Consider the following 54348-nt stretch of genomic DNA (forward strand, 5'->3'; position numbering starts at 1 on the left):
ATTCTTCAGCTGATCCTGCGCTTTGGGGTTGTCCCCCAGCACTTCGCTACTGATGCGGGTATCGGTGTCAATTTCGTAGAAGCCGGACTCCTCCAGCCATTCCTTGTTGATCAGCTTCTCCAGCTCCGGCACCTTGCGCTGGCTCCACAGCAGGTTGCCTTTATCGTCGTAGATAAACACCAGCGTGGGAAAATTGAGATCGATATCGGGAGGAATGGCGATGGTGAGCTTGTTGTCTTTCCACTGCGCCAGGCTGAAGAACAGGTTGCTTTCGCCGCGCAGCAGGCGGAAGGCGGTCTTGTCGAAGCTGACGATGTAGCCGACGACCGCCACCAAACCGTAAGAGAGCGACAGCGCCAGGATCACCCCGGCGGTCGCCATCAGGAAGCGGGCGCGCAGCGAAAACGGTTTTTTATTCTTGTTGAACATCATGTTCACTTCGCGTCAAAACGATAGCCCTGGCCACGTACCGTGGTGATCACTTCATGCGGGTATTCCGCCTGCACCTTCTTGCGCAAGCGGCCCATCAGCACGTCGATGGTGTGGCTTTCGCGCAGTTCGGCGTCCGGGTAAAGCTGCAGCATCAACGAATCCTTGCTCACCACCTTGCCGGCGTTGCGGATCAGGGTCTCGATGATGGTGTATTCAAAGGCGGTCAACTTGATCTGTTGATCGTTGACGCTCAGTTCGCGGCGCGACAGATCGATCTGGAACGGCGGCAGCACGATCACCTGCGATGCCAGGCCGCTGTTGCGGCGCATCAGCGCCTGCATGCGGGCGATCACTTCTTCCAGGTGGAACGGCTTGGTGACATAGTCGTCGGCGCCGGCTTCCAGCACCGCCACTTTGTCCTGCCAGCTTTCGCGGGCGGTCAGCACCAGGATCGGCAGCTTGGTCTGGTGCGCGCGCCAACGGCGGATCAGGCTCAGGCCGTCTTCGCCCGGCAGGCCGAGATCGACGATGGCGATATCCGGCGCATGCTCCTGCAGGAAATAATCGGCTTCTTTGGCGTCTTCAGCCGCATCGACCTGATGGCCCATCTCGCGCATCTGAACGGAAAGGTGGTGGCGCAGCAAACCATTATCTTCAACAACCAGTACTCGCATGGCGAACTCCTGTGACTGTGCGGGTGAATGTCCTGTCACCCACGCGATAAAAGGGAACACGCTCTGCGGCGTGTCAGGGGATAACGCGGCCACCTGAACCATTTTGGCAAAAAATGCTGAGGTTATGGTAGGTATAACCCGCCCGGCCCGCAAGAGAGCCGAAGCAATGTATTAAAATAAGCGTTATCAATTTGTTCGCCGACATTATCGACAAGCTCTGATAAACGTCGGATAAACAGCGGCGGGGCAACGTTAAACGCAACTTAAACGCGTCGGGCATTGCCGCGAAAGGAAAGTGTGAACCGGAGCGCTTGATAAGCTTTAAAGGTACTAATAAGGTATTATTGAGGTATCGGCATATTTTCTCAGGAGCGATGGATGAAGCAATTAACCCAGGCAGAACGCATAGCGGGCGCATTTTACGGACAGATGTTGGGCGACGCGCTCGGCATGCCTTCCGAGCTGTGGCCGCGCGAGCGGGTTAAGCGCCACTTCGGCTGGATAAACGGCTTCCTCGATGGGCCGGCGGAGAACTCGGCCGCCTGTTACTTCAAGGCCGGGCAATATACCGACGATACCTCGATGGCGTTGGCGCTGGCCGATGCGCTGCTGGAAGCGGAAGGCGAGGTGGTGCCAGAACTGATCGCCCGCAACGTGATCCGATGGGTGGACAGTTTTGACGCCTTCAACAAGAACATTCTCGGCCCCAGTTCCAAACTGGCGTTGAGCGAGCAGAAAGCGGGCACGCCGATCGCCGCGTTGGAAAACAACGGCATCACCAACGGCGCGGCGATGCGCATTTCGCCTTTGGGTTGCGTGCTGCCGTCTGCGCCGCTGGAGGGGTTCTGTCAGCAGGTGTGGCTGGCCTCCAGCCCGACGCACAAATCCGACATCGCCGTCGCCGGTGCCGTGGCGATCGCTTGGGCCGTCGCGCGGGCGGTGGAGGGGGCGGACTGGGCCTCGATTCGCCTGGCGTTGCCGGGCGTAGCGGAGTATGCCCAGCGCCGTCAGGTGACGACGTTCAGCCCTTCGCTGGCGGCGCGCATCGAGTTGGCGTTTCAGGTGGTGGATGAGGCGGCCGATCCCGAACAGGCATCCGAGCGGATATATCAACTGATTGGCGCCGGGGTGAGCACCATCGAGTCGGTGCCGGCGGCGCTGGCGATGGTGCAGCTGGCGCAAACCGATCCTACCCGTTGCGCCGTGCTGTGCGCCAACCTGGGGGGCGATACCGACACCATCGGCGCGATGGCCACCGCTGTCTGCGGCGCGCTGCACGGCGCCGAAGCGATGGATCCTGCGCTGCTGGCGCAGTTGCAGCGGGTGAATCCACTGGACGTCGAGGCGTATGCCCAGGCGTTCGTGCGTTTTCGCCGCCGTCGGCAGGGCGAGGCGTAACGGATCAGCTTTCGCTGGTAAATTCGTACATGTCGCTGCGGCAGAAGCTTTCGCTGTATTCGATAGGCTTCTTGCGGTGGTCGAACAGCGTCTGGCGCACGATCAGCAGCGGCATCGGTTCTGATAATTGCAGCGCCCGGCGGATGTCGTCATCGGCCATGGCCGCGCTGACCTGGCTGCGCAGCGATCCCATCTCCACGTTATTTCGGCGGAAGTAGTCATAGAGCGAGATGCCAATCTCGTTGACGTTGGCAATCGCCGCCACCACCACGTAGGACACCGCCACCGACATCGGCTGCCGATCGAGAAAGTGAATGCGTTTGAGTTGATAGATCGGCGTTCCGGTCGCCAGCTGGAGCTTTTCAGCCAGTTCAGCGCTGGCGGGCATCCGTTCGCGGCTGAGCCATTGCGTGTCCGGCCGGCGCCCTTGTTGCATCACCTCGCGCGAGAACCCTTTGACGTCCGCTAATGAATAGCGCAGCTTCGGCGCGGGCCGTTGCGCCTGGATGAAAGTGCCGTAACCGCGTGAACGGCCGATGATGCCGTCTTGCTCGAGACAGGCCAGCGCTTTGCGCACCGTGATGCGCGAGATGCCGAGCCGTTCGGTAAACAGACGCTCGCTGGGCAGGAAATCCCCCGCGTTCAGCAATCCTTGCTCGATGGCCTGGCGCACCGAGGCGTTAAAGCGCAGATACAGCGGCATCGCGCCCGCGCTGGCCAGATCCTGCAGCAGTTTTTCCAGCAGACGCTGGTTGGTCTCCTTGCTCATAGCCGACGGAAATCCTGTAGCCTCAATGCAATGGCTTATTTAAGGGGATTTCGCCGGGCAGCGCAACTGCCGCCGCCGAGAGGATGAAATAAGGTAGAGTAGTGTGCAATCGCCCCGAGTTTGGAGAAACAGACAGCCCATGAGTGACCACCCATCCTGCGCGGACGACGCGGCAATCCTGGCGGCCTTCACCCAGCAGCGTCAGCAGGGGCTGACCCGACGTTCGGCGCTGCATCAGGCCCTGTTGCGGCTCATCACCGCCGGGGAACTGCCGTGGCGGGCGAAGCTGCCGCCAAGCCGCGCATTGGCGCCCCGGCTGGGGGTGGCGCGCGATACGGTGGAGCAGACCTACGCGCGGCTGGAGGCGGAGGGATACATCAGCCGGGCGGTGGGGCGCGGCAGCTATGTTCGCTATCGCTGCGATACGCTGCTCGGCCGTGAACTGCTGGCGACGCAGGCAGGCCAGGAGGCGCGGCTGGCGGAACGCGAGCTAAGCGATCGCGGCCGGGCGTTGCTGGCGGTCAGCCATACGCCGCACACCAGCCGTCAGGCGTCGCTGACGCCCTCGCTGGCTGATCTGCGGGCGTTTCCCATCGATTCGTGGCTGCAGTGGGAAAAGCAGGCGCTGCGGCGGCACGGCGAGCGGCTGTTGGGGTATGCCGATCCGCAGGGCTTGCCGGAGCTGCGTGCGGAGATCGCGCACTATTTGCAGCGGGAGCGGGGCGTCAAGGCGACGGCGGAGCAGGTGATCGTGGTCACCAGCTCTCAGCAGGCGCTGGCGCTGTGCACGCAGGTGCTGTTCGATCCCGGCGATGCGGTATTCGTCGAAGAGCCGGGTTACCAGGGGGCGAAAAAACTGGTGCAGTCGGCGGGGCTGCAGGCGCGGCCGATCGGCATCGATGAGCAAGGGCTGGACGTCGGGCAACTGATGCAGGCTTCGGGGGGCGGGCGGGGCGTTTACATCACGCCGTCCCATCATTACCCGCTGGGATACTCGCTGAGCCTCGAGCGGCGCCTGGCGCTGTTGCAGTGGGCCCAGCGCCGGCGGGCCTGGATCATCGAAGACGATTACGACGCCGAGTTCAACTACGATCGACAAACCAAGGCGGCGCTGCAGGGGCTGGACAGCGGCGGGCGCACGCTGTACATCGGCACCTTCAGCAAGACGCTGTTTCCGGGGCTGCGCATCGGTTTCATGATCGCGCCGCCGCAGCTGGTGCGGCCATTGGTCGCCGCCAGGCAGTTTCAGGACGGCTACACGTCGGCATTGGCGCAGATGACGCTGTTCCACTGCCTGCACGAGGGCGGCTACGCCGAGCATCTGCGCAATATGCGCACGCTGTACAAGGCGAGGCTGGACGTCCTGTACGACGCGGTACATCGCCATCTCGCGCCCTGGACGCGCCCGGCCTTGCCGCAGGGTGGCCTGCAGCTGGTTTGCCCGCTGGCGGATGCGGCGACGGAGCGGCGGCTGGTGACGGCGGCGGCCGAGCGGGGAATACGATTGTACGGCCTGGCGGATTTCTACACCGGCGCGCCGCAGCGCGGGGCGCTGGTGCTCGGTTTCTCGGCCTATGCGCCGGACGAGATCGTGCGCTTTATCGCCACGCTGGCGCAGGTGTTCAACGCGCTGCCGCGGGAAAACAGCGGTTAAAATTGGTCTGCTCGGCGTTTTGAATTGGTCCGTATTACACCGTCGCTGCGCGGTGTATCCTGCCGCTATTCGGTTATTTCCCTAATGGAAATAATATCTTAACCCCGTGAGGCGCTATGAACCCATCAAATCGTGAAGTGACTATCCGCAGAATCAATGGCGACGACAGAGCGCAATGGCTGGCGTTGTGGCAGGGCTATCTCGACTTCTACCGCGCCGACGTGGCGCCGCAGGTGACCGACCGCACCTTCGAACGGTTGGGGCAGGATGAACAGGTGTACGGGCTGGTGGCGGAGGATGCCGACGGCCGGCTGCTGGGGCTGATGAACCTGGTATTCCATCCGTCCACCTGGAGCGCGGTGGGCTATTGTTATATCGAAGATCTTTATGTGTCGCCGCAGGCGCGCGGTCATAAAGTGTCGGAAAAACTGTTCGAACAGGCGTATCGGCTGGCGGAGGCGCGCGGCAGCGATCGGGTCTATTGGATGACTCAGGAGTACAACGCGCCGGCGCGTTCGCTGTACGACAAAATCGGCAGAAGAAGCTCGTTTATCGTTTATACCCGTTAACCGCAGGAGGCGCGTATGGCAATGAATCGTTATGGTCAGCCGATTGGCGAACCGATGCCGGATTGGCAGCCGGCTCGCCGCCCGGGCGGCGCAACGCTCGGCGGGCGTTTCTGTTCACTGGCGCCGCTCGAGCCGCAGCGGGATTACGCCGCGCTGTACGATGCTTTCCAGTTGGCGCCGGACGGCCGCGACTGGACCTATCTGTCTATCGAACGGCCCGATACGCCGGCGGCGATGCTGCAGCATCTGGAGACGCTGCAGGCCAACCCGGGGCTGGTCAATCTGACGGTGTTCGACGCCGCCAGTGACGCGCCGGTGGGGACGGTGGCGCTGATGCGCATCGACGAGGCCAATGGCGTGCTGGAGATCGGCCACGTCAGCTGGTCGCCGTTGATGAAACAGCGCTCCAGCGCCACCGAAGCCATCGCGCTGCTGCTGCGCTACGCCTTTGATACGCTGGGCTACCGCCGCTGCGAATGGAAGTGCGACAGCCACAACGCGCCGTCGCGCTAGGCCGCGCTGCGCTTTGGTTTCCGTTACGAGGGCAACTTCCGCTTTGCGGTGATCGTCAAGGGGCGCAGCCGGGATACCGACTGGTTCGCCATCACCGCCGACCGTTGGCCGATGGTGCGGCAGGCGCTGGAGCGTTGGCTGAGTGCCGAGAACTTCGATGCGCAGGGGCGGCAGATAGCCCGGCTGCAGGTGTTGCGCGGCGAATAATAAGCAACAAGGCGGCCCGCGGGCCGCCTTGTCGTTGTGGGTCTAACGCGCTTACTTCAGCTCGTCGACCAGGGTGGTGGCGCGGCCGATGTAGTTGGCCGGGGTCATCGCCTTCAGACGGGTTTTCTCTTCTTCCGGCAGCGCCAGACCGTCGATGAACGCCTGCATGCCGGCGGCGTCCACGCGCTTGCCGCGGGTCAGCTCTTTCAGCTTCTCGTAAGGCTTCTCGATGCCGTAACGACGCATCACGGTCTGGATCGGTTCGGCCAGCACTTCCCAGTTGTGATCCAGTTCGTCCAGCAGGTGCGCCTGGTTCACTTCCAGCTTGCTGATGCCCTTCAGGGTGGCCTGATAGGCGATCAGCGCATAGCCCAGGCCCACGCCCAGGTTACGCAGCACGGTGGAATCGGTCAGGTCGCGCTGCCAGCGGGACACCGGCAGTTTGCCCGCCAGGTGGCCCAGCACGGCGTTGGCCAGGCCCAGGTTGCCTTCGGAGTTTTCGAAGTCGATCGGGTTGACCTTGTGCGGCATGGTGGAGGAGCCGATTTCGCCGGCGATGGTCTTCTGCTTGAAGTGGTTCAGGGCGATGTAGCCCCAGATGTCGCGGTCGAAGTCGATCAGAATGGTGTTGAAACGCGCTACGCAGTCGAACAGCTCGGCGATGTAGTCATGCGGTTCGATCTGGGTGGTGTACGGGTTCCAGGTGATGCCGAGCGAGGTCACGAACGCTTCGCTGAACTGATGCCAGTCCACTTCCGGGTAGGCGACGATGTGGGCGTTGTAGTTGCCGACCGCGCCGTTGATTTTACCCATGATCTCCACGCGCTCCAGCTGGCGGTACTGGCGCTCCATGCGGTAAGCCACGTTGGCGAACTCTTTGCCGACGGTCGACGGCGTAGCCGGCTGGCCGTGGGTGCGCGACAGCAGCGGGATATCGCGGTATTCCAGCGCCAGCCCTTTCAGCGCATCGATGATTTTACGCCAGTAAGGCAGCACCACGTCCTGACGAGCGCTTTGCAGCATCAGCGCGTGCGACAGGTTGTTAATGTCTTCGGAGGTGCAGGCGAAGTGGATGAACTCGGACACCGCGTGCAGCGCAGGCACCGCCGCCACTTTTTCCTTCAGGAAATACTCGACCGCTTTCACGTCGTGGTTGGTGGTGCGCTCGATGGTTTTGATGCGCTGAGCGTCTTCTTCGTTGAATTCAGCGACGATTTTGTCGAGGAAAGCGTTTGCGTCGGCGTCAAAAGCGGGAACTTCCTTGATTTCTGCGCAGGCGGCCAGTTTTTGCAGCCAACGTACTTCAACCTGTACGCGGAATTTCAGCAGACCGTATTCGCTGAAAATGGGGCGCAGTGCGCTGACTTTATCACCGTAGCGTCCATCAACGGGGGAAACGGCGGTCAGTGAGGATAATTCCATCGGTAGCAACTCCTGGGATCGATTAACAATGAGCAACGATATTTTGCGCCTGCTTGAACAGACGATTACGGGAAAACATTAACTGCAGGCGGCTGCCGCCGACCTGTTGCCACAGCACGGCGGCGCGAATGCCGGCCAGCAGCGTGGCGCGAACTTTGGCCTGCACCTGCGGGTTCTGCAAGATCGCCGGTGAGCCGGTCACCTGGATGCGCGGCCCGAGCGGGCTGACCACGTCGACATAAATGCCGGCCAGCGCGCTGATGATGGTGTCCGACTCAAGATCGAAGTGCGCCAGCTGGCGTTCCAGCTGGCCGAGGCGTTCGCCGAGCGTGTTCATCGCCTGTTTGTTGGCGTTGAGCTTACGCTCCAGCACCATCAGGCTGATGGTGTAGCGGGTCAGTTCCGCGCCCGGCCCTTTGTTGTTGGCGTTAAGCACGCCCATCAGGGTTTCGAGGCCGACCATCAAATTGCGCTCCTCGCCGCCGAACACCGCCAGCGTAGAGGGTGGGTCCATCTGCAGCAGGCTTTTCAGCGAGGTGTGAAACGCTTCGCGGTCGCATTGCCCTTCATGGGCCAATTGCTGAACCAAACGCGCCGACTGGCTGATACCCGCCATGGCCAGCGTGATGTCATAATAATTCTTCGCCACGATGACTCCTGTAAACGCGGTGAACGGTACATGGCTTACTGTATAAGGTTGTGCGTATCGCCAGGGTAACGGCGGCGGCCGCGAACGGTAACGATCGGGCGTGGCTGTAACAACGATGACAACGAATGCCGCGGATCATGCCATAAAATTGAGGGTAAACCCAGCGTCTAATACGCCTGTGGCGAGGCGGATGCGCCGTGCGGCGCAGAACTGCGCAAATAGACGGCGAAAATCGCCGGTGGCGCGGCACGAACTTATTGTTGCGGCGGCAAATAAAGTGCGGCGGCTGCATCTATACTGCCAACGTGACCCCTCAAATAAAGACCTTTATATGCACGTAAAAAACAAGCAGCCGCTGCCGGCGGTGACGCTGGCGGCCATCGGCGTGGTGTACGGCGATATCGGCACCAGCCCGCTGTATACCCTGCGCGAATGCCTGACGGCGGAAGAAGGGATCACCCTGACGCCGACGTCGATCTACGGCTTTCTGTCATTGATTTTCTGGCTGTTGACGCTGGTGGTGTCGATCAAATACGTCTGCTTCGTGATGCGCGCCGACAACGACGGTGAAGGGGGAATTCTGACGCTGATGTCGCTGGCGATCCGCAAGCTGGATGCGCGCTGGGTGCCGGCGGCGGTGCTGGTCGGGCTGGTGGGCGGCAGCTTCTTTTATGGCGATGGGGTGATTACCCCGGCCATTTCGGTGCTCTCGGCTATCGAAGGCCTGCAGATTATTGCCCCCGAGCTGGACAGCTTTATCGTGCCGCTGTCGCTGCTGGTGTTGACCGCGCTGTTCGCGATCCAGAAACACGGCACCGGCAGCGTCGGCAAACTGTTCGCCCCGGCGATGGTCATCTGGTTCCTGACGCTGGCGCTGCTCGGCATCGGCGGCATTTTGCATCACCCCGGCGTGCTGCGGGCGCTGAACCCTTACTGGGCGGTGAATTTCTTCCTCGAGTACAAGGCAGTGTCGTTCTTCGCGCTGGGCATGGTGGTGCTGTCGGTCACCGGCGCCGAAGCGCTGTACGCCGACATGGGCCACTTCGGCAAAAAACCGATCCGCCTGGCGTGGTTTACGCTGGTGGCGCCGGCGCTGGTGCTGAACTACTTCGGCCAGGGGGCGCTGCTGTTGGCCAACCCGGCGGCGATCAATAACCCGTTCTTCCTGCTGGCGCCCACCTGGGCGCTGATCCCGCTGCTGGTGATCGCCACGTTGGCGACGGTGATCGCCTCGCAGGCGGTGATCTCCGGCGTCTTCTCCCTGACGCGCCAGGCGGTGCGGCTGGGCTACCTGCCGCCGATGCGCATCATCTATACCTCCGATCAGGAGTCCGGGCAGATCTACATTCCGGTGGTGAACTGGCTGTTGTTCGCGGCGGTGTTGATCGTGATTATCAGTTTTAAACACTCCAGCAACCTGGCCTCGGCTTACGGCATCGTGGTGACCGGCACCATGCTGCTGTCGTCGATTTTGCTGAGCATCGTGGCGGTGAAAAACTGGGGCTGGCCGCGCTATCTGGGTGGGCTGATGCTGCTTGCCATGCTGTGCATCGACGTGCCGCTGTTCGGCGCCAACCTGATCAAACTGGCGACCGGCGGCTGGCTGCCGGTGGCGCTGGGGTTGATCATTCTGCTGATCATGCTGACCTGGAAGACCGAGCGCTCGCGCCTGATCCGCCGGCTGCGCGACAACCAGGAAGGGCTGACCGCGCTGATCGAGTCGCTGGAGAAGGCGCCGCCGAAGCGGGTGCCGGGCACCGCGGTGTTTATGGAGCGCACGCCGCATGCGGTGCCGCTGGTGCTGCTGCATAACCTGAAGCACAACAAGGTGTTGCATGAGCGCGTGGTGCTGCTGACTATCGTGACTACCGACATGCCGTATGTGCACAACGTGCAGCGGGTGGCGATCGAACAGCTGTCGACGAGCTTTTGGCGGGTGGTGGCGAGCTACGGCTGGCGCGAAACACCCAACGTGACGGATATCCTTTATCGCTGCGGCCTGGAGGGGATGAGTTTCACCATGAACGAGACCTCGTTCTTCATGTCGCGCGATACGCTGGTATTGGGCAAGCGCCCCTGGTATCTGCGCGTACGCGGCAAGGTGTTCCAGCTGTTGCAGCGCAACGCGCTGCGGGCGCCGGATCTGTTCGAAATCCCGCCAAACCGGGTGATCGAACTGGGGGCGCAGGTGGAATTCTGAATAAAAAAAACGCTGCGGTAAACGCAGCGTTTTTCTTGGGCGGCAGGCGAACTACGCCAGGCGCTGTTCGATGATGCCGCCGCCGAGGCAGATTTCGCCCTGGTAGAACACCGCCGACTGGCCGGGGGTGACGGCAGAGACCGGCTCGTCGAAACGCACTTCGATGCGTTCGTCGTCGAGCGGGGTCACGGTGCAAGGGATGTCCTGCTGGCGATAGCGGGTCTTCACCGTACAGCGGAACGGGCCGGTCAGCGGCAGGCGATCAACCCAGTGCAGCTGCTGCGCGATAAGGCCGACTGACATCAGGCGCGGGTGATCGTGCCCTTGCGCGACCACCAGCACGTTATTGGCCACGTCTTTATCCACCACGTACCACGGATCTTCGCTGCTGTCTTTCAGGCCGCCGATGCCTAACCCTTTGCGCTGGCCCAGGGTGTGATACATCAGGCCCTGGTGTTCACCGACGGTCTGGCCGTCGACGCTAACGATCGGGCCCGGCTGCGCCGGCAGGTAGCGGCCGAGGAAGTCGCGGAATTTGCGCTCGCCGATAAAGCAGATGCCGGTGGAGTCTTTCTTCTTGGCGGTGACCAGCTCCAGTTGCTCGGCGATGCGGCGCACCTCCGGCTTCTCCAGTTCCCCAACCGGGAACAGGCTTTGCGCCACCTGCTCGTGGCTCAGGGTATAGAGGAAGTAACTCTGATCTTTGTTGCCGTCGACGCCGCGCAGCAGGCGGCTTTTGCCGTCCACGTCCTGGCGGCGCACGTAATGGCCGGTGGCGATGAAATCGGCCCCCAGGTCTTCAGCGGCGAACTCCAGGAAGGCTTTGAATTTGATTTCTTTATTGCACAGGATGTCCGGGTTGGGCGTGCGGCCGGCCTTGTACTCTTCCAGGAACAGCTCAAACACGTTGTCCCAGTATTCCGCCGCAAAGTTCACCGTGTGCAGTTCGATGCCTAGCTTGTCGCAGACCGCTTGCGCGTCGGCCAGATCGGTCGCGGCGGAGCAGTACTCTTCGTCGTCGTCTTCTTCCCAGTTTTTCATGAACAGCCCAGCGACCTGATAGCCCTGTTGCTGTAACAGATAGGCGGTAACGGAAGAGTCGACGCCGCCGGACATACCGACGATTACTTTTTTCTGGCTGTTGTCTGACATGGGGATCTCACGAACTTGAACACGAACCGTGCTGATAAAAACAAGCGCAGGATTTTACCACGTTGCCCGCGCCGGCGCACTGTTCATCTTGTGCTGCCCGGCGCCCTTAAAACGGCCAGGCGAAGCTGCCGACCAGCGACAGCGGGTAGCGCTCCGGCTGCTGGTAGCTGCGAATGCTCTCGGCCACCAGCGCGGAACGCAGGTTGGGCGCCTGCAAAATCTCGTCGGCGCTCAACCACAGGCAGCGATCGATATCGCTGTCGTGCGGCTCGGTCGGCAGCGGCTGTTCCAGCTCGATGACGAAGCAAAACCGCAGGAACGGCGTGCGATCCGGCGCAATCCATTGGTGCAGACGTAAAAACGCCTGCGGCGTGGCGCGGATGCCGGTCTCTTCCCACAGCTCGCGCTCGGCGGCCTGCACCAGCGTCTCGTCGGCCTCCAGGTGGCCGGCCGGCTGGTTCCACAGCGCTTTGCCGTTGATGGTCTCTTCGACCACCAAAAATTTGCCGGCGGCGTGCACTACGCAGGCCACGGTGACGTGCGGTTTGAACATGCGGTCTCCTTACAGCGGTTTGTCGATGCGCCGATAGATATCGTCCAGCTCGGCGATGCGGGTGCGGTAGCTTTTGAGCAGACAGGCGGTGTCGCCACCGCAACGCTGGCGTTTTGCCAGCCAGGCCTGCTGGCTGTCCTGCATCGCGCCGCGCGCGCCCATGGCGAACAGGCCGCGCAGCAATTGGTATTGGGTGGCCATTTGCACATCCAAATCGTTCAGCGTGCGGTTGGCGCAGATGGCTTGCTCATCGCGGCTTGCCGCCTTGGCGCAGTCGAAGCTGGCGGCCTGGGCGGCGAACGGGGCCGCCAGAGCGGCGAGCAGCAGCGCGATCGGCGTGGATTTCATGGCGCCTCCATCAGTTATCGGTCTACAGAGAATCGATGCTTTTCCATTCACCAGGCTGCAGTGAGCCCAGCGAAAGATTACCCATACTGTAGCGAATCAGGCGCAGGGTAGGGAACCCGATATGCGCCGTCATGCGACGCACCTGGCGGTTTCGCCCTTCGAACAGGGTGATTTTCAGCCAACTGGTGGGGATGGATTTACGTTCGCGGATCGGCGGGTTGCGCGGCCACAGCCACTGCGGCTCGGCTACCAGCTCCACCCCGGCGGGCAGCGTGGGGCCGTCTTTCAGCGTAACGCCGCAGCGCAATGGCGCCAGATCGCTTTCCTGCGGCGCGCCCTCGACCTGCACATAGTAGATTTTGCCGGTGCGCTTGCCCGGCTGGGTGAGCTGCGCCTGCAGCTGGCCGTCGTTGGTCAGCACCAGCAGCCCTTCGCTGTCGCGATCCAGGCGCCCGGCGGCGTAAACGTCGGGGAAGGGGATGTACTCTTTCAGCGTGGCGCGGCCGGCTTCATCGGTGAACTGCGGCAGCACGTCGAAGGGCTTGTTGAATAACACAATTCGACGCGGCCCCTTCGGCGCGGCGGGTTTGGCGGCATTCGGCTTGCTGAATCGTTTAACGTTGTGATTTCTAACAGAGAATTTTTTCATAACAGTTGAGATTACGGATGATAAGCGCATTATAACCGAATCCGTTTCGGATTGGCGCGGACCGAATATTCAAGTAGTATCTACACGCATCTTACAAAGCATTAACAAAATTGCGCTTGAAGGAGAGGTTGATGGAAAGCAAAGTAGTTGTTCCGGCAGAAGGTAAAAAAATCACGGTTGACGCCCAGGGTAAACTGGTTGTTCCTCATAACCCGATCATCCCGTTCATCGAAGGCGACGGCATCGGCGTTGACGTGACTCCTGCCATGATCCACGTGGTTGATGCGGCTGTTAAAAAGGCTTACCACGGCGAACGTAAAATCTCCTGGATGGAAATCTACACCGGCGAAAAATCTACCCACGTTTACGGTAAAGACGTGTGGCTGCCGGACGAAACTCTGGACCTGATCCGCGACTACCGCGTCGCCATCAAAGGCCCCCTGACCACCCCGGTCGGCGGCGGCATCCGTTCTCTGAACGTGGCCCTGCGCCAGCAGCTGGACCTGTACGTGTGCCTGCGCCCGGTGCGTTACTACCAGGGCACCCCAAGCCCGGTGAAACAGCCTGAGCTGACCGACATGGTGATCTTCCGCGAAAACGCCGAAGACATCTACGCCGGCATCGAGTGGAAAGCCGGCTCCGCCGAAGCGGACAAAGTGATCAAATTCCTGCGCGACGAAATGGGCGTGAAGAAAATCCGCTTCCCGGAGCAGTGCGGTATCGGCGTGAAGCCATGCTCTGAAGAAGGGACCAAGCGTCTGGTGCGCGCGGCGATCGAATACGCCATCACCAACGACCGTGACTCCGTGACCCTGGTTCACAAAGGCAACATCATGAAGTTCACCGAAGGTGCCTTCAAGGATTGGGGTTATGAGCTGGCGCGTGAAGAGTTCGGCGGCGAGCTGATCGACGGCGGCCCATGGCTGAAGATCAAGAACCCGAACACCGGCAAAGAGATCGTGGTTAAAGACGTGATCGCCGACGCCTTCCTGCAGCAAATCCTGCTGCGCCCGGCGGAATACGACGTGATCGCCTGTATGAACCTGAACGGCGACTACATCTCCGACGCCCTGGCGGCCCAGGTAGGCGGTATCGGCATCGCGCCGGGCGCCAACATCGGCTCTGACTGCGCGCTGTTCGAAGCGACTCACGGCACCGCGCCGAAGTACGCCGGCCAGGACAAAGTGAACCCAGGCTCCATCATCCTGTCCGCAGAGATGATGCTGCGCCACATGGGTTGGTTCGAAGCGGCTGACCTGATTGTTAAAGGCATGGAAGGCGCCATCGCCGCCAAGACCGTGACCTATGACTTCGAACGCCTGATGGAAGGCGCTAAACTGCTGAAATGTTCAGAGTTTGGCGACGCTATCGTTAAACACATGTAAGTGTGTTTTAGCGCTTGAATGAGAGCGGGAGCCTTAGGGCTCCCGTTTTTTTATTGTTCAAATGAGCAAGCGATTTTAAGCGTTAGCCGATTCACGCACGACCAGCACCGGGCAATTGGCGTGGCGCACCACCGCGGTGGCATTCGAGCCGAGGAGGTAAGTCATTGCAGAAGGGCGGTTGGAGCCCATCACAATAATCTCCGCGTTAAGCGCATCGGCGAGTTCCAGGATCTGATCTTTGGGATCGCCGACGGCGACATGCGTGGTCACTCGATCCTCGGGTACGCTGAATTGTTTTGCCGCTTTCGCCAGCCCCTCGGTCGCTATCGCAATGGTTTCATCTTTGGTTTCCACCGCCGCCGTGGCGGCAAAGCCGAAGGCCGCGTAGGTGGCGCGCGACGGGATCACCGCCAGGAAATGGACGTGGGAGTCTTCGAGCCTGGCGAGCGCGTTGACATGCGGGATGACCTGCTGTGTTAATTCCGGCTCGGTAATATCCACGGGAACCAAAATAGTTTTGTACATACTCCCTCCTTATCGTTTTAAAAAACTCCACTTATCAGATTATAGCCGTTCGACGCCGGGAAAGGGGAGATCCGTATGGCAAACCTGGCAACGTTGTCTGCTGAAATGTCAGGCGTTTATCGACGTTATCGTTAAACGCCAATGGGCGCGCTTACTGTTTGAATAGAAAGGGAGCCATCGGCTCCCTTTGTTTTAGCAGGCTCAGATTATCGGAACCTTAATGAGGGATTTCCGACACCTCTTTGACTTCCGTCTTGTTGATTTGCTGTTTGACGCCATTGGCGTCGGTATACCCGATCAACCCGGCAGAAGTCTCTTTCGGTTTGCCGTCACTGATGATCGTTCGGCCATCGTGGGTATGAATAGCGTAGCTGGTGCGTGTGCAGCCTGACAGTGCGGCGATGGCAACCAGGGCGATCGCGGGAAGAACAAGCGCTTTTTTCATTTGTAGCTCCTTTTAGTTATCCAACTCACTCATGTTTGCAATCTGGTCTCGATTGATCTGTTCCGTTTTGCCCGTTTCAGCATTTCGATAGGAGACCAATCCGGTATCTTTATCGATCTGGGGCTTGCCGTCGGTAACAATGGTTTTGCCGTCCGTCGTTTTGATCGCCTGATTGGAAGCGCAGCCCACCAGAGACATCAATGCTGTTGCCGCCAGCAGCGCGGCAAAGGGGCGTTTGCTTTTCATACCTACCATCTTGGTTACTTAAACAAATTTAATATCAGGAAAGTAAGTATAGGCAGATTTTCCAGATTGCCAGGGTTGAAAGCGCTTCTAATGGGATAAAAAATTAAGAATAACTTAATTTATTGATGGAGTGATTACTCGTTCGGATAACAAGGTTATCGATAGGTCAGGGTTTTCAGCTGTACGCCCCGCCTGGGGCGCTATGGCTTCATGTCATCATCGGCCCACGATTCTCCGCATGCCGATGCTTGATACTCGCAATGTCTCTGGCGGTTTGGCGTTAATTCTGTATAAGTATGCGCCGGGGATCTTGTCGAATACCACGTTGATTTTGGCTGATAGTCATCCATAAGGACAGGGATATGAAAATCACGCATTCAGGCTTTAAAACCGGCGCCGCCACATTATTGGCGGCGATGCTCGCGCTGGCATTAACGGGGTGTGCCAAGAGCACCGCCCCCAGCCAAACCGATCCGGTGAAAAAAAGAGGTTGACGATCTTTTCGCCAACCTTGGCAACCCAAAGGCGCCGGGAAAAGAGAAAGAACACTATATCGCCCAGTTGCAGGCCGCGATTCAAAGCCATTTGAAAGATGCCGAAGCCTACTCAGGCAAGCGTTGCACATTGAGCATCAAGCTGGCGCCGGACGGTATGCTGATCAGCATTCGGGCTGAACAAGGGGAACCGGAACTTTGCCAGGCCGCGATCAAAGCAATCGCCAATGCGCGTCTGCCTAAGCCGCCAACGACCGCGGTTTACGAAGCGGTCAAAAGCAGCACGTTGGAATTTCGCCCGCAGTGAAAATAAACGACACTGCGATGCCAGACAATTAAACCAAAGTCACAGGCCGTATTTTCATGCGGCCTGTGAGTATTGGGTTGTGCAATATTTCGTATAGCGCTTCCTCATGCTAAAGCCCGTTTTTTCGGCATTATTTCACGGCATGTGGCGCCACTCTCTACCGATACATCATCGCGCTCACGCGCTCGCTTCGGTCTTTAAAACCGTTGCTGCGCATCGTTACCACATAGTAGCGATAGTGGTGTTTCTGTGCGTATTCGCGCACCAGATCTTCGGCGAACAGGCCGCTGAAGGTGACGGTGGTGACGAACGTCAGCCCTTTCACTTCGTAGGTGCCGATCTCTCGCGGGGTGCCGATATACGGCGGCGGGAACACGGTTTTGTGGAACTGGCAGCCGGCCAGCAGCAGGGTAAACAGCAGGGCGGCGGAGATTTGCGGTATTCTCATCGGGAAATGCTTTCCTTCCTTGGCGTGTGTTTTGGTAACTCTATAATAGGATTACAAAATTCGACCGGGATGTAAAAACTATCCCGCCGCGGTTGCCGTTTCGTTGATGCGGTATCGCCGTTATCCATCAGCATGAGGATTAAAACATGTTTGTTCGCCAGGCCACCGACAGCGATGCCGCAGCCCTGATCGCCCTCGACAGCGTCGCCGAATACGAGCCGCAGCGCGCGGCGCAGATCCGCGCCTGGTGCGGGCAGGGCGTCTGTTATCTTGCCGAGGAGCAGGGCATGGCGATGGGATACGGTGTGCTGCACTATCACTTCTTCGGCTGCGGCTTTGTGGAGATGCTGATGGTCGGCGAGCGCTATCGCCGCCGGGGCGTCGGGCAGGCGCTGATTGCGGCGCTTAAGTTGCACTGCCGGCACCCGAAGCTGTTCACCTCCACCAATCATTCCAACCTGCCGATGCAGCGGCTGCTGTTGAACGCCGGGTTTGTCGCCAGCGGCCAGATTGACAATCTCGATGACGGCGATCCGGAGCAGGTCTTTTTCATCCCGCTGCGCTAATACAGCCGGACATCCACCGCCTGCTGTTGCAGCCAGGTGCTGACGTAGCCATAAGCGGCATAGAAGGCCAGCAGCGCGAAGATCAGCACGGAAAGCGAGGCCAAAAATTTGACGTCGCCCTGCTTCGAAAGCTGGTAAGCGCAAGAGATAAAGGCCAGCAGGCACAGCAGGGTGAAGGCGATGGCCAGCGTGGCGTAGAGAATAAGCATAACGAAACCCGTTCTTCCTTGTGAGCGCGGCAAGGATACCACAGACAAAAAAGGGGCCCAAACGGGCCCCGGTGCGATACGGCGCGAGAGGTTTACTCCGCCGCGTCGGGATGATTCTTGCCTTCTTCGATGAATTCTTCGTCGATCTCTTCGATGTTTTCCTTGCTGTCGCGGCCGGACAGGATGTTCCAGCAGGCGATGAACAGCGCGGCGATCAATGGCCCGATGACGAAGCCGTTAATGCCGTAAATCTCCATGCCACCCAGGGTGGAGATCAGGATCAGGTAGTCCGGCATTTTGGTGTCTTTGCCTACCAGCAGCGGGCGCAGAATGTTGTCCACCAGGCCGATTACGACCACGAAGAACACCACCAGGAAGATGCCTTTCCACAGCATGCCGGTGGCGAAGAAGTAGATCACTGCCGGCACCCAGATGATGGCTGAGCCCACGGCGGGGATGATCGACAGGAACGCCATCAGCGCGCCCCACAGCAAGCTGCCGTCGATGCCGGTAAAGTAAAACGCCAGCCCGCCGAGCGCGCCTTGCACCACGGCGACCACCACCGTGCCCTTGACGGTGGCGCGGGAGACGGCGGCGAACTTCACGAACAGGTGGTGCTTCACGTGCTGTGAGAGCGGCAGCGCTTCGAGCGCCAGGTTCACCAGGTACGGGCCGTCTTTCAGCAGGAAGAACAGCAGGTAGAGCATCACGCCGAAGCCGACGACGAAATTGAAGGTGCCTTTGCCGATCAGGAACACGCTGCCCGCCAGGTATTGCCCGCCCTTGAGCGCCACCTCGGAAAGTTGTTTTTGGATCTCGGCGGCGCTGTTGAGGTTATGTTCCGCCAGGAAGCGCTGCGCCCAGCCGGGCAGATGACGCATGAAGTCCGCCAGCATGGTCGGCAATTGGCTGTTGTTGGTCTGCAGCTTGGTGTAAATCATGTTGAATTCCATCGCCAGCGATGAGGCGATGATCGCTAACGGCGTGAACACGATCAGGCAGATCAGCGCCACCGTCAGCAGCGACACCACGCCGTTGCGTTCGCCGACGTACTGCTTCAACTTCTTTTTCACCGGATGGAAAATCACCGCCAGAATAACCGCCCACAGCACCGAGGAGTAATAAGGCCCCAGCACGTCGAGAAAGGCGGCGGTAACGATGAACAGGATCAGAATAAAGAATCCCTTGGAAATGCCTTTAGACATCATAGTCGTCCCTCAAAAGATGAATTTTCAGCATAGATGAACTGAATGAAAACAACACTATCATTACCTTTGCTTATCCGGTAGGGGATTTTTAACGGCGTATTCCATAGGGTTACTAAGGGGAAAGGAGGGCGCCGCGCGAGGCTCAGGCGGCAGCGCAAGGAAAGAAAGAACGCTAAATAGTTAACAAAATTTATTGATTGTGTTTCATTTTGTGTGTTGCGCTTGCCCCCTGCGCCAGGCTTTTCTAGTGTTGATGAGGGCGGCCGTTCGCCCGATACCACGCAGGAGTATGCAAATGACAGAACACAAACGACTTGCCGTTATCGAAAAGGCATTGCTGATCGCTTTCGCCGGTCTGCTGATTTATCTTGTTGCGACCGGCGCCTTGTCATTGTCGGGCTTGGATCATCACTGGCCTTATCCTTCACGATAAGCACGCACCCGCACCAGGGAATATTCAGCACCGCTAATAATAAATAGAACCCCCTTTCTCATTAATGCACCATTACGCCGCATTGCGCGGCCCGCGGCGAAAAATCAGCGCCAATCCCGCCCCTGACACCGCCGCCGCCAGCACCAGCCAAGCCGGCGCCGCCCAACCGGCCGCGGCCACGATGGCGCTCAGCGCGACCGGGCCGATCACCTGGCCGAGGTAGTTCCCCTGCATCACCAACCCCAGACTCAGCGGCAGCAGCGTGGGCTCTGGCGTCGCCGCCGGCGTGGCGGCCAGAAGCGTCGCGGGCAGCATGCCGGCGATGGCGCAGAACAGGAAGCACAGCGGGATCAGCAGGCCATTGGGCGTCATCGGCAGGAAAATGCCGATGCCAAAGATGCCGATAACCAGGCTGGTGGCCGCGAGCAGGCTCCCGGCCCGCAGACCGCGCGACAGCAAGAACCCGGCGGCGAGATTGCCGAGGATATTGACGGCCACCGCCGCCGCGCTGATGCCGCCGGCGGCCGCCAGCGTCAGATCGATGCGCTGCATCAGAAAGATCGGTAAAAAGGTCATCACCGAGAAAAACTGCAGGTTATAAGCGGTGAACATCAGCGCCAGCAACAGCGGCTGGCGCGCCCGCAGCATCGCGCCCAGCGCTTGCCGCAGCGGCAACGGCGGAGCGTGCGCGTCGGCGGCGCGGCGCGGCGTGGTCAGCGGCAGCAGCAGCGCGGCCAGCAGCGTCAGCGCCGCACCGGCCTGCCAGTTCTGTTGCCAGCCCGCCAGGTGAGGGCCGAAAAACAGCGAAATGGCGATGCCCGCCGGCATGAAGGTGCTCCAGATGCCGAACACCAGGCTGCGCTGCGCCGGGGCGACGATGCGGTTCAGCACCGCCGGCGATGCGACCACCACGATGACGAAGCCGAGGCCTTCGACAAAGCGGCTGACGATCAAGCCGCTGAAGTCGTGCAGCGTGGCGCCGGTAAAGCTGGCGGCGCTGACGATCAGCAATCCCAGCGCCAGCAGGCGCCGATCGCCCCAGCGGCGCACCAGCAGCCCGGCGGCGATGCCGCCGAACACCCCGACGAAAGGAAACGCCGAGATGACCCAGCTTAGCGTCTCCAGTGAACGGCCAAACTCGGCCTGCAGCGCCGGCAAGGCAATGGTGGCCTTGCCCACGTGCAGCGCCGCGGCGATGCCGGCGAACAGCACATTGATGACGGCTAGCCAGGGCGTGGCGGCGGGGGAAACGCGGTCAATGGCGTCCGGTTTAATCGCAGTCATAACACTCTCCAGTGGCGGTAACGCCCTCACTATGCGTCTGCGCTACGACAGAAGTCGTTCAAATGCTGCGCTGTCACGCGGGGAAATTATTCATTTCGAGCTTTATTTTGCGCGCCTCGTTGTTTGGTTCGCCAGCGTGCCGCCCTGCGTGGACGCGGGTGCCCGTTCAGCGGTTTACTGTTCCGGCACGCAGCGAGCGTGCCCGATCAATTTTATTTATAAGGAGCAGTGTATGTCAGAGATGATGAATGAAAACGGAGCGCCGGTGATGGAGTGGAGCTACGGCGGCCGGGGTGACGATATCAGCAGCAGCCTGACCTTCGACACGGTAGAGGAACAGCCGCATGGCTTCCTGATGACGGTCGATCGGCCGGTTCAGATCTTCAAAGAGGCGCTGTCGCCGCTGATGGCCTTTGTCACGCTGCTGCGCCCGCTGTATGTGAAGACGGGCGAGGGATTCCAGTTCGTGCCGGTCTCCAACCCCTGGACCGACGTGCAGCGCCTGCCGCCAAGCGCCGGTTATCTGGGCGTGCAGGTCAACGCCGGCCTGTTCTTCCACGGGGCCAAACCGACGCACTATAAAGATCGCGACGGCCAGATGAAACCGATCGACGGCGGCACTGTCCTGCAGAACATCACCGTGCTGCATCAGGTGGCGCAGCCGCAGGGCCCGGGCGAAGGCGGGATCTGAGGCTGAAACGTTATCACGGGGCCGGACGCGGCCCTTATCTCGCCTTGAAAACCGCCCTTGGCTTGGGTAAAAAGGGTTGTCTATTCAAGGAGAAGAGTATGTACAGCGACAACGAGAAAAAATTCTACATCATCCTCAACCGCAACCACGAACCGGCCACGCTGTTTAACGCCTCCTGCCATCTGACGGCGGGCATCACCGATCTTATCGAGCAGCGCGAGTTTCACCACTACCCGAGCAGCCTCGACGGCGTCAGCGCCAATATGAGCCATTACCCGATCGTCATCCTGCAGGCCAAGAACAGCAGCCAGCTCAGCAACCTTATCCTCAAATGCAAGGAGGAGGGCGTGCTGGCCAACTTCTTCACCACCACCATGCTGTCGCATTCCGCCGAGCAGCAGATCGCCGACACCGCCAATACCCCCTACGAGCAGTTGGACTTCGTAGCGGTAGCGCTCTACGGCGACACTGAACAGCTTAAGCCGCTCACCAAGAAGTTCTCCGTCTACCGTTAATCGCGAACGGCGTCACATCAGGGGCGGCAACGGCTATGATATTTTTCCATCAAATCGTTGATGGAGATGAACATGAGCGGCAAGAAAACCACCATGGCGGCCATCGCCAGAGAGGCGCGGGTCGGCATCGCCACCGTCGATCGGGTGATCAACCAACGCGCGTCGGTGCGGCCCGCCACCCAGCGCCGGGTGATTGAGGCGGCGAAAAAGTTGGGGTTCGCGTTGGAGAAGTCCCACTGCCTGTCGGCGGTGCTGGGCAGGCCGGAGCGCCGCCTGAGAATGGGGTTTATCCTGCTGCGGCGTGAACACTCTTTCTATGCGCAACTGGCTGATGAACTGATGGCGCAAGCGGCGCCGTATCATGAGCCGGGTCAGCCGCCGCAGTTCATCTTCCACTCTCTCAATGCCATCGGCGACACCGCCGCCGCCATTAGCCAATTGAGCCGCCAGGTGGAAGCGATCGGCGTGCTGGCGCTGGATCATCCCCTGATCCACTATGCCGTAGAAGAAGCCGCCCAGGCGGGCATCAACGTTTTCGCGCTGCTGTCGGATTTATCGGTGCCCAGCCGCGCCGGCTACATCGGTCTGGATAATCAAAAAGCGGGCCGCACCGCCGGCTGGGCGGTGGATCGTCTGTGCCGGCGTCAGGGCGACGTCGGCGTGATCATCGGCGACAACCGTTTTACTTGCCAGGAAGCCTGCGAGATCGGTTTTCGCTCCTACCTGCGTGAGCAGATGAGCGGCCAGCGAGTGCTGGAACCGGTGCGCAGCCTTGAGGACGCGGAAACGGCGCGCCGGGTCACGCGTGAACTGCTGGCGAACCACCCGGAACTGGCGGCGCTTTACGCGCCGAGCGGCGGTGTGGAGGGTATTATTCAGGCGTTGCGAGAGAGCGGCCGGCAGCGCGACATCACGCTGGTGTGCCACGGCCCGGTGCAGGGCGGTGAAATGGCGCTGCTCGACGGCACGGTGGATCTGCTGCTGTGCCACCGCATTCCCGAATTGGCCGCCACGATCGTCGAGACGTTTCTCGCCGCCGATGAACAACCGGGATTACGCCACATCATTAATCGCTTCGATGTGATCACCAAAGAAAACCTCTGACGGCCGCTGAGTGGTGGTTGCCGAGGTCAGGGCGCAGCCAGGCGCCGCCTGGATTTGATTAAAAACTATCAAATAATTTATCAAAAATAGCGCGATCTCTATCAAAAAATAAAATTTTCATTATTGATGATTTTGGAATTTTTGTTTGATACTGCCGGCATTCCCCGCAAAAAAGGAGCCGTCGCCATGACTTTGCCTATCGCCAATGCGCCCTGCAGTTGGGGCGTGGATGATCCTAACAACCCCCATTTGCCGCCCTATGCCACGGTTCTGCAAGAAGCGTCGGCGGCCGGCTACCGCAGCATCGAGCTGGGGCCGTGGGGCTATCTGCCGACGCAGAGCGAGGCGCTGTGTGCCGCGCTGGAGCAGCATCGCCTGTCGCTGGTGGCCGGTACGATTTTTGACGATCTGGTCAGCGAGGCGAACATTGAGCGCCTGCTGGCCCTGACTCATCGGATATGCCGCAACCTCTCGCGGGCGCCCAGGGCGGAGCCGACCGAGGGCGATCGCGCCGCGCCGCCGTTCTTGGTGATTATCGATTTCGGCAATCCGCAACGCGCCAGGTTCGCCGGGCGTTCAGATTTAGCGCCGCGTTTGTCGCAGGGGGAGTGGCAGAGGATGATCGGGCACATTACGCGCATCAGCGAACTGGCCTGGCGGGAATACGGTGTGCGGCCGGTGGTGCATCCGCACGCCGGCGGCTGCATCGAGTTCGCCGACGAAATCGACCGGTTGGCGGCGGACATTCCGCATCACACCGCCGGATTGTGCCTGGATACCGGCCATCTGTATTACGCCGGGCTGGACCCGGCTGCCTGGCTGAGCAAGCACTTTGAGCGTCTCGATTATCTGCACTTCAAAGACGTCGATCCGCAGGTGTTCCGCGAGGTGCTGGCGTGCGGCGTCGATTTTTTCACCGCCTGTGCCGAGGGTGTCATGTGCCCGTTGGGCAGCGGGGCGATCGATTATCCGCAGCTGCGCGCGCTGTTGGCCGAGCGCGGATACCGGGGCTGGATCACTATCGAGCAGGAGCGCGATCCGCGCAATGTGCAGGGCAGCCTGCAGGACGTCACCGCCAGCTTGCGCTACTTGCGCGGCCTCGGCTTTTAATCAGGAGAAACACGATGATCAACGGCAGCAAACCTTTGGCCAGATCGTTGCGCTGGGGCATGGTCGGCGGCGGCGGCACCAGCCAGATCGGTTACATCCACCGTTCGGCGGCCTTGCGCGACGGCGCGTTTACTCTGTTGGCCGGCGCGTTCGACATTGACGCCGAACGCGGGCGTGATTTTGGCCGGAGTCTGGGCGTGGCGGCGGAGCGCTGTTATGCGGATTATGCCGAGATGTTCCGCGCCGAAGCCGCGCGGGCGGACGGCATCGAAGCGGTCTCGATCGCCACGCCGAACAACACCCATTACGCCATTTGCCGGGCGGCGCTGGAGGCGGGATTGCACGTGGTATGCGAGAAGCCGCTGTGTTTCAGCGTCGAAGAGGCGCAGGCGCTGGCGGCGCTGTGCGAGCGGCAGCGCAAAGTCATCGGCGTGACCTACGGCTATGCCGGGCACCAGATGATTTTGCAGGCGCGGCAGATGATTGCCGATGGCCGGCTGGGGGAAATTCGGCTGGTGAATATGCAGTTCGCCCACGGCTTTCACGCCGCGCCGGTGGAGCAGGATAATCCCAGCACTCGCTGGCGGGTCGATCCGCGCTTTGTCGGCCCCAGCTATGTGCTGGGCGATCTGGCGACCCACACGCTGTTCCTGGCGGAAACCATGGCGCCGCAGCTGAAGATCCGGCGGCTGCTCTGCAGTCGACAAAGCTTTGTGCCGTCGCGTGCGCCGTTGGAGGACAACGCCTATGTGCTGATGGAGTATCACAACGGCGCCATCGGCTCCGTGTGGGCTTCGGCGGTCAACTGCGGTTCGATGCACGGCCAAAAGGTGCGCATTGTCGGTGAAAAGGCCAGCCTGGAGTGGTGGGATGAACAACCCAATCAGCTGCGCTTCGAAGTGCAGGGCGAGCCGGTGCGGCTCCTGGAGCGCGGCATGCCGTATCTCGCCGCGTCGGCGCTGGCGGACGATCGCATCGGCGGCGGCCATGCGGAGGGGCTGTTTGAAGCCTGGTCGAATCTCTACCGCCGCTTCGCGCTGGCGATGGACGCCACCGATCGGCGCGACGCGGCCTTCCTGGCCGACTTCTGGTACCCGGACGTGCAGGCCGGCGCGCTGGGCGTGAAGTGGGTGGCGCGCTGCGTGCAATCCGCCGAAACCGACGCCGGCTGGGTCGCCTTCGACTGAGCGCGCGATTCGCTCAGACGCTGGCCCCGTCGTAGCGGTGGATCTGTAACGCATCCAGCGCGACGTCAGGCACGCAGCGCAGGTTAACGGCGCACATCGCGGCGCCGTCCGGCGCGGTGCCGTAGGCGAAGGGCTGGGCTCCGCAGACTCGGCAGAACTGATGGCGGATCCGGTGCTGATTGAAGGTATAGGCGCTGAGTTGATCTTCACCGCTGCGCAGCGTGAAGGCCGCGAGGGGAAAGAACGACAGCAACAGCCCCTTGCGGCGGCAGATCGAGCAGTTGCAGCTGAGGGCTTCGGTCGGCAGTTCGGCGTCTACGGAGAAGGTGACGGCGCCGCAGTGGCAGCTTCCCTGGAATGACATGGCGGTGATCCTGTGGCAGGAGGGCGGGTTTGCCCAGTATAGTGCAATTTATCGCCATTCGGCCGCGCCGGGCGCGGTTTCCTTAATAAATGCACGGTTTTCTGGTAGGTTAAGGTTTAACGTCATCAAAAGGAGATCGCGATGTTAGAGCATTACTATCCGGCAAACATGGGCGCCGAACCGGTCACGGACGAACAGCACAAGCGGCTGGTGGCGGTGCAGGCGGCACTGGAGCTTATCAAGGCTACGCTGTCAGACACCAACGATGGCAACGGCGTGGATTTCCAGTTGAAGGCGGCGGAGAAGCATATCGGCCCGATGGCCGACGCTATTCAGGAAGCCCTGAAGTAACGGTTCGCCGTCACGTCAACCGCCCGTATCGGGCGGTTTTTTTTTTGCGCCGATTACTGCGGTCTTTTACGACGCCAGCGGCTCAAGCCATCATCAGGTGCTCGTTCATATTCCGCTCTCGCGCCTTTGCTCGACGGCGGTTGCCAACCGCGCCGGAATAGGATTAAATGCCGCACTGACTGTATAAATAAACAGGGGTGTTGCAATGAGCCTGGCGCTGAAGGGTGAGAAGATCGCGCGTAACCGCTTTACCGGCGAAAAAATTGAAAACGGCAGCTTTATGCTGTGTGATTTTTCGGGCGCCGATCTGACCGGCACCGAATTTATCGGCTGTCAATTTTACGATCGCGAGAGCCGACAGGGCGGTAACTTCAGCCGCGCGATCCTGAAAGACGCGAGTTTTAGAAGCTGCGATTTATCGATGGCCGATTTCCGCCACGTTGACGCATTGGGGTTGGAGATCCGCGAATGTCGCGCGCAGGGAGCAGATTTTCGCGGCGCCAGCTTTATGAATATGATCACCAGCCGCACCTGGTTTTGCAGCGCCTATATCACCAAGAGCAACCTGAGCTACGCCAATTTTGCCAAAGTGGTGTTGGAGAAATGCGAGCTGTGGGAAAACCGTTGGCACGGCGCGCAGGTGCTCGGCGCCAGCTTCAGCGGCTCCGATCTGTCCGGCGGCGAATTCTCCGGTTTTGACTGGCGCGCCGCCGATGTCACCCAGTGCGATCTGAGCAACGCGGAACTGGGCGAGTTGGATTTGCGCACCACCGATCTGCAGGGCGTTAAAATGGACAGTCACCAGGCCGCTCAACTGCTGGAGCGGCTGGGGATCGCAATCATCGGCTGAAGGGGAGGGTTAGCGCGATGGTTGGGCAAATAAGCGATTGAACGCTTGATCCGCGTCCACGGGAATGCGGCGTTGCATTACCGGGATAGTGAAACGCGGATCGCGCACAAAGTGCCGAGCTTGCTCGTTGAGCGGCACGACGGCGATCGCCAGATTGTCGTTAGCCTGCATGACGCCTTCCTGCTCGAACAAGGCGAATACCGGCGCGTGGCGCGCGTTGCCCAATGAGCAAGCCGAAATCCAATAATCGCCGTCTTGGGCAAATTTGCACTGCGCCGCTTGCGGGCCAATCGCGCTGATTTGTTTGGCTATCAAGGCGTTCGCGTTTTCCACATAGCTTGGCGGTGCCGGCTGGCAGCCCGCCAAACTGAGCGTCAGCGCCGTCAGCATCAGTGTTCTTTTGCCCATCATAGCCATCCTTGAGGTCATTTCCTGTAAAGTAAAATAATTATCCTAACAACGATAATGCGCCAGTGTCGAGAACAGATTGATTTATTAAGCTTTTATTTCTCTTTCATGACGATTAAGCGGTTTTCTTCAGTGTTATAGCAGGGAGTAGTTTCGCGTGAAGGGAAGAGCAGAACGCGGAATCGGCGGCTGTTTGCGCGTTCATGATCGGCCCCGGCGCGGCGAGTCCAATCGTTCGTTATTTTTCACCCCGAACGCCGCGCCGAAAACCCTGAGCTGGCGGCAGATGTAGGCGGTGCTTTGCGGTAATAAATTTATGAGGCAGATGAATATAATTTAAAATATATCTTGCTTAAATAATTTAGCTGTGTGTAAATAGCGTCATCGGTTTGTAGTACAGACCTTATGAAAGCAGTTTTAGTAAAGCAGTTCTCAGTATTAGCGATATCCCTCAGATACCTCTTCTTCCGCGAATTCTCTTCTCTAGTGCCCCATAAGTTTCCAATAAAAACAGACCTCTATCGCCCTATGGCGTCGCAAAAATATAAAGGAAATATCTCTATGTCCAATAAAATGACTGGTTTGGTAAAATGGTTTGATGCAGGTAAAGGCTTTGGCTTTATCACCCCGGCAGACGGCGGCAAAGATGTGTTCGTACACTTCTCCGCTATCCAGAGCAACGATTTCAAAACGCTGGATGAAGGCCAACAGGTTGAGTTCACTATCGAAAATGGCATGAAGGGGCCTTCTGCCGGCAACGTGGTCGCGTTATAATTTTTGGCCGAGGTGCAATTTCTTACGACAGCGATGATGGTTTAAGCCGGAGCAGTTAAGCAATGAAATCCTCAGCCTGAATAAACTCCGGGTTCGCCCGGAGTCTTTCTCGATACGTCATTAGCTCAGCAGGAAGAGCGGCAGCGAAATTATTCGTTGGCGGACTGGGGTTCGATTCCTCGATGACGTTCCAATAATTAATGATTATTGGCAACAGAAGAACAGATTGCCGCAGAATTAATAACGCCGCGTTTCCGTCTATTTTTCTGTTGTGAAAAAGTCGCGCTTAGGCTGCGTAATGTTGGAGTGTGGGATGGACGCTTACGCCATAACATGACAGCCGGGAAAGTCACCGGCACACGATTAATAGCCCCGGCCTTGGCCGGGGTTTTTTATGCCCGCGATCTTAACGCTGCGAGTCCAGCAGTTCGTTATTTTTCACCACGTCCTGCGCCTTGAGGTAGCTCTCGATCAGCAGCTGATAGGCTGGGAAGATTTTGGTGTAGACCTCGGCCCACTGCTGAGCGTCGGCGCGATTCCAGCTGCCCTGCAGCTCGGAGGCGACGCCGGCGGTGTCGATCGGCACCACGCCCGCCTGTACCACGCGCGCCAGGGTAATTTCCTGCGTCATTTTCGAGTAGGTGCCGGAGGCGTCGATCACCGCGAAGACCTTATAGCCTTCGGCCACCGCGCTGATGGACGGAAAGGCCATGCAGACGCTGGTGATGGTGCCGGCGATGATCAGGGTTTTGCGGCCGGTGGCTTTGACCGCCGCCACGAAGTCCGGGTTGTCCCAAGCGTTGATTTCCCCTTTACGGGCGACGTATTGCGCGTGCGGCGCATTCTGGTGAATTTCCGGGATCAGCGGGCCGTTGGGGCCCTGCGGCACCGAGGCGGTGGTGATCACCGGCAGTTTGCTGAGGGTGGCGATGCTGGCGAGGGCGGCGGCGCGAGCGCGCAGTTCGGTCATCGGCATATCGGCGACGGTCTGAAACAGACCGCTCTGGTGGTCGATCAGGAGCATGACCGCGTCATTAGCATCAATAACAGGACGCTGGCCGTTGAAGTTGGCTGGAGTGCTCATGGTGTCTTCCTTTTTTCGTCGTGAGGTCAGTGGGTATCTTCTTTGATTGATAAGGCTGAAACTCAGCACTTGCCTACAGTGTAGAGAGAGGAGAGAAATCCGGTAGAGCCTAAAGCCGGGATGCATCGTTCCATTAATAGAACGACACTGCAGCAGGCTAGGGGGCCGGCGCTGGGCTAAACTTAAGGTGCATGAGAAACATGCGGCAAGGAACGCCATCCTGTTTATGGGTTTGACGCGGAGGGCCGCCGTCATGGCTTATCAGCATATCGTTGTCGCCACGGATCTTAGCGAAGACGCCGAGTTCCTGTTGGGCAAGGGCGCCAGGTTGGCCGCCGCGCTCCAGGCCAAACTTTCACTGATTTATATCGATATTCACCGCGCCGGTTATTATGTCGATCTGGGCGTGGGAGATTACAACTACACCGATCGCACGTTTTCGGAGCGGGTGAAGAATATGCTCAATGCGATCAAAGGGCAGTCTTCCTATCCGGTGGAAGAGGTGATCGTCAGCCGTGGCGCGTTGACGGAAGAGCTGAATCGGGTGGCGAAGGAAAAAGGGTTCGATCTGGTGATCTTCGGCCATCACCACGATGTCTGGAGCCGGCTGGTTTCTTCGGCGCGTCAGGCGATCAATGAGTTGAACGTCGATCTGCTGGTGATCCCCATCGAGAAAAAATAGTCGCGGCCGCCGGCGGGCGGCTGCTTTTTTCATTCGCATCGCTTATCTCTGAGCGGCCATAACCGTCTATCCGCAATAATCCCGCTTGCTGACAATCTGCCAGGAAAATAGTGACTGTCCGCAATTTTATTATCTCCATCAATATGTTGGCCAAAATCCGATAAAGATTAACTCAGCGCATTGAAATGACTCGTATACCTCCTTTTGGTTAATAAACCGCACGTTTTGACTGGCTCTCAGGGAGCCTGCGTCTTATCCTCGGGGGCAATGAGATTTGTATGACTTATATAAATGCGTTTACATGGAGGAGGTCTCATGCGTTTTGACAATAAAGTCGTGGTTATCACCGGTGCGGGCAATGGCATGGGGGAAGCGGCGGCGCGGCGTTTCTCCGCCGAGGGCGCCATTGTGGTGCTGGCCGACTGGGCCAAGGAAGCGGTAGACAAGGTCGCCGCTTCGCTGCCGAAGGGCCGCGCGATGGCGGTGCATATCGACGTTTCCGATCACGTGGCGGTTGAAAAAATGATGAACGAGGTGGCGGAAAAACTGGGCCGCATCGACGTCCTGCTGAACAACGCCGGCGTACACGTGGCGGGCAGCGTGCTGGAAACCAGCATCGACGACTGGCGTCGCATCGCCGGGGTCGATATCGACGGCGTGGTGTTCTGTTCCAAATTCGCCTTGCCGCACTTGCTGAAAACCAAAGGCTGCATCGTCAATACCGCATCGGTGTCCGGCCTGGGCGGTGACTGGGGCGCGGCCTATTACTGCGCGGCGAAAGGCGCGGTGGTTAACCTGACGCGCGCCATGGCGCTGGATCACGGCGGTGACGGCGTGCGCATCAACTCGGTCTGCCCGAGCCTGGTCAAAACCAACATGACCAACGGCTGGCCGCAGGAGATCCGCGACAAGTTCAATGAGCGCATCGCGCTGGGGCGTGCGGCGGAGCCGGAAGAAGTGGCGGCGGTGATGGCGTTTCTGGCCAGCGACGACGCCAGCTTTATCAATGGCACCAACATTCCGGTCGATGGCGGGGCGACCGCCTCGGACGGCCAACCGAAGATCGTCTAAGCGTTAATGCGCAGGCCCGGCCATTATGACCGGGCCTGTTGTTTTAGACGCCGATGCGATCGCGCAGCGTGTAGTAGGCCGCGCCGATGGCGGTGAACGGGATCTGCAGATTGCGTCCGCCGAAGAACGGCAGGTGCGGCAGCTTGGCGAAGGCGTCGAAGCGTTCGGCGTCGCCGCGCATCAGCTCGGCGATCAGCTTGCCCGCCAGATGGGTGCAGGTTACGCCGTGGCCGCTGTATCCCTGCATGTAGTACACGTTATTCTCCAGCCGGCCGAACTGCGGCATGCGCGACAGCGTCAGCAGGAAGTTGCCGGTCCAGCGATAGTCGATACGCACCCCTTTCAACTGCGGGAAGGTCTTCAGCAGCTTCGGCCGGATCAGGTTATCGATGTCGTCCGGATCGCGCGCGCCGTACACCACGCCGCCGCCGTACAGCAGACGATGATCGGCGGTGATGCGGTAGTAATCCAGCAGGTAGTTGCAGTCCTCCACGCAGTAATTCTGCGGGATCAGCGCCTGCGCTATCTCCGGCGCCAGCGGTTCGGTGGTCACCACCTGGGTACCGCACGGCATGCTGCGCTTGGCCAGCCGCGGCTCCAGCTTATCGCCCAGATAGGCGTTGCCGGCGACGATGACGAAGCGCGCTTTCACCTGGCCATTGGCGGTGCTGATGAGCGCCGGTTCGCCGTGGCGAATGTTCGTCACCGCCGATTGCTCGAAGATGCGCCCGCCCTGCAGGCGAATCGCCTCGGCCTCGCCCAGCGCCAGATTGAGCGGATGGATGTGGCCGCCGCTGTGATCGAGCAGCGCGCCGACGTAACGATCGCTGGCGATCTCCTGGCGCACCCGGTCCGCGTCGAGCAGCTCAAGCTGGGTATTGCCGTAGCGCTCCCAGTTGCGTTTTTGCTCGATCAGCGCATGGAACTGCTTGTTGTTCAGGGCGGCGAAGATGCCGCCGGGACGGTAGTCGCAGTCGATGGCGTAGCGGCTGATGCGGCTGCGAATGATCTCCGCGCCTTCGAACATCATGCTGCCGAGCAGGCGGGCGCTTTCCGCGCCGTAACGCTCTTCAATCACATCGATGTCGCGGCTGTAAGAGTTGACCAACTGGCCGCCGTTGCGGCCGCTGGCGCCGAAACCGATGCGCGCCGCTTCCAACACCACCACGTCGTAACCGGCTTCCACCAGGAACAGCGCGGAGGATAGGCCGGTATAGCCGCCGCCGATCACGCAGACGTCGCATTCGATCGATTCATTCAGTTGCGGATAGGGCTGATGTGCGTTGGCCGTGGCCGCATAATAGCTTTTTACGTGTTCAGTCATGATGTAAGCCCTTATTCCAGCGAGATCCAGGTGGTTTTCAATTCGGTGAATTTGTCCAGCGCATGCAGCGATTTGTCGCGGCCGTTGCCGCTTTGCTTGTAACCGCCGAACGGCACGGTCATGTCGCCGTCGTTGTAGTTGTTGACGAACACCGTACCGGCCTTCAGTTGGCGCGCCATGCGGTGCGCGCGCGCCAGATCGCGGGTCCAGACCGCGGCACCGAGGCCGTAGTCGCTGTCGTTGGCCAGCTGCAGCGCCTGTTGCTCGTCGTCGAACGCCGTCACCGCCAGCACCGGGCCGAAGATTTCATCGCGCGCCACGCTCATGGCATTGTCCACCCGGGTGAGGATGGTCGGCCCCAGATAGCCGGCGTGGTCGCCCTGCGGATGGTCGCGCCCGTCGAGGAACAGCGCGGCGCCCTGGCTCAGCCCCCGATCGATATAGCCGGCCACTTTCTCGCAGTGGCCGCTGTCGATCAGCGTGCCCATCACCGTGTCGGGATCGAGCGGATCGCCGGGCACGAAAGCCGCCGCGTGTTTGCGCAGCGCCTGCAGGAACGCTTGCTCAATGCTCGCTTCGACCAGCAGGCGAGTGCCGGCGATGCACACCTGCCCCTGATTGTAGAAGATGCCGGCGGCGGCGCTGCGGGCGGCTTGATCCAGATCCGGGCAGTCGGCGAAGACGATGTTGGCGCTTTTGCCGCCGGCCTCCAGCCAGACACGCTTCATGTTCGATTCGCCGGCGTAAATCATCAGTTGTTTCGCCACCAGCGTAGAGCCGGTAAAGGTGAGGGCGTCGACGTCGCGGTGCAGCGCCAGCGCCTTGCCGGCGTCGTGGCCGTAGCCGGGCACCACGTTCAGCACGCCGTCCGGCAGCCCGGCCTGTTGCGCCAGTTTGCCGAGCAGGATGGCGCTCAGCGGCGATTTTTCGGAGGGTTTGAGCACCACGCTGTTGCCGGCGGCCAGCGCCGGGCCGAGCTTCCAGCAGGCCAGCAGCAACGGGAAGTTCCAGGGCACGATGGCGCCGACCACGCCGATCGGCTCGCGTTCGATCAGCGCCAGCGCGTCGCGACCGGTAGGGGCGATTTCGCCGTACACCTTATCGATCGCTTCGGCGTACCAGCGGATGCAGCGGATAGCGCCCGGCACGTCGTCGCGCAGGCTGTGACGAATCGGTTTGCCGGTGTCCAGCGTTTCCAGCAGCGCCAGCTCTTCGTGATGCTGTTCCATCAGCTCGGCGAAGCGCAGCAGCGTGGCTTTGCGCTGCGCCGGCGCGGCCTGGGCCCAGTCGCCGCGTTCAAAGGCGGCGCGCGCCGCGCTGACCGCCCGATCGATGTCGGCGGCTTCGCCGCGCCCGACCTGCGCCAGCTCACGGCGACCGGCGGGATCTTCGACGGCGAAACGTTTCCCCGCGGCGGCCGGCTGGTAGCGACCGTCGATAAACAGCTGGTGCTCAATCTTCAGGGCCTGCGCCCGTTGTTGCCAATACTGCAAATGGTGAAAGTTCATGCCTGGCTCCGTTGATCAGAATGTCGTCGGCGTATGGGCGCTGATAATCCGGCAAATGCGCGCCGACGTGTTGCTGAAACTGTGGGGAATGCCGGTATTGATGGCGTAGCTCTGCCCGGCCTGCAGGTGATAGCTCTGGCCGTTGACCTGCAGCACCACTTCGCCTTCCAGCAGCGTGCCGATCTCTTCCCCTTGGTGTTTGATGCGCTCGCCGGTGGTAGTGCCCGGTTCGTAGGTCTCGATCATCATTGCCAGCGTGCGATTCGGGTCGCCGTTATGGATCAGCTTCATCGATACGCCCTGGCTGCCGATCTCGATCAGGTCGTCGCTGTCTATCACGATCTGCGGCTCAGCCGGTTTTTCCGGTTCGGCGAAAAACGCCGACAGCGACAGACCGTATACCGTCAGCAGCTTTTGCAGCGTGCTGATGGCCGGGCTGACCTTGTCTTGCTCGATAGTACTGATGGCGCTGTGGGTTAACCCAGACAGTTCGGCGACCCGGCGCTGCGACAACCCCAATTGTTGACGGATCTGCGACAGACGTTTTCCCGGTGCCAAGCTGACGTCGCTCATGGGCGTTTTTCCTTTTGATAGTTCCGACAGGCGGTAATGAAACCATCAAACAACAGGCGCGACAGGGCGTACTCGTCGCTGTTCCACTCCGGGTGCCACTGCACGCCGAGCGCGAAAGGCTGATCGCGCACGCTGATCGCCTCCACCAGCCCGTCGGCGGCGTGCGCCTCGATGCGAACGCTCGCGCCCAGGGTTTTGGCGCCCTGGCCGTGCAGCGAGTTCACCCAGAATCTGTTGCAATCCGGTATCAGTTGCGAAAGCAGCCCCCTTCCTGAACGATGACCTCGTGGGCGGGGGCGTATTGCTGTTCCAGCGGCAGGTCGTGATCTTCACGATGCTCCAGCAGCTCGGGCAGTTCGTACAGGCGGCGATGCAGGGTGCCTTGAGTGGCGACCACCATTTCCTGCATGCCGCGGCAAATGGCGAAAAGGGGAATGCGCCTGTCGAATGCCTGGCGGATCAGCGCCAGGCTCAACGCGTCTCGGCCAGGATCGGCGTCAGGCTCATCGCCGTTTTCACCATAAAGGTGCGGCTGCACATTACTGGGGCTGCCGGGCAACAGAATGCCGTCGAGGCGCGGCAACAGTTCCGCCAGCATCTCAGGCTCCGCCAGCGCGTGCGGCAGGGCGATCGGTAAACCGCCGGCGGTGATAACGGCATTCAGGTACTTTTCTTGCAAGGTCTGCGTAAGGTGCCCGTTTAACCTATACCTGCACATGACGACGCCGATGACTGGTCTGTTAAATATATTGTCCATGCTATCCCCTTGGTACGTTCGAAATTATGAACGATAAGCTTCTCCACCGCCGATTTCGTTCAATATTCTATAAATCTAGCAGTCGATTGGCCAATATTCAAACCAAAATTAACACTTGCAAAACAAATTTGTTTCATCTACGTTTCAATTGTGGGCATTATATTGAACAAGACGGTCAATAAACATCGACGACAGCAAAACACAAACGGCGGGTGAACCATGCAGACCAACATCGTAGAAGTGGAAAACTTTGTTCAGCACAGTGAAGAGAGACGAAGTAGCGCGTTCCAGCGCGAAGTGAAGAAGTACCTGGAACGTTATCCGTTAACCCAACATGTCGACGTCCTGTTGACCGATCTGAACGGCAGCTTCCGCGGTAAACGCATCCCGGTCGGCGGTCTGAATAAGCTGGAAAAAGGCTGTTACTTCCCGGCGTCGGTATTTGCGATGGATATTCTCGGCAACGTGGTGGAAGAAGCCGGGTTGGGGCAGGAGCTGGGCGAGCCGGATCACGTGTGCGTGCCGGTACCGGGCACGCTGACGCCGTCGGCGGCGGATCCGCAATATATCGCGCAGGTGCTGCTCACCATGTTGGATGAAGATGGCACTCCCTTTGACGTTGAACCGCGCAATGTGCTGAACCGAGTGTGGCAGCGTTTGCGTCAGCGCGGGCTCTCCCCCGTGGTAGCGGTAGAGTTGGAGTTCTATCTCATCGATCGTCAACGCGATGCGGAGGGGTATCTGCAGCCGCCGTGCGCACCGGGGACCCAGGAGCGCAACACCCAAAGCCAGGTGTATTCCGTCGATAACCTGAATCATTTCGCCGACGTGCTGAGCGAGATCGACGAACTGGCGCGCTTGCAGGGCATTCCGGCGGATGGCGCGGTGGCGGAGGCGTCGCCGGGGCAGTTCGAGGTCAACCTGCACCATACCGATGATGTGCTGCAGGCCTGCGACCATGCGCTGGCGCTGAAGCGCTTGGTGCGCATGGTGGCCGAGAACCACAATATGCAGGCGACCTTTATGGCCAAGCCGTATGAAGAGCACGCCGGCAGCGGCATGCACGTGCACATCAGCATGCTGAATGCGCAAGGCGACAACGTGTTCGCCGATGACGACGGCGAAGATTCGGCGCTGCTGAAACAGGCGCTGGCGGGCATGATCGCCCTGATGCCGTCCTCAATGGCGCTGCTGGCGCCGAACGTCAACGCCTACCGCCGCTTCCAGCCCGGCATGTATGTGCCGACCCAGGCCTCCTGGGGGCATAACAACCGCACCGTGGCGCTGCGCATTCCCTGCGGCGATCGCGATAACCACCGGGTGGAGTATCGCGTGGCGGGCGCCGACGCCAACCCGTATCTGGTGATGGCGACCATTCTGGCCGGCATCGTCTACGGCCTGGAAACCGCATTGCCGCTGCCTGAGCCGGTGACCGGCAACGGGCTGGAGCAGGACGGGCTGCCGTTCCCGATCCGCCAGAGCGACGCGCTGTACGAGTTCGAACATCAGCCGGTGCTCAACGCATTGTTGGGCGAACGCTTCAGCCACGTCTATCTGGCCTGCAAAACCGATGAGCTGGTGCAGTTTGAGCGCCTGATCACCGAAACCGAGATCGAGTGGATGCTGAAAAACGCCTGATCCCGCTCACCCTGTGACTACCGCGCGCGTCCGGCGCATTTCATCGGCTCTCCTGTGGCCGGCGAGGCTGCGCGCAGCGGTACAGAATTTCTTCTATCACGGCGTACAGGACGCCGACGAGGAAATAACCATGACTCAGTCATCCCCCTGCGCAGACGTTTGCCTGTGCCGCAGTGCCGACGGGCCGGTCGCCGGCCGCCCGACAGCGATCCCAACCCGTTTTTACCGCCGCCTGAGCAGCAGTTTCCCTGCGGCCTCTCTGAATGACGTTGCACGGTTGACAGCAGAGGACCAAAAGGGGAAATGCCATGACGACTAAAGCCATCGACGGCGGCCAGGCGGGCAAACCGCAGCTGCGCAAATCCCTCAAGCTGTGGCAGGTGGTGATGATGGGCCTGGCCTATCTGACGCCGATGACGGTGTTTGACACCTTCGGCATCGTCTCCGGCCTCACCGACGGCCATGTGCCGACCTCCTACCTGCTGGCGCTGGCCGGCGTGCTGTTCACCGCCATCAGCTACGGCAAACTGGTGCGCCAGTTTCCCACCGCCGGATCCGCCTACACCTATGCGCAGAAGGCGATCAATCCGCACGTCGGTTTCCTGGTGGGGTGGTCGTCGCTGCTGGACTATCTGTTCTTGCCGATGATCAACACGCTGCTGGCCAAGATCTACCTGACCGCGCTGTTCCCGGAGGTGCCGCCCTGGGTGTGGGTGGTGGGCTTCGTGATTCTGATCACCGCCATCAACCTGAAAAGCGTCAATCTGGTGGCCAATTTCAATACCCTGTTCGTACTGGCGCAGGTGGCGATCATTTTGGTGTTCATCTATCTGGTGGTGCGCGGCCTGCACAACGGCGAGGGGATGGGCACGGTGTGGAGCCTGCGGCCGTTCCTCAGCGAGAATGCGCATTTGCTGCCGATCATTACCGGCGCGACTATCCTGTGCTTCTCGTTCCTCGGCTTTGACGCAGTCACCACGCTGTGTGAAGAGACGCCCGACGCCGCCAAGGTGATCCCGCGCGCCATCTTCCTGACCGCGCTGTACGGCGGGGTGATCTTTATCAGCGTGTCGTTCTTCATTCAGCTGTTTTTCCCGTCCATTCAACGCTTTCATCAGCCCGACGCCGCACTGCCGGAGATTGCGCTGTACGTCGGCGGCAAGCTGTTCCAATCGATCTTCCTGTGCGTGACCTTTATCAACACGCTGGCCTCCGGCCTGGCGTCGCACGCCAGCGTGTCGCGCCTGCTGTACGTGATGGGGCGTGACAACGTGTTCCCGGAGAAATTCTTCGGCTATATCCACCCCAAATGGCGTACGCCGGCGCTGAACGTACTGATGGTCGGGCTGGTGGCGTTGTCGGCGCTGTCATTCGATCTGGTGACCGCCACGGCGCTGATCAACTTCGGCGCGCTGGTGGCCTTTACCTTCGTTAACCTGTCGGTGATCAGCCACTTCTTTATTCGCGAAGGGCGCAACAAAAGCTGGAAGGATCGCTTCAACTTCCTGTTCCTGCCGTTGGTGGGGGCGCTGACGGTAGGGGTGCTGTGGCTGAACCTGGAGAAAAGCTCGCTGACCATGGGGCTTATCTGGGCGACGCTGGGCTTCGGCTATTTGGCCTGGCTGACCCGACGCTTTCGCCAGCCGCCGCCGCAGTTGGAGCGGCAACCGCAGCAATAAATTCACAGGCGGGAGTTTCCCGCCTTTCTTTTTGGCGCGTGCGGCAGTAGAGTGAAAAACCTGATAAAAAATAACCTATTGGACCTGCCTTATGCCCGCTTTGCCCTCGCGTACCCGTGCCACGCTGTTCGGTTTGTTGGCCATCGTGCTGTGGAGCAGCGTCGTTGGCCTGATCAGAAGCGTCAGCGAAGGGCTGGGGCCTGTCGGCGGCGCGGCGATGATCTACAGCGTCAGCGCGGCGTTCTTGCTGGTGGCGCTCGGCGTGCCGAAATGGCGCAGCTTTCCGCGGCCTTACCTGATCGTCGGCAGCCTGCTGTTTGTCAGCTACGAGATCTGCCTGTCGCTGTCGCTCGGTTACGCCAATACCCGCCTGCAGGCGATAGAAGTGGGCATGATCAACTACCTGTGGCCCTGTTTCACCGTGCTGATGGCGCTGGCGCTCAACGGCCAAAAGGCGAAATGGTGGCTGCTGCCGGGGCTGCTGCTGTCGCTGTTCGGCATCGGCTGGATCATGAGCGGCGAGGGCGGCTGGTCACCGGCGCAGATGCTGGCCAACGTGCGCAGCAATCCGCTCAGCTATACGCTGGCGTTCAGCGGCGCGGTGATCTGGGCGCTGTATTGCAACCTGACCAAGAAGATCGCCCAGGGCAGCAACGGCGTGGTGCTGTTTATCGCGCTGACCGCGCTGGCGCTGTGGCTGAAGTACGCCTTCAGCGCGGAAAGCGGCATGCAGTTCAGCGTCGGCGTGACCGTGACGCTGCTGTGCGCCGGGGTGGCGATGGGGGCGGGGTATGCCGCCTGGAACGTCGGCATTCTGCACGGCAACATGACGCTGCTGGCGACCGTCTCCTATTTTACCCCGGTGCTGTCGGCGGTGTTCGCCGCGCTGGTGCTGCACACGTCGCTGACCGCCAATTTCTGGCAGGGCGTAGCGATGGTCACCCTCGGCTCGCTGATCTGTTGGCGGGCAACTCGCGGAAATTAACGGAAATTATCCGCCATCGCCGCAATGTTGAACTAGAATTTAACTAGCCATGTTGCCTGAAGGAACGACGACAATGAGAAGTGACATTCAATTTATTCAGCAGCCTGAAATCGACGTGCATCATTATGAGCGCGGCGATACCGTGCGCCTGACCACGGCGAATTTGCGGCATGAATATCAGCTCGATGTTTATATTTTGCGCCGCGATGACAAGCTGATTTACGGTTCGGTCGTCGCGGCGGCGCCCAAAACCGATATTCCGGTCGCCAGCTGGGAGGTCAAAAACGGTGAAGAGGTGGCGTTCCGCCAGGAAAACATCGCCAAAGCGGTGCCGGCGGTAAACTGATTTCACGTTCCGCACTTTCTCCTGATGCTGATGAAGGCCGACGCTCGCGCGTCGGCTTTTTCTTTTCCACCTCGTGATGACGCCCTGATGTCATTTGGCTTAAAAACTGCGCTAAAAAACGCGACACATGACAAAAATCACAGCGAATGTGAATTTGCATGAAACATAATTTGACAAATGTGAACGCAATCGATTACCTATTCGCGAAATGCGTAACTGGATCACAGATTCTTACAGTCAGTGGTTTCTATAATGCGCGCGTCATCCGAGTTTCTGTGTGAAGACAACGCCAGGTGTCGGCAGACTCATTGTCATCTTTTCTAAACGGGCAGGAAATGGCCCTTTAAGCATGTGGTAATAAAATGAAAAAAATAGCTCTCGCAGCAGGTGTACTGCTCGCAGCGTCTTACAGTGCATCATCAATGGCTGATAGCAAAGACAGTCAATATGTCTCCGACTGGTGGCACCAGAGCGTTAACGTGGTGGGCAGCTACCACACCCGTTTCGGGCCGCAACTGAATAACGACGTGTATCTCGAATACGAAGCCTTCGCCAAGAAAGACTGGTTCGATTTCTACGGCTACGTTGACGTGCCAAAGTTCTTCGGCGTGGGCAACACCCCGGATCGCGGCATCTGGAACAAAGGCTCCCCGCTGTTTATGGAGATTGAACCGCGCTTCTCCATCGACAAACTGACCGGCACCGACCTGAGCTTCGGCCCGTTCAAAGAGTGGTACTTCGCCAACAACTACATTTATGATCTGGGCCACAACGCCGACGGCCGTCAGAACACCTGGTACATGGGCCTGGGTACCGATATCGACACCGGTCTACCGATGAGCCTGTCGATGAACATCTATGCCAAATACCAGTGGGAAAACTACCAGGCCGCCAACGAGAACAGCTGGGACGGTTACCGCTTCAAGGTGAAATACTTTGTGCCGCTGACCCAGGTGTGGGGCGGCAATCTGAGCTACATCGGCTTCACCAACTTCGACTTCGGTTCCGATCTGGGCAAGGACAGCCACTGGGTTGACGGCACCGGCAAACAGGTGCGCACCGGCAACTCGATCGCCTCCAGCCATATTTTGGCGCTGAACTACGATCACTGGCATTATTCTTTCGTGGCGCGTTACTTCCATAACGGCGGCCAGTGGCAGGATGGCGCGGAGATCGGCACGCCGCAGGGCCCGATCAAGTCTACCGGTTGGGGTTACTACCTGGTGGTCGGCTATAACTTCTGATTTTCCGTGTTATCAGAAACAGAAAACCCCGCCTGGCGGGGTTTTTTTCGTCATCACTGGGCTTGTTCTACCGGGAGATGCCTCACCGGCATAAACAGCCTGCCTTTGATCACGTGACATTCATTATTTATCCAACTAATGATTTGTTCACGGCTGACGCCTTCCGACTGCGCGTAACGATGAAGATCGCCGTTAAAGTGCCGAGTGATGTATTCCATGAGGGTCATTTGCACGTCTTTTGCTCCTGAACGCCCACCCGTTGCCAGCCTGGCCACCGCGGGAGGTTAAGGTTTCTCAGACAGCGAATGTAAATTATCGGCAACGAAATCTCAACATAAAGCACCAAATAGGGGCGACGCCGGTGGGAAAAAGAATCCCGCACGGAAAGGCGGGAAGTGTTCGATATTATCATTCTGGATGATAAGAATAAGATTTGAGGTGCGACGAAAAAGAGCACGCTAACTCTTTTTTGTTACCGTCCCACGCTAGCGGAAGGCTTATTTTTCTTCAAGAAAAATCGGGGGTAGATTTCGGAATTCTCGAGGCGTTTTGCGTTAAAACAAGAGAGTGGCGCGAATGCCGTAAAACCGCACTGTCATCTCGGAGTTTTCCTTATACTTTGCCCGGAAAAGGCCAACTATAGTAAACAGAGTCCCCCACGCAGGAATACACAACATGAACAAACGTCGTACGACTCTCACGGTGTTGGCACTGATTGCATCGCTGGGGTTGTCATCCGCCCCGGCCATGGCCGACAAAGGCGGCAATGGTAACGGCAACGGCAACGGGCATGGCAACAGCGGCAATCACGGCAACAACGGTAACCACGGCAACAACGGCAATCACGGCAATCACGGCAACAAAGATAAAGGCGACTATAGAGACTATAGAAACGACGATAATCTGGTTTCCGTCAGCCTCTCGCGCGACCGCGCCCGTTCGCTGGCGCACACCTACGGGCTGACCGGCTACCGCTCGTTGCCGCCGGGCATCGCCAAGAATCTGGCGCGCGGCAAACCGCTGCCGCCGGGCATCGCCAAAAAAATGGTGCCGTCTTCGATGCTGCGTGAACTGCCGCAGTATCCGGGTTATGAATGGCGCATCGCCGGCGACGATCTGGTGCTGGTCGCGCTCAGCACCGCGATTGTGGCTTCCGTCATCAACGGCGTGTTCGACTAACGCCGGTTGGATCTCATCGGGCCTCGCTGCGGCGGGGCCTTTTTTATTTGCCGGCGCGGGGCTGACGTGGTGAACTTGGCGCCTGACCTTTTCACTGCATCATAAGGGAGGCGCCATGTTCAGGGCGTTATTGATAGCGTGTTGCCTGACCAGTTTTCCGGCGTTGACGGACGGCGGCGCCGCTATCGGCGAGCTGGTGAACCAACGGCTGTCGTTGATGAAAGACGTGGCCGGTTACAAGGCGCAGCAGCATTTGCCGATCGAAGATCTGGCGCAGGAGGCGAAGGTGTTGGCCAACGCGCAGGCGGAAGCGGGGCGTTTGGGGCTGGAGCCGGCGTCGGTACGGCCTTTTATCACCGCGCAGATGAACGCCGCCAAGGCGATTCAGTACCGCTATCGCGCCGACTGGTTGGCGAGCCCGGAAAGCGATTGGCAGCCGCGCCCGCTGGCGCAGGTGCGGGTGCAGATCGGGCAATTGAGCAGCCGGATACTGCAGCGTTTGGCGGCGCGGCTGCGCGCCGGCCCGCTTGACGCGGCGGATCGGGCGGCGTTTATGGCGTCCGTGGAACAGGTGAATCTCAGCGCCGCCGACAAGCGGCGGCTGGCGGATGCGCTGCTGGCGGTCAAAGCCGACAGCGCGCGCTGATCGTCAGTCGCGGCCGACGGTGCTGCGGCGGAAGGTCAGCATCCGGCTGCGGTTGGCGATGAGATCCACGTTGTAACCGCGGAAATAGAGGCAAAAGCGTTTCAACCACGGGCCGTCCTGGCACTCCACCAGCATGCGTCCCTGGCCCAGCGGGCTGAGCGTGCCGGTCTGCGCCGCCGGGCCGACGCCGATATGCACCCGATTGCCGCGAATTTCAAAGGCGGTGCGATAGTGCGGGTGGTACCACAGCCCCTGCACATGCTTCAGGCAGTCGCCGTTGGCCGTGACCGGCAGGAAACGGCGCGCCACATGCCCGACTTCGCCCTCTACCGCTTCGCCGGTCCACTTCAGCCTGATGGGCATATGGGCGGATAACGACACCGCGTACCCGTCCTCCCCTTGATACAGCGGTTCATCGCTGCCCAGATAGGCCAGGTTACCGTTTTTGACTTCCAGCCAGTGCGGCTCCGCCAGCGTGGCGTAGAGGCCGTCGGGGATCGCCGCGCTGCGCTGCGGCAGCGGCTCGCCCAGCAGCGTCGCCATCACCTGCAAGGCCATGCCGAAACTGTCGCAATCTTCGCGGTTGGCCACCAGCGCGACGCCGGCCTGACGGTCGGGCGCCAGCAGGAAATAGGTTTTGTAACCGGCATGGGAGCCGCCGTGGCCCAGCAGGCTGCGGCGACCCAGCGGCGTGCGCGCCAGCCCCAGACCATAGGCGCTGAGTTGGCCCTGATTGAGGCGGCGCGGCGCGCTGAGCTGCGCCAGCACGCCCTGGCCGGGGCCTTGGTCCGCCAACAGCGTTTGCAGCCAGCGGGTGAGGGCGTTGACGCTGCCGGTCAGGCTGCCGGAGGCGGAAAGGTGCAGGCCGGCGCTGGCGTGTTGCCAGCCCTGCGGCGCCCGCCAGTAACCCGGCACCAACCCCGGCACTACGTCGAACCAGCTTTCCGGCGCTCGCATCTGCACCTGCAGCGGCTGGGCGATATGCCGTTGCACCAACTGGTCGAAATCATACCCTTTGCTGCGCAGCGCGGCCTCCAGCAGCCGATAACCGGTATTGCTGTAGGCGATCTCGCTGCCGGCCTCATAGTTCAACCTTTCCAGCCCCTCGACAAACTGCATCACCGGCTGCGCCTCGCTGACGGCGTGCAGCGATATGCCCAGCAAGCCGAGTGTTTCGCGCACGTCAGGCAGGCCGCCGGTCATGTCCAGCGCCTGGCCGACGGTAACGTCCGCCAACGCGGGCTGCAGGGCAGGGAGCAGTTCACCCAGGCGTTGCTCCAGCCGAACAGCGCGATCGGTGGCGTTCAGCGCCAGCGCGGCGAAGATATGCTTGGTCACTGAGGCGTAGCGCACCACGCTGTCGGCGGTGAAGGGGGTGTTCTGCGCCAGATCGGCCAGGCCGGCGCAGGCGGTGGCGCGGAGTTGTTCGGCGTCAAACAGGGTGATGGCGCCGCCGGGTTCGCCACGCCGTTGCCAGCCGGCCAGCAGTTGTTCGGCGACGGCGCCGGCAGCGCGCCAGTTTAACGGTGTTACAGACATAGGGCCTCCAGAGAGATATTCGAAACGGGCCAGTTGGCCACAGGCCGCCCGGTGCTGACGATGAACACGGGCTTTTGGGCTGATTGTGGCGCAGTGCGTTTTTCGTCGGCCGCTGTTTTGTGCGCTGTTTGGACCAGTTAGCGGGGAATCACGCGAAACTTTGATATAGCGCGCAGATTGCTGCTGGCGTTGCGGTTAAAGGCAGGAGAAAAACAGGCGCCCGGCGGCGCCTGTAAAGGGGGATCAGTTCAGCCTGGCGGCGCCGTCCAACAGGCTTTCAACCATCTGCTTGAGCAGGCGCTGCAGCGAGGCGGCGCGCTGCGGTTCGAACGCGAAAGGATACTGTTCGGACATGTAGTTGACCTGCGCCAGCTCGAGCTGGATCGCATGCTGTTGCTGCTGCGGTTGACCGTAGGCGCGGGTGATGTAACCGCCCTTGAAGCGGCCGTTCAGCACGTGGGTGTACTGCTGTTGCTGCTCGCAGCAGGCGACCAGCCGATCGCTCAGCGCCTGGGCGCAGCTTTCGCCGCCGTTGGTGCCGAGGTTGAGATCCGGCAGTTTGCCGTCGAACAGCCGCGGGATCACCGAGGCGATGGAGTGCGCGTCGAACAGCAACGCATAGCCGTGCCGCGCTTTGAGGCGCGCCAGCTCGTTCTGCAGCTGCTGATGATAAGGTTGCCAAATCTGCTGCAGATAGCCGGCGCGTTCTGTGTCCGTCGGCGCTTTGCCCGGCAGGAAGCTAGGGCGGCCGTCGAACAGCACGTCGGGATACAGACCGGTGGTGGCGGTGGTGTACAGCGGTTTGTCATCCGCCGGGCGGTTCAGATCGATGACGAAGCGCGAATAGTTGCCGACCAGCACGCTGGCGCCCATCGCCCGGGCGAAGTCGTACAGCTGCGGAATGTGCCAGTCGGTATCGGGCAGCGGGCGGGCGTCGTCGGTCAGCCCGGCCTCGACCGCCGGCGTCAGTTGCGTGCCGGCGTGCGGGATGCTGATCAGCAGCGGCAGGCTGCCGGTCTGGAAGCTAAAAGGATCGCGAATGGTCATTGACGTACTTCTCCTCGGAAAATCACCGTACAGGGCAGCTGGCCGCCCAACCAATAAGCCAGTTCCGCCGGCCGCGACAGCGGCCAGTGAACGAAGTCCGCCACCTTGCCGGTTTCCAGCGTGCCGTGGCTGTGTTGCAACCCCAACGCTGTGGCGGCGTGGGTCGTGACGCCCGCCAGCGCTTCTTCCGGCGTCAGGCGGAACAGCGTGCAGGCCATGTTGATCATCAGGCGCAGCGACAGCGCCGGCGACGTGCCGGGATTGGCGTCGCTGGCGAGCGCCATCGCCACGTTGTGTTTGCGGAACAGCTCTACCGGCGGGCATTGGGTTTCACGCAGCAGGTAGTAGGCGCCCGGCAGCAGCACCGCCACGGTGCCGGCGTCGCCCATGGCGCGGGCATCTTGCTCGGTGGCGTATTCGAGATGGTCGGCGGAGAGCGCGTGATGGCGCGCCGCCAGCGTGCTGCCGCCGAGGGCGGAGAGCTGTTCGGCGTGCAGTTTGACCGGCAAACCGGCGGCTTCGGCGGCGGCGAAGACTCGCTCCACCTGCGCCGGTGAGAACGCCAGATGTTCGCAGAAGGCGTCAACCGCATCCGCCAGGCCGGCGGCGGCGGCCTGCGGGATGATGGTATCGCAGACCAGATTGATGTAATCGTCGGCGCGGTTGGCGTATTCCGGCGGCAGCGCATGGGCCGCCAGACAGGTGGTTTTCACCTCGACCGGCAGCAGCTCGCCCAGTTTGCGCGCCACCCGCAGCATTTTCAGCTCGCTTTCCGGGCTGAGACCGTAGCCGGATTTGATTTCCACGCAGGTGACGCCTTCCGCCAGCAGCGGACGCAGGCGGAACAGCGCCTGTTCCAGCAGCAGCGCTTCGTCGGCTTCGCGGGTGGCTTTCACGGTGGAGATGATGCCGCCGCCCTGCGCGGCGATGTCGGCATAGCTTACGCCGTTCAGCCGCTGTTCGAACTCGCCGCTGCGGTTGCCGCCGAACACCAGGTGCGTGTGGCAATCAACAAAGCCGGGGGTGATGATGCCGCCGTCGAATTTCACCGTTTCGTCCGCGATCAGGCCGGGCGGCAACGCCGCATGTTCGCCAATCCAGACGATCTTGCCGTCGCGTACGGCGATCGCGCCGTCGGTCAGGGTGTGATATTTGCCGTCGCGCATGGTGACGATATCGGCGCCGTGCCACAGGCTGTCACAGTGAATCTCAGACGTCATTGCTTTCCTCCGCCGGAGCCGCAGCTCCCACATGGTTGTATATACAATTAAAAACAACCTAACGCATTCACCGGGATGTCACAAGGGGCGGGAGAGATTTTGTTATCAGGATGTGATCGACCGCGGAGATGCGGGCGCAGGGCGCGCCCGCCGGGGATCAGACTTCGCTGGTGAAGCGGCCGAACAGCTGGTAACGGCTGCCGGGGTACAGCAGCCGGGCCGAGGTCACCACGGTTTTGCCGGACCAGGTGCGGCGGTGGATCAGCAGGCCGGGTTCGTGGTCCTCCAGCTGCAGCAGCTCGCGTTCGCGCCGGGTCGGGATCACCGCTTCGACGATGTGTTCGCCGGCGGTCAGCGGCGCGGCCTGCGTCAGATAGGCGTATGGCGTGACGCGGTCGAAATCCTGCTTCAGGTAATCCGGCGCCACCAGCGGATTGACGCAGCGGTCTTCCACCTGCACCGGCACGTCGTTTTCGTAATGCACGATCTGCGAATAGAACAGCCGTTGGCCGGGCTGAATGCCGAGCGCCGCCGCCTCTTCCTCGCTGGCCGGGCGGGCCTTCAGCTCGAGGATTTTGCTGCTGTGGCGATGACCGCGCGCGGCGATCTCATCGGCGATGTTGTGCACTTCCAGCAGCGCGGTGTGCGCCTTGGCTTCGGCGACGAAGGTGCCGACGCCTTGCATGCGGATCAGAAAACCTTCGCTGGTCAGCTCGCGCAGCGCGCGGTTGATGGTCATGCGGCTGACGCCCAGTTCCGCCACCAGTTCACTTTCGGAGGGCACGCGCTGGTGCGGTTGCCAGTGCCCCGCACGGATTTGATTCACGATCGCCTGTTTGACCCGTTGGTAGATCGGGGCGGGGGCATCGCTCATTGCAGCCGCCAGTTGTAACACGGTCTGTTGTTCAGCCACGACGTTAACCTCGTCAAATAAAAAAATAATAACACCAGTTTACTGTTGATGTCGGCGTATGTATATGTATATACAACTAGTGGCCGTCGCGCCAGAAACTTGCCGGCGACCGCCAAAAATTCCTGAAGACGCGCCATCGCCGCGCCTTATTCGCCGTTACATTAACCGTGGAATACTGCCATGCCTGCTTATTTTGCCCCACGCGCTTTGCTCCCTGAGGGCTGGGCGCATAACGTCCGGCTAGACGTCGATGCGCAAGGTTATCTGACTCAAGTTACCGCCAACGCTGAACCGCAAGGCTGCACCCGGCTGCACGGCGATGCGGTGCCGGGCATGCCGAACCTGCACTCCCACGCCTTTCAGCGCGCGATGGCCGGGTTGGCGGAAGTGGCGGGCAACCCGCAGGACAGCTTCTGGACCTGGCGCGATCTGATGTATCGGCTGGTGCAGCGCCTGACGCCGGAGCAGGTGGAGGTGGTCGCCCGTCAACTGTATATCGAAATGCTCAAGGGCGGATATACCCAGGTGGCCGAATTCCACTACCTGCATCACGACGCCGACGGCAAGCCTTACGCCGATCGCGGTGAAATGACCGGCCGCCTCAGCGCGGCCGCGCATCAGGCCGGCATCGGCATGACGATGCTGCCGGTGCTGTACAGTTACGCCGGTTTTGGCGCCCAGCCGGCCCAGCCGGGGCAGAAACGGTTTATCCAGGATGCCGAAGGCTATCTGCAACAGCAGCAGGTGATTGCTCGCCAACTGGCGGATCGCCCGTTGCAGAATCACGGTCTGTGTTTCCATTCGCTGCGCGCGGTGGAACTTGGCCAGATGCAACAGATTTTGGCCGCGTCGGATCGCACCTTGCCGGTGCATATTCATATCGCCGAGCAGCAAAAAGAGGTGAACGACTGCCTGGCGTGGAGCGGGCAGCGACCGGTGGCCTGGCTGTATGACCATTTGCCGGTGGATCAGCGCTGGTGTTTGGTACACGCCACCCATCTGGATCGCGACGAGCTGGAAGCGCTGGCGCGCAGTCGCGCGGTGGCCGGCCTGTGCCCGACCACCGAAGCCAACCTCGGCGACGGCATTTTCCCCGGCGACGCCTATCTGCAGCAGCAGGGGCGTTGGGGCATCGGCTCCGACAGCCACGTTTCGCTCAACGTGGTGGAAGAGCTGCGCTGGTTTGAATATGGGCAGCGGCTGCGCGATCAGCGCCGCAATCGCCTGACGACACCGCAGCAATCGGCGGTGGGCGATGTGCTGTATCACCAGGCGCTGCAAGGCGGCGCGCAGGCGTGCGGCGCGCCGATCGGCCGCTTGCAGAGCGGCTATCGCGCCGACTGGCTGGTGCTGGACGGCGACGATCCGTATTTGGCGGCGGCGCCGGATGCCTCGATCCTCAACCGCTGGCTGTTCGCCGGCGGCAAAGAGCAAATTCGCGACGTGTTCGTCGGCGGCCGACAGGTGATCGAGCAGGGGCGGCACGCGCTGCAGCAGCAGAGCAGCGCCGAGTTCCTGCAGGTGCTGAAAACCTTTCAGCAGGAGGCGTGATGAGCCTGACCCGTTTTAATTTCGCTGGGTTGCCGGTCAGCCCGTGGCGCAACGGCGGCGGGGAAACCCGTGAAATCGTCAGTTGGCCGCCGGGCGAGCCGGATTTCGACTGGCGCGCCAGCATCGCCACCATCGCACAGGACGGGCCGTTTTCCGCCTTTGCGGGCATCGATCGTTCGATCACGCTGCTGGAAGGCGACGGCGTGCGGCTGTTCAGCGCCGGGCATATCGACCATCAGTTGGCGCGTATCGGGGAGCCGTTCGCCTTTTCCGGCGACGTGGCGCTGGAAGCGACGCTGCTGGGCGGCGCCAGTCAGGATTTCAACATCATGACGCGCCGCGGCCGGCTAGCGGCGCAGGTGCAACGCAGCGCCGAGCCGCTAACCTTGCCGCCGGGGCGGGCGGGGGTGCTGTATGTGCTGAGCGGGCTCTGGTCGCTGCCGGGGGGCGGCGAACTGAGCGCGCGCGAGGGCGTCTGGTGGACGGCATCGGCGGCGGGGGGCGACGTGGCGCCGTTGAGGGCCGGCAGCGCTATCCTGTGGGCGGACATCACATCCCGTTAACGCAGAGTAGAGTCCTGTGCCCGGTTATGGGATTATTCACTTTTTCCCATTAATCATAAAGAAGGGCGCATGGCTTCGCTGAAAGACGTCGCAAAACTTGCCGGAGTCTCGTTGATGACGGTGTCCCGCGCCATCAATGAACCCGGCAAGCTGCGGCCGGAAACCTACCGCCGCGTCAAACAGGCTATCGATCGGTTGGACTATGTGCCGGATCTGTCGGCGCGGCGTATTCGCGGTGACGGAAATCGCGTGCAGACGCTCGGCGTGCTGGCGCTGGACACCGCCACGACGCCGTTCTCGGTGGAAATGATCCTGTCGATTGAGAAAACCGCGCGCGAGCGCGGCTGGAACAGCTTCGTCGTCAACCTGTTCGCCGACGACAACGCCGAACAGACCGTCGATCTGCTGCTGGCGCATCGGCCGGATGGGGTGATCTTCACCACGATGGGGCTGCGTGAGGTGACGCTGCCGGCCAAACTGCTGGACAAAAAGCTGGTGTTGGCCAACTGCGTCAGCCCGGCGCATTCTATCGCCAGCTACATTCCTGATGATGAGCAAGGGCAGTATGACGCGACGCGCACGCTGATCGCCAAAGGCTATCGCGCGCCTTTGTGCATTCATTTACCGGCGGATACGCTGGCGGCGGGGCTGCGCCGCCGCGGTCTGGAACGCGCCTGGCGCGAAGCGGGGCGCGATGTTGAACAACTGCGGCAGTATCATCTCGATCTGAGCGCCGGCGATCAAAGCTATCGCGACTGCGTAGCGTTGCTGGAGCGGCATTTTTCCGCCGGCCGGCGCGATTGCGATGTCGTGGTGTGTGGGAACGATCGGATAGCGTTTCTGGCGTATCAGGTATTGCTGGCGCAAGGATGGCGGATACCGCAGCAGGTGGCGGTGCTGGGCTACGACAATATGGTCGGCACCGGCGAGCTGTTCCTGCCGGCATTGACGACGGTGCAGCTGCCGCATTATGAACTGGGTCGCCTTGCGGCGCTGCATGTGATTGAGCGGCGGGAACAGCGTGATACGGTGAAAGTGCCTTGCCCGCTGCTGGAACGTGGTTCGCTGTAAACGCACCGGGGCGTCGCTGCGCGCCCGGTGCTCATTCCCATTACCCCCAGATGCTTGCCAACTGCCATCCCGTGATGGGCTCGAACAGCGCCCGGCCGCCTTCGGCGAACAGGCTGAGACCGCGATCGTCCGCCGTCGGATAGATGCGGCTGGTCAGGCAGGCCTGCCCCTGATTAACGAAGATCTCCAGTGAGGAGCGATCGATAAAGATCCGCAGCGACAGGATGTCACCCTCCGGCAGCGGCACACTGCGGCAGGTGCACAGCGCCGGATGTTCATTAAAACGCTCCAGCACCAATCGGTGTGACTGATTGTCGACGAACAGCCGCGCCGCACTCCCAATGGCCAGCCCGTACCGCTCGGCGTCGCTGTCGGCCGGTCTCAACGTCAGGATGAGCTCCTGCATATCGTTCGTCAGCGGCAGATGCTGATTGGTCAGCGTCTGCGCCGACAACGTCTGCGATCCTCGGCGCAACGCCGCCAGTTCACGCGCCGGATTCATGCGGACGCTGCCGTCGGCGGCCAGCGTCAGCTCGCGTGGCAGGGTGAGGGCACCGGCCCAGCGGTGCGCTTTGCTGGGCATCGGTGATTCCCACATATCCATCCAGGCAAACAGCAGCCGGCGGCCGTCGGCGGCGGTGAAGGTCTGCGGCGCATAGAAATCGTGGCCGGCATCCAGCTCGCAGAAGGGCTGGGTCACCGTAAAGTCGCCGTCCGGCCGCCAATGGCCGAGCAGATAGCCGCTCTGGAAGCGATTGCGGTAGCGGTAGCCCTGCGCCGCCAGCCCCTGCGGCGAAAACAGCAGCAGGTGTTGCTCCCCCAGCGGGAAGAAATCCGGGCATTCCCACATATAGCCCTGATGCGCCGTTTGCGCGCCGGCCAGCACCCGATCGAAGCGCCAGGCGCGCAGGTCGGCAGAGCGGTACAGGCGCACCTGGCCCAGGCCGTTTTCTTTGGCGCCGACCACCAGCCACCATTCGCCGTTTTCGCGCCAGACTTTCGGATCGCGAAAATGCTGAATGCCGTCCGGCGGGGCCAGTACCGGTCCGTGCTTGACGAAGCGTATGCCGTCTTCGCTGGTGGCCAGACATTGCACTTCCCGCACCAGGCTGTCGTCACCGGGTTCGCCCAACCACACGTGGCCGGTGTAAAGCAGCGTCAGCACGCCGTTGTCATCCACGGCGCAGCCGGAAAAACAACCGTCTTTGTCATAGGGCGCATCGGGCGCCAGGGCGATGGGCTGGCGCTGCCAGCGTATCAGGTCACGGCTGGTCGCATGCCCCCAGTGCATGGGCCCCCAGTGTTCGCTATAGGGGTGATGCTGGAAGAAGGCATGATAGACGCCGTCAATACAGATCAGGCCGTTGGGATCGTTGATCCAGCCGGCGGCCGGTGCGAGATGGAACTGCGGATAATAATCGTCTCGGCGCTCTGCGCACAGGGCTTCGACCGCATGGTCGGCTTGAGCTAAAGCAGTGTTCATTGGACAGACTCACTTGATTTAATGGCGGATGGAAAGGGCGTTGCCGTGGCGGAGCGTTCGCCGCGCAGCAAGAAACAGGAGACAAGCGTGGTGACGGCGACCGCGCAGCCCATCAGCAGATAGGTGTCGGCAAAGCCGATGCGGTCATAACCGTAGCCCGCCAGCGGCGACAGGAAGCTGGCCATCACCTGGGTGATGAACTGGAAGCCTACCAGGTACAGCGTGGAGGAGAGTCGGCTGTCGAAGCGGCTGGCGATGTATTTGAAGATAGCGATCAGCAGGATTGGCAATTCTACGGCGTGCAGCAGTTTCATGGCGGAGATCATCAGGGCGCCGCTGACCAACCCGGAACCGAACATGCGCAGCGCCATCACGCTGCCCGCCAGCAACAGCCCCTGCTTGGCGCCGATACGGTTCACCAGCAGCGGGGCCAGGAACATGCCGCCGGCTTCGAGGAAGACCTGCAGCGAGTTGAGAAAACCGTACATCTCGTTGCCCTGTGCGCGAGAAGCGAACTGTGAAGCGAAGTAGACAGAAAATTGCTGATCGAAAACGTTGTATACGCTGATCCCCAGCACAAACACCACCAGTGCCCAGAAGCCCGGCATATGCAGCAGCGCCAGCGCGTCCTGCAGCCGCAGGTTCTCCGGTTTGCCGAATGCCAGGCCGGCCATGGCGTTCGGCTTCAGCTCGCGTACCTGACTGAGCAGAAACAGGAATACCACGGCGGCGGCGGAGGCCAGCCAGAAATTGATGTTCGGATTGATATTGAAGATAAAACCGGCCACAAAGGTGGCGCTGGCCCAGCCGAGCGAGCCCCACATGCGGGCGCGGCCGAACTCGAAACCGCTGATGCGGCTGACGCGCTCGGTATAAGATTCCAGCGCGCCGATGCCGGCGAAGAAGGTCGCGCCGATGAACACCCCACCGACCAAAGCGCCGAGCGGCAGGCTGCTCGCCAGCAGCGGGGCATAAACGTAGATAAAGAACGGGCCGGTCAGCAGCAGCATCACGCCGAGAAACTGCAGCAGGTGTTTGCGCAGCCCAAGTTTGTCCTGAATAAAGCCGTACAACGGCTGTGCGCACAGCGCCACCAGCGAGATGGCGGAGAAGATCAGACCGGTCTCGGCGCCTTTCAACCCGATCTTTTGATTCAGCCACAGCGAGATCAGCGAAAAGCTGGAAGACCAGGTGAAGAAAAAGAAGAACAGCAGGCCGCTGAGCAGCACGTAATATTTTTTTAGTTTCGCGGTTCATGGGTAGGGCCCCGGTGAGTGAAGTTAGCTCTATTGTTAACGTTAACTCGCGGATGGATGAAGCTGTCAGTTATCACTCATGCGATGTTAATCACAAAAGTTAACGTTAACATTATTGCGTTGTGATCATTATCACGAGTTGGAATGGGGGCGATGCGCCCCCGGAGGATTAACGTTCGTTCAGCGAGCGCAGATGATCGTCGCGGCGCAGCGTCATCAGCGCAAACAGGCTGACCACCGACGTGGCGACCACATAGTAGGCGGGAATGTCGATATTGCCGGTCTGTTTGATGAGGCCGGTGATAATCAGCCCGGCCGAGCCGGAAAACACCGCATTGGACAGCGAGTAAGCCAGCCCCAGGCCGGTATAGCGCACCTGGGTCGGGAACATCTCCGCCAGCATCGCCGGGCCGGGACCGGCCAGCAGGCCGACCACGGCGCCGGCGATCATGACTGCCAGCCCTTTGATCCACAGTGAGCTCTGCGCATCCTGCAACAGGTGCAGCAGCGGGAAGGTGAACAGGATCACCGCCGCCACGGCTGTCAGCATCACCGTTTTTCGTCCCAGCCTGTCGCTGATGATGCCCGCCGGCAGGATGGTCAGGGCGAAACCGACGTTGGCCAGCACCGTCGCCACCAGCGCCTGTTGGAAGGTGGCGTGCAGCGAGGTTTGCAAATAGGAAGGCATCACCACCAGGAAGGTATAGCCGGCGGCCGACCAGCCCATCATGCGGCCGATGCCGACCAGAATGGTTTTCACCACGCCGCCCAGCTTCGCTTCCGGCGGCGCGGCGGTGTGCTCCGCGGCGTGCTGCGCCTGGGTAAACGTCGGCGTTTCCTCAAGCTTGAGCCGCAGCCACAGCGCCACGGCGCCCATCGGCAGCGCCAGCAGGAAG

General features: G+C 60.6%; 59 protein-coding genes and 3 pseudogenes (2 of these 62 running past the window's edge). 31 read left to right on the top strand and 31 right to left on the bottom strand.

Annotated features, from left to right (window positions below):
* Both phoQ and phoP read right to left on the bottom strand, forming a co-directional pair.
* On the bottom strand, positions 1-429 hold the start of the coding sequence (phoQ, locus tag ACORQT_RS10205) for a two-component system sensor histidine kinase PhoQ (protein ID WP_033652118.1). It extends 1029 nt beyond the left edge of the window; 429 of the gene's 1458 nt are visible here — the first part of the coding sequence; it begins with the start codon at positions 427-429; its stop codon lies off the left edge, out of view.
* A 5-nt stretch (positions 430-434) separates the two neighbouring features.
* On the bottom strand, positions 435-1106 hold the full coding sequence (gene phoP, locus ACORQT_RS10210) for a two-component system response regulator PhoP (RefSeq protein WP_004941169.1): 672 nt from the start codon (positions 1104-1106) through the stop codon (positions 435-437).
* A 378-nt stretch (positions 1107-1484) separates the two neighbouring features.
* On the opposite strand from phoP, the gene ACORQT_RS10215 reads away from it, so the two are divergent.
* Complete coding sequence (locus tag ACORQT_RS10215; protein ID WP_164057126.1) at positions 1485-2504, top strand: ADP-ribosylglycohydrolase family protein; 1020 nt, start codon at positions 1485-1487, stop codon at positions 2502-2504.
* Between the two features lie 4 nt (positions 2505-2508).
* On the opposite strand, the gene ACORQT_RS10220 is transcribed toward ACORQT_RS10215, so the two are convergent.
* Positions 2509-3273, bottom strand: a complete 765-nt coding sequence (locus ACORQT_RS10220) for a GntR family transcriptional regulator (RefSeq protein WP_164057125.1) — start codon at positions 3271-3273, stop codon at positions 2509-2511.
* A gap of 139 nt (positions 3274-3412) precedes the next feature.
* Here ACORQT_RS10220 and pdxR point away from each other — a divergent pair, with 139 nt between their 5' ends.
* From pdxR to ACORQT_RS10235, 3 genes and pseudogenes are all read left to right on the top strand, one after another.
* Positions 3413-4927: a MocR-like pyridoxine biosynthesis transcription factor PdxR gene (gene pdxR / locus ACORQT_RS10225; protein WP_164057124.1), complete on the top strand. Its 1515-nt coding sequence runs from the start codon at positions 3413-3415 to the stop codon at positions 4925-4927.
* Between the two features lie 116 nt (positions 4928-5043).
* Entirely contained in the window at positions 5044-5496 is a 453-nt protein-coding gene (locus ACORQT_RS10230) for a GNAT family N-acetyltransferase (protein ID WP_033652064.1), read from the top strand.
* Positions 5497-5511: 15 nt separating this feature from the next.
* Positions 5512-6216 (top strand): annotated as a pseudogene (locus ACORQT_RS10235) (GNAT family N-acetyltransferase).
* 51 nt (positions 6217-6267) lie between these two features.
* Here ACORQT_RS10235 and purB read toward each other — a convergent pair.
* Positions 6268-7638, bottom strand: a complete 1371-nt coding sequence (gene purB / locus ACORQT_RS10240) for an adenylosuccinate lyase (protein WP_033652066.1) — start codon at positions 7636-7638, stop codon at positions 6268-6270.
* 22 nt (positions 7639-7660) lie between these two features.
* Positions 7661-8287 (bottom strand): high frequency lysogenization protein HflD, encoded by a 627-nt coding sequence (hflD, locus tag ACORQT_RS10245; RefSeq protein WP_033642780.1) that lies wholly within the window; start codon positions 8285-8287, stop codon positions 7661-7663.
* Positions 8288-8618: 331 nt separating this feature from the next.
* On the opposite strand from hflD, the gene kup reads away from it, so the two are divergent.
* Positions 8619-10487, top strand: a complete 1869-nt coding sequence (gene kup, locus ACORQT_RS10250) for a low affinity potassium transporter Kup (RefSeq protein WP_033642781.1) — start codon at positions 8619-8621, stop codon at positions 10485-10487.
* A 51-nt stretch (positions 10488-10538) separates the two neighbouring features.
* Here kup and mnmA read toward each other — a convergent pair whose 3' ends face one another.
* The 4 genes from mnmA to rluE form a co-directional block, all read right to left on the bottom strand.
* Entirely contained in the window at positions 10539-11639 is a 1101-nt protein-coding gene (gene mnmA / locus ACORQT_RS10255) for a tRNA 2-thiouridine(34) synthase MnmA (RefSeq protein WP_016928066.1), read from the bottom strand.
* A 106-nt stretch (positions 11640-11745) separates the two neighbouring features.
* Positions 11746-12192 carry an NUDIX hydrolase gene (locus tag ACORQT_RS10260; RefSeq protein WP_025302526.1) on the bottom strand — a complete coding sequence of 149 codons (447 nt, stop codon included), beginning with the start codon at positions 12190-12192 and terminating at the stop codon, positions 11746-11748.
* A 9-nt stretch (positions 12193-12201) separates the two neighbouring features.
* Positions 12202-12540, bottom strand: coding sequence for a lysozyme inhibitor LprI family protein (locus ACORQT_RS10265; RefSeq protein ID WP_033652068.1), 339 nt, complete (start codon positions 12538-12540; stop codon positions 12202-12204).
* 22 nt (positions 12541-12562) lie between these two features.
* Positions 12563-13189: a 23S rRNA pseudouridine(2457) synthase RluE gene (gene rluE / locus ACORQT_RS10270; RefSeq protein ID WP_046686908.1), complete on the bottom strand. Its 627-nt coding sequence runs from the start codon at positions 13187-13189 to the stop codon at positions 12563-12565.
* A 131-nt stretch (positions 13190-13320) separates the two neighbouring features.
* Here rluE and icd point away from each other — a divergent pair, with 131 nt between their 5' ends.
* Positions 13321-14574, top strand: coding sequence for an NADP-dependent isocitrate dehydrogenase (icd, locus tag ACORQT_RS10275; protein WP_015377612.1), 1254 nt, complete (start codon positions 13321-13323; stop codon positions 14572-14574).
* 75 nt (positions 14575-14649) lie between these two features.
* Here icd and uspF read toward each other — a convergent pair whose 3' ends face one another.
* From uspF to ACORQT_RS10290, 3 genes are all read right to left on the bottom strand, one after another.
* A complete protein-coding gene (gene uspF / locus ACORQT_RS10280) occupies positions 14650-15099 on the bottom strand; it encodes a universal stress protein UspF (protein ID WP_042784284.1) in 450 nt (149 codons plus the stop codon).
* A gap of 217 nt (positions 15100-15316) precedes the next feature.
* Positions 15317-15544 (bottom strand): YgdI/YgdR family lipoprotein, encoded by a 228-nt coding sequence (locus ACORQT_RS10285; protein WP_019454813.1) that lies wholly within the window; start codon positions 15542-15544, stop codon positions 15317-15319.
* A 12-nt stretch (positions 15545-15556) separates the two neighbouring features.
* Positions 15557-15742 carry a YgdI/YgdR family lipoprotein gene (locus ACORQT_RS10290; RefSeq protein ID WP_369825818.1) on the bottom strand — a complete coding sequence of 62 codons (186 nt, stop codon included), beginning with the start codon at positions 15740-15742 and terminating at the stop codon, positions 15557-15559.
* 410 nt (positions 15743-16152) lie between these two features.
* Between ACORQT_RS10290 and ACORQT_RS10295 the strand changes: the two genes are divergently transcribed.
* Both ACORQT_RS10295 and tolA read left to right on the top strand, forming a co-directional pair.
* Complete coding sequence (locus tag ACORQT_RS10295; protein WP_444859398.1) at positions 16153-16284, top strand: hypothetical protein; 132 nt, start codon at positions 16153-16155, stop codon at positions 16282-16284.
* 67 nt (positions 16285-16351) lie between these two features.
* On the top strand, positions 16352-16591 hold the full coding sequence (gene tolA, locus ACORQT_RS10300; protein ID WP_444859399.1) for a cell envelope integrity protein TolA: 240 nt from the start codon (positions 16352-16354) through the stop codon (positions 16589-16591).
* 157 nt (positions 16592-16748) lie between these two features.
* Here the strand turns inward: tolA and ACORQT_RS10305 are convergent, their stop codons facing one another.
* Positions 16749-17039 (bottom strand): hypothetical protein, encoded by a 291-nt coding sequence (locus tag ACORQT_RS10305; protein ID WP_164057123.1) that lies wholly within the window; start codon positions 17037-17039, stop codon positions 16749-16751.
* Positions 17040-17185: 146 nt separating this feature from the next.
* Here ACORQT_RS10305 and ACORQT_RS10310 point away from each other — a divergent pair, with 146 nt between their 5' ends.
* Positions 17186-17605 (top strand): GNAT family N-acetyltransferase, encoded by a 420-nt coding sequence (locus ACORQT_RS10310; protein WP_164057122.1) that lies wholly within the window; start codon positions 17186-17188, stop codon positions 17603-17605.
* Here ACORQT_RS10310 and ACORQT_RS10315 read toward each other — a convergent pair.
* Together ACORQT_RS10315 and ACORQT_RS10320 are read right to left on the bottom strand one after the other, a co-directional pair.
* Positions 17602-17814, bottom strand: coding sequence for a hypothetical protein (locus tag ACORQT_RS10315; RefSeq protein WP_033652077.1), 213 nt, complete (start codon positions 17812-17814; stop codon positions 17602-17604). The two genes, ACORQT_RS10310 and ACORQT_RS10315, sit on opposite strands and share 4 nt — an antisense overlap.
* Positions 17815-17906: 92 nt before the next feature.
* Positions 17907-19022, bottom strand: a complete 1116-nt coding sequence (locus tag ACORQT_RS10320) for an AI-2E family transporter (protein ID WP_033652078.1) — start codon at positions 19020-19022, stop codon at positions 17907-17909.
* A gap of 295 nt (positions 19023-19317) precedes the next feature.
* Here ACORQT_RS10320 and ACORQT_RS10325 point away from each other — a divergent pair, with 295 nt between their 5' ends.
* The gene (locus ACORQT_RS10325; RefSeq protein ID WP_016928056.1) at positions 19318-19455 is read left to right on the top strand and encodes a hypothetical protein; all 138 of its coding nucleotides are present in this window, start codon (positions 19318-19320) and stop codon (positions 19453-19455) included.
* Positions 19456-19527: 72 nt separating this feature from the next.
* On the opposite strand, the gene ACORQT_RS10330 is transcribed toward ACORQT_RS10325, so the two are convergent.
* The gene (locus tag ACORQT_RS10330) at positions 19528-20739 is read right to left on the bottom strand and encodes an MFS transporter (protein ID WP_164057121.1); all 1212 of its coding nucleotides are present in this window, start codon (positions 20737-20739) and stop codon (positions 19528-19530) included.
* 232 nt (positions 20740-20971) lie between these two features.
* On the opposite strand from ACORQT_RS10330, the gene ACORQT_RS10335 reads away from it, so the two are divergent.
* The 5 genes from ACORQT_RS10335 (at position 20972) to ACORQT_RS10355 (ending at position 25346) form a co-directional block, all read left to right on the top strand.
* Positions 20972-21430, top strand: coding sequence for a hypothetical protein (locus ACORQT_RS10335; RefSeq protein ID WP_072627748.1), 459 nt, complete (start codon positions 20972-20974; stop codon positions 21428-21430).
* Positions 21431-21528: 98 nt separating this feature from the next.
* A complete protein-coding gene (locus ACORQT_RS10340; protein WP_033642793.1) occupies positions 21529-21945 on the top strand; it encodes a DUF2000 domain-containing protein in 417 nt (138 codons plus the stop codon).
* 72 nt (positions 21946-22017) lie between these two features.
* Positions 22018-23049 carry a LacI family DNA-binding transcriptional regulator gene (locus tag ACORQT_RS10345; protein ID WP_089191586.1) on the top strand — a complete coding sequence of 344 codons (1032 nt, stop codon included), beginning with the start codon at positions 22018-22020 and terminating at the stop codon, positions 23047-23049.
* A gap of 186 nt (positions 23050-23235) precedes the next feature.
* Positions 23236-24159: a TIM barrel protein gene (locus tag ACORQT_RS10350; RefSeq protein WP_089191587.1), complete on the top strand. Its 924-nt coding sequence runs from the start codon at positions 23236-23238 to the stop codon at positions 24157-24159.
* Positions 24160-24173: 14 nt separating this feature from the next.
* A complete protein-coding gene (locus ACORQT_RS10355) occupies positions 24174-25346 on the top strand; it encodes a Gfo/Idh/MocA family protein (RefSeq protein ID WP_089191588.1) in 1173 nt (390 codons plus the stop codon).
* A gap of 13 nt (positions 25347-25359) precedes the next feature.
* Here the strand turns inward: ACORQT_RS10355 and ACORQT_RS10360 are convergent, their stop codons facing one another.
* Entirely contained in the window at positions 25360-25710 is a 351-nt protein-coding gene (locus tag ACORQT_RS10360) for a GFA family protein (RefSeq protein WP_033652085.1), read from the bottom strand.
* A 141-nt stretch (positions 25711-25851) separates the two neighbouring features.
* Here ACORQT_RS10360 and ACORQT_RS10365 point away from each other — a divergent pair, with 141 nt between their 5' ends.
* The gene (locus ACORQT_RS10365) at positions 25852-26061 is read left to right on the top strand and encodes a hypothetical protein (protein ID WP_004941260.1); all 210 of its coding nucleotides are present in this window, start codon (positions 25852-25854) and stop codon (positions 26059-26061) included.
* A 205-nt stretch (positions 26062-26266) separates the two neighbouring features.
* Positions 26267-26911: a Qnr family pentapeptide repeat protein gene (locus tag ACORQT_RS10370; RefSeq protein WP_033642796.1), complete on the top strand. Its 645-nt coding sequence runs from the start codon at positions 26267-26269 to the stop codon at positions 26909-26911.
* A 9-nt stretch (positions 26912-26920) separates the two neighbouring features.
* Here ACORQT_RS10370 and ACORQT_RS10375 read toward each other — a convergent pair whose 3' ends face one another.
* Positions 26921-27319 carry a hypothetical protein gene (locus ACORQT_RS10375; RefSeq protein WP_084587960.1) on the bottom strand — a complete coding sequence of 133 codons (399 nt, stop codon included), beginning with the start codon at positions 27317-27319 and terminating at the stop codon, positions 26921-26923.
* Positions 27320-27880: 561 nt separating this feature from the next.
* Here ACORQT_RS10375 and cspE point away from each other — a divergent pair.
* Entirely contained in the window at positions 27881-28093 is a 213-nt protein-coding gene (cspE, locus tag ACORQT_RS10380; RefSeq protein ID WP_004941268.1) for a transcription antiterminator/RNA stability regulator CspE, read from the top strand.
* Positions 28094-28207: 114 nt separating this feature from the next.
* Positions 28208-28286 (top strand): annotated as a pseudogene (locus ACORQT_RS10385).
* A 213-nt stretch (positions 28287-28499) separates the two neighbouring features.
* On the opposite strand, the gene ACORQT_RS10390 reads toward ACORQT_RS10385, so the two are convergent.
* The gene (locus ACORQT_RS10390) at positions 28500-29177 is read right to left on the bottom strand and encodes an isochorismatase family protein (protein WP_444859400.1); all 678 of its coding nucleotides are present in this window, start codon (positions 29175-29177) and stop codon (positions 28500-28502) included.
* A gap of 253 nt (positions 29178-29430) precedes the next feature.
* Between ACORQT_RS10390 and ACORQT_RS10395 the strand changes: the two genes are divergently transcribed.
* Positions 29431-29859: a universal stress protein gene (locus ACORQT_RS10395; RefSeq protein WP_033642798.1), complete on the top strand. Its 429-nt coding sequence runs from the start codon at positions 29431-29433 to the stop codon at positions 29857-29859.
* 315 nt (positions 29860-30174) lie between these two features.
* Positions 30175-30930: an SDR family NAD(P)-dependent oxidoreductase gene (locus ACORQT_RS10400; RefSeq protein ID WP_089191591.1), complete on the top strand. Its 756-nt coding sequence runs from the start codon at positions 30175-30177 to the stop codon at positions 30928-30930.
* A 43-nt stretch (positions 30931-30973) separates the two neighbouring features.
* On the opposite strand, the gene ACORQT_RS10405 is transcribed toward ACORQT_RS10400, so the two are convergent.
* From ACORQT_RS10405 to puuD, 4 genes and pseudogenes are all read right to left on the bottom strand, one after another.
* On the bottom strand, positions 30974-32254 hold the full coding sequence (locus ACORQT_RS10405) for an NAD(P)/FAD-dependent oxidoreductase (RefSeq protein ID WP_016928043.1): 1281 nt from the start codon (positions 32252-32254) through the stop codon (positions 30974-30976).
* 11 nt (positions 32255-32265) lie between these two features.
* Positions 32266-33762, bottom strand: coding sequence for an aldehyde dehydrogenase PuuC (gene puuC / locus ACORQT_RS10410; protein WP_164057120.1), 1497 nt, complete (start codon positions 33760-33762; stop codon positions 32266-32268).
* A 15-nt stretch (positions 33763-33777) separates the two neighbouring features.
* The gene (gene puuR, locus ACORQT_RS10415; protein WP_033642801.1) at positions 33778-34335 is read right to left on the bottom strand and encodes an HTH-type transcriptional regulator PuuR; all 558 of its coding nucleotides are present in this window, start codon (positions 34333-34335) and stop codon (positions 33778-33780) included.
* Positions 34332-35092 (bottom strand): annotated as a pseudogene (gene puuD / locus ACORQT_RS10420) (gamma-glutamyl-gamma-aminobutyrate hydrolase). The gene puuR and the pseudogene puuD overlap by 4 nt, the downstream one beginning before the upstream one ends.
* A gap of 219 nt (positions 35093-35311) precedes the next feature.
* On the opposite strand from puuD, the gene ACORQT_RS10425 reads away from it, so the two are divergent.
* The 5 genes from ACORQT_RS10425 (at position 35312) to ACORQT_RS10445 (ending at position 40984) form a co-directional block, all read left to right on the top strand.
* Positions 35312-36730 (top strand): glutamine synthetase family protein, encoded by a 1419-nt coding sequence (locus ACORQT_RS10425; protein ID WP_015377637.1) that lies wholly within the window; start codon positions 35312-35314, stop codon positions 36728-36730.
* Between the two features lie 308 nt (positions 36731-37038).
* Positions 37039-38409 carry an APC family permease gene (locus ACORQT_RS10430; RefSeq protein WP_033642803.1) on the top strand — a complete coding sequence of 457 codons (1371 nt, stop codon included), beginning with the start codon at positions 37039-37041 and terminating at the stop codon, positions 38407-38409.
* A gap of 91 nt (positions 38410-38500) precedes the next feature.
* Positions 38501-39394, top strand: coding sequence for an aromatic amino acid DMT transporter YddG (gene yddG, locus ACORQT_RS10435; RefSeq protein ID WP_164057119.1), 894 nt, complete (start codon positions 38501-38503; stop codon positions 39392-39394).
* 73 nt (positions 39395-39467) lie between these two features.
* Positions 39468-39740: a hypothetical protein gene (locus ACORQT_RS10440; protein WP_004941292.1), complete on the top strand. Its 273-nt coding sequence runs from the start codon at positions 39468-39470 to the stop codon at positions 39738-39740.
* Positions 39741-40102: 362 nt separating this feature from the next.
* Positions 40103-40984: a nucleoside-specific channel-forming protein Tsx gene (locus ACORQT_RS10445; protein ID WP_033652091.1), complete on the top strand. Its 882-nt coding sequence runs from the start codon at positions 40103-40105 to the stop codon at positions 40982-40984.
* Positions 40985-41037: 53 nt separating this feature from the next.
* On the opposite strand, the gene ACORQT_RS10450 is transcribed toward ACORQT_RS10445, so the two are convergent.
* The gene (locus ACORQT_RS10450) at positions 41038-41217 is read right to left on the bottom strand and encodes a hypothetical protein (protein ID WP_033642811.1); all 180 of its coding nucleotides are present in this window, start codon (positions 41215-41217) and stop codon (positions 41038-41040) included.
* Between the two features lie 442 nt (positions 41218-41659).
* On the opposite strand from ACORQT_RS10450, the gene ACORQT_RS10455 reads away from it, so the two are divergent.
* On the top strand, positions 41660-42163 hold the full coding sequence (locus tag ACORQT_RS10455; protein ID WP_164057118.1) for an anti-virulence regulator CigR family protein: 504 nt from the start codon (positions 41660-41662) through the stop codon (positions 42161-42163).
* 115 nt (positions 42164-42278) lie between these two features.
* Positions 42279-42809 (top strand): chorismate mutase, encoded by a 531-nt coding sequence (locus ACORQT_RS10460; RefSeq protein ID WP_089191595.1) that lies wholly within the window; start codon positions 42279-42281, stop codon positions 42807-42809.
* Positions 42810-42812: 3 nt separating this feature from the next.
* Here the strand turns inward: ACORQT_RS10460 and ACORQT_RS10465 are convergent, their stop codons facing one another.
* From ACORQT_RS10465 to hutC, 4 genes are all read right to left on the bottom strand, one after another.
* Positions 42813-44348: a serine hydrolase domain-containing protein gene (locus ACORQT_RS10465; RefSeq protein WP_089191596.1), complete on the bottom strand. Its 1536-nt coding sequence runs from the start codon at positions 44346-44348 to the stop codon at positions 42813-42815.
* Between the two features lie 243 nt (positions 44349-44591).
* A complete protein-coding gene (gene hutG / locus ACORQT_RS10470) occupies positions 44592-45395 on the bottom strand; it encodes an N-formylglutamate deformylase (RefSeq protein ID WP_108680572.1) in 804 nt (267 codons plus the stop codon).
* Positions 45392-46615, bottom strand: coding sequence for an imidazolonepropionase (gene hutI, locus ACORQT_RS10475; RefSeq protein WP_108680574.1), 1224 nt, complete (start codon positions 46613-46615; stop codon positions 45392-45394). Before hutI ends, hutG begins: the two co-directional genes overlap by 4 nt.
* 157 nt (positions 46616-46772) lie before the next feature.
* Positions 46773-47528, bottom strand: a complete 756-nt coding sequence (hutC, locus tag ACORQT_RS10480) for a histidine utilization repressor (protein WP_049204077.1) — start codon at positions 47526-47528, stop codon at positions 46773-46775.
* 180 nt (positions 47529-47708) lie between these two features.
* Between hutC and ACORQT_RS10485 the strand changes: the two genes are divergently transcribed.
* The 3 genes from ACORQT_RS10485 to ACORQT_RS10495 all read left to right on the top strand — a co-directional run bounded on the left by ACORQT_RS10485 (position 47709) and on the right by ACORQT_RS10495 (position 50713).
* A complete protein-coding gene (locus ACORQT_RS10485; protein WP_033642819.1) occupies positions 47709-49079 on the top strand; it encodes a formimidoylglutamate deiminase in 1371 nt (456 codons plus the stop codon).
* Positions 49079-49642, top strand: coding sequence for a HutD/Ves family protein (locus ACORQT_RS10490; protein WP_197749769.1), 564 nt, complete (start codon positions 49079-49081; stop codon positions 49640-49642). The genes ACORQT_RS10485 and ACORQT_RS10490 overlap by 1 nt, the downstream gene beginning before the upstream one ends.
* A 69-nt stretch (positions 49643-49711) precedes the next feature.
* Positions 49712-50713: a LacI family DNA-binding transcriptional regulator gene (locus ACORQT_RS10495; protein WP_164057542.1), complete on the top strand. Its 1002-nt coding sequence runs from the start codon at positions 49712-49714 to the stop codon at positions 50711-50713.
* A 40-nt stretch (positions 50714-50753) separates the two neighbouring features.
* On the opposite strand, the gene ACORQT_RS10500 is transcribed toward ACORQT_RS10495, so the two are convergent.
* The 3 genes from ACORQT_RS10500 to ACORQT_RS10510 all read right to left on the bottom strand — a co-directional run.
* Positions 50754-52196 carry a glycoside hydrolase family 32 protein gene (locus ACORQT_RS10500; protein ID WP_164057541.1) on the bottom strand — a complete coding sequence of 481 codons (1443 nt, stop codon included), beginning with the start codon at positions 52194-52196 and terminating at the stop codon, positions 50754-50756.
* The gene (locus tag ACORQT_RS10505) at positions 52193-53425 is read right to left on the bottom strand and encodes an MFS transporter (protein ID WP_444859401.1); all 1233 of its coding nucleotides are present in this window, start codon (positions 53423-53425) and stop codon (positions 52193-52195) included. The genes ACORQT_RS10500 and ACORQT_RS10505 overlap by 4 nt, the downstream gene beginning before the upstream one ends.
* Positions 53426-53621: 196 nt before the next feature.
* Positions 53622-54348 carry the 3' portion of an MFS transporter gene (locus ACORQT_RS10510; RefSeq protein ID WP_147838863.1) on the bottom strand. It continues 578 nt past the right edge of the window, so the window shows 727 of its 1305 coding nt (coding positions 579-1305); its start codon lies off the right edge, out of view; it ends in the stop codon at positions 53622-53624.

The sequence above is a fragment of the Serratia sp. (in: enterobacteria) genome (genome assembly GCF_052400455.1).
GTDB classification, from domain to species: Bacteria; Pseudomonadota; Gammaproteobacteria; order Enterobacterales; family Enterobacteriaceae; genus Serratia; species Serratia ureilytica.

Coding starts and splice junctions, on each gene's coding strand:
- phoP (WP_004941169.1), bottom strand. CDS start 1,106: ATGCGAGTACTGGTTGTTGAAGATAATGGTTTGCTGCGCCACCACCTT.
- ACORQT_RS10215 (WP_164057126.1), top strand. CDS start 1,485: ATGAAGCAATTAACCCAGGCAGAACGCATAGCGGGCGCATTTTACGGA.
- ACORQT_RS10220 (WP_164057125.1), bottom strand. CDS start 3,273: ATGAGCAAGGAGACCAACCAGCGTCTGCTGGAAAAACTGCTGCAGGAT.
- pdxR (WP_164057124.1), top strand. CDS start 3,413: ATGAGTGACCACCCATCCTGCGCGGACGACGCGGCAATCCTGGCGGCC.
- ACORQT_RS10230 (WP_033652064.1), top strand. CDS start 5,044: ATGAACCCATCAAATCGTGAAGTGACTATCCGCAGAATCAATGGCGAC.
- purB (WP_033652066.1), bottom strand. CDS start 7,638: ATGGAATTATCCTCACTGACCGCCGTTTCCCCCGTTGATGGACGCTAC.
- kup (WP_033642781.1), top strand. CDS start 8,619: ATGCACGTAAAAAACAAGCAGCCGCTGCCGGCGGTGACGCTGGCGGCC.
- mnmA (WP_016928066.1), bottom strand. CDS start 11,639: ATGTCAGACAACAGCCAGAAAAAAGTAATCGTCGGTATGTCCGGCGGC.
- ACORQT_RS10260 (WP_025302526.1), bottom strand. CDS start 12,192: ATGTTCAAACCGCACGTCACCGTGGCCTGCGTAGTGCACGCCGCCGGC.
- ACORQT_RS10265 (WP_033652068.1), bottom strand. CDS start 12,540: ATGAAATCCACGCCGATCGCGCTGCTGCTCGCCGCTCTGGCGGCCCCG.
- rluE (WP_046686908.1), bottom strand. CDS start 13,189: ATGAAAAAATTCTCTGTTAGAAATCACAACGTTAAACGATTCAGCAAG.
- icd (WP_015377612.1), top strand. CDS start 13,321: ATGGAAAGCAAAGTAGTTGTTCCGGCAGAAGGTAAAAAAATCACGGTT.
- uspF (WP_042784284.1), bottom strand. CDS start 15,099: ATGTACAAAACTATTTTGGTTCCCGTGGATATTACCGAGCCGGAATTA.
- ACORQT_RS10285 (WP_019454813.1), bottom strand. CDS start 15,544: ATGAAAAAAGCGCTTGTTCTTCCCGCGATCGCCCTGGTTGCCATCGCC.
- ACORQT_RS10290 (WP_369825818.1), bottom strand. CDS start 15,742: ATGTCTCTGGTGGGCTGCGCTTCCAATCAGGCGATCAAAACGACGGAC.
- ACORQT_RS10295 (WP_444859398.1), top strand. CDS start 16,153: ATGAAAATCACGCATTCAGGCTTTAAAACCGGCGCCGCCACATTATTG.
- ACORQT_RS10305 (WP_164057123.1), bottom strand. CDS start 17,039: ATGAGAATACCGCAAATCTCCGCCGCCCTGCTGTTTACCCTGCTGCTG.
- ACORQT_RS10310 (WP_164057122.1), top strand. CDS start 17,186: ATGTTTGTTCGCCAGGCCACCGACAGCGATGCCGCAGCCCTGATCGCC.
- ACORQT_RS10315 (WP_033652077.1), bottom strand. CDS start 17,814: ATGCTTATTCTCTACGCCACGCTGGCCATCGCCTTCACCCTGCTGTGC.
- ACORQT_RS10320 (WP_033652078.1), bottom strand. CDS start 19,022: ATGATGTCTAAAGGCATTTCCAAGGGATTCTTTATTCTGATCCTGTTC.
- ACORQT_RS10325 (WP_016928056.1), top strand. CDS start 19,318: ATGACAGAACACAAACGACTTGCCGTTATCGAAAAGGCATTGCTGATC.
- ACORQT_RS10330 (WP_164057121.1), bottom strand. CDS start 20,739: ATGACTGCGATTAAACCGGACGCCATTGACCGCGTTTCCCCCGCCGCC.
- ACORQT_RS10335 (WP_072627748.1), top strand. CDS start 20,972: ATGTCAGAGATGATGAATGAAAACGGAGCGCCGGTGATGGAGTGGAGC.
- ACORQT_RS10340 (WP_033642793.1), top strand. CDS start 21,529: ATGTACAGCGACAACGAGAAAAAATTCTACATCATCCTCAACCGCAAC.
- ACORQT_RS10345 (WP_089191586.1), top strand. CDS start 22,018: ATGAGCGGCAAGAAAACCACCATGGCGGCCATCGCCAGAGAGGCGCGG.
- ACORQT_RS10350 (WP_089191587.1), top strand. CDS start 23,236: ATGACTTTGCCTATCGCCAATGCGCCCTGCAGTTGGGGCGTGGATGAT.
- ACORQT_RS10355 (WP_089191588.1), top strand. CDS start 24,174: ATGATCAACGGCAGCAAACCTTTGGCCAGATCGTTGCGCTGGGGCATG.
- ACORQT_RS10360 (WP_033652085.1), bottom strand. CDS start 25,710: ATGTCATTCCAGGGAAGCTGCCACTGCGGCGCCGTCACCTTCTCCGTA.
- ACORQT_RS10365 (WP_004941260.1), top strand. CDS start 25,852: ATGTTAGAGCATTACTATCCGGCAAACATGGGCGCCGAACCGGTCACG.
- ACORQT_RS10370 (WP_033642796.1), top strand. CDS start 26,267: ATGAGCCTGGCGCTGAAGGGTGAGAAGATCGCGCGTAACCGCTTTACC.
- ACORQT_RS10375 (WP_084587960.1), bottom strand. CDS start 27,319: ATGGGCAAAAGAACACTGATGCTGACGGCGCTGACGCTCAGTTTGGCG.
- cspE (WP_004941268.1), top strand. CDS start 27,881: ATGTCCAATAAAATGACTGGTTTGGTAAAATGGTTTGATGCAGGTAAA.
- ACORQT_RS10390 (WP_444859400.1), bottom strand. CDS start 29,177: ATGAGCACTCCAGCCAACTTCAACGGCCAGCGTCCTGTTATTGATGCT.
- ACORQT_RS10395 (WP_033642798.1), top strand. CDS start 29,431: ATGGCTTATCAGCATATCGTTGTCGCCACGGATCTTAGCGAAGACGCC.
- ACORQT_RS10400 (WP_089191591.1), top strand. CDS start 30,175: ATGCGTTTTGACAATAAAGTCGTGGTTATCACCGGTGCGGGCAATGGC.
- ACORQT_RS10405 (WP_016928043.1), bottom strand. CDS start 32,254: ATGACTGAACACGTAAAAAGCTATTATGCGGCCACGGCCAACGCACAT.
- puuC (WP_164057120.1), bottom strand. CDS start 33,762: ATGAACTTTCACCATTTGCAGTATTGGCAACAACGGGCGCAGGCCCTG.
- puuR (WP_033642801.1), bottom strand. CDS start 34,335: ATGAGCGACGTCAGCTTGGCACCGGGAAAACGTCTGTCGCAGATCCGT.
- ACORQT_RS10425 (WP_015377637.1), top strand. CDS start 35,312: ATGCAGACCAACATCGTAGAAGTGGAAAACTTTGTTCAGCACAGTGAA.
- ACORQT_RS10430 (WP_033642803.1), top strand. CDS start 37,039: ATGACGACTAAAGCCATCGACGGCGGCCAGGCGGGCAAACCGCAGCTG.
- yddG (WP_164057119.1), top strand. CDS start 38,501: ATGCCCGCTTTGCCCTCGCGTACCCGTGCCACGCTGTTCGGTTTGTTG.
- ACORQT_RS10440 (WP_004941292.1), top strand. CDS start 39,468: ATGAGAAGTGACATTCAATTTATTCAGCAGCCTGAAATCGACGTGCAT.
- ACORQT_RS10445 (WP_033652091.1), top strand. CDS start 40,103: ATGAAAAAAATAGCTCTCGCAGCAGGTGTACTGCTCGCAGCGTCTTAC.
- ACORQT_RS10455 (WP_164057118.1), top strand. CDS start 41,660: ATGAACAAACGTCGTACGACTCTCACGGTGTTGGCACTGATTGCATCG.
- ACORQT_RS10460 (WP_089191595.1), top strand. CDS start 42,279: ATGTTCAGGGCGTTATTGATAGCGTGTTGCCTGACCAGTTTTCCGGCG.
- ACORQT_RS10465 (WP_089191596.1), bottom strand. CDS start 44,348: ATGTCTGTAACACCGTTAAACTGGCGCGCTGCCGGCGCCGTCGCCGAA.
- hutG (WP_108680572.1), bottom strand. CDS start 45,395: ATGACCATTCGCGATCCTTTTAGCTTCCAGACCGGCAGCCTGCCGCTG.
- hutI (WP_108680574.1), bottom strand. CDS start 46,615: ATGACGTCTGAGATTCACTGTGACAGCCTGTGGCACGGCGCCGATATC.
- ACORQT_RS10485 (WP_033642819.1), top strand. CDS start 47,709: ATGCCTGCTTATTTTGCCCCACGCGCTTTGCTCCCTGAGGGCTGGGCG.
- ACORQT_RS10490 (WP_197749769.1), top strand. CDS start 49,079: ATGAGCCTGACCCGTTTTAATTTCGCTGGGTTGCCGGTCAGCCCGTGG.
- ACORQT_RS10495 (WP_164057542.1), top strand. CDS start 49,712: ATGGCTTCGCTGAAAGACGTCGCAAAACTTGCCGGAGTCTCGTTGATG.
- ACORQT_RS10500 (WP_164057541.1), bottom strand. CDS start 52,196: ATGAACACTGCTTTAGCTCAAGCCGACCATGCGGTCGAAGCCCTGTGC.